Annotated in this window: 40 protein-coding genes; 35 read left to right on the top strand and 5 right to left on the bottom strand. The window is 52.2% G+C overall.

All coding sequences use genetic code 11. The features are described from left to right. From wecB to ABQ298_10815, 24 genes are all read left to right on the top strand, one after another. On the top strand, window positions 1-965 hold a 965-nt coding region (gene wecB / locus ABQ298_10700; GenBank protein ID MEQ9824842.1), incomplete at its 5' end, for a UDP-N-acetylglucosamine 2-epimerase (non-hydrolyzing). After that, window positions 962-1,918 (top strand): NAD-dependent epimerase/dehydratase family protein, encoded by a 957-nt coding sequence (locus ABQ298_10705; GenBank protein MEQ9824843.1) that lies wholly within the window; start codon window positions 962-964, stop codon window positions 1,916-1,918. The genes wecB and ABQ298_10705, both read left to right, overlap by 4 nt. A 19-nt stretch (window positions 1,919-1,937) precedes the next feature. After that, the gene (locus tag ABQ298_10710; protein MEQ9824844.1) at window positions 1,938-2,807 is read left to right on the top strand and encodes a class I SAM-dependent methyltransferase; all 870 of its coding nucleotides are present in this window, start codon (window positions 1,938-1,940) and stop codon (window positions 2,805-2,807) included. Between the two features lie 48 nt (window positions 2,808-2,855). Further along, window positions 2,856-3,590 (top strand): acylneuraminate cytidylyltransferase family protein, encoded by a 735-nt coding sequence (locus ABQ298_10715; GenBank protein ID MEQ9824845.1) that lies wholly within the window; start codon window positions 2,856-2,858, stop codon window positions 3,588-3,590. A gap of 2 nt (window positions 3,591-3,592) precedes the next feature. After that, window positions 3,593-4,627, top strand: a complete 1,035-nt coding sequence (locus ABQ298_10720; protein ID MEQ9824846.1) for an N-acetylneuraminate synthase family protein — start codon at window positions 3,593-3,595, stop codon at window positions 4,625-4,627. A gap of 69 nt (window positions 4,628-4,696) precedes the next feature. Next, window positions 4,697-5,854 carry a UDP-N-acetylglucosamine 2-epimerase gene (gene neuC / locus ABQ298_10725; GenBank protein MEQ9824847.1) on the top strand — a complete coding sequence of 386 codons (1,158 nt, stop codon included), beginning with the start codon at window positions 4,697-4,699 and terminating at the stop codon, window positions 5,852-5,854. A gap of 27 nt (window positions 5,855-5,881) precedes the next feature. Further along, entirely contained in the window at window positions 5,882-6,838 is a 957-nt protein-coding gene (locus tag ABQ298_10730) for an NAD(P)-dependent oxidoreductase (GenBank protein MEQ9824848.1), read from the top strand. Next, window positions 6,828-7,631, top strand: a complete 804-nt coding sequence (locus ABQ298_10735) for a sulfotransferase (GenBank protein MEQ9824849.1) — start codon at window positions 6,828-6,830, stop codon at window positions 7,629-7,631. Before ABQ298_10730 ends, ABQ298_10735 begins: the two co-directional genes overlap by 11 nt. Continuing rightward, window positions 7,628-8,557 (top strand): polysaccharide deacetylase family protein, encoded by a 930-nt coding sequence (locus tag ABQ298_10740; protein ID MEQ9824850.1) that lies wholly within the window; start codon window positions 7,628-7,630, stop codon window positions 8,555-8,557. Before ABQ298_10735 ends, ABQ298_10740 begins: the two co-directional genes overlap by 4 nt. 6 nt (window positions 8,558-8,563) lie before the next feature. Further along, on the top strand, window positions 8,564-9,883 hold the full coding sequence (locus ABQ298_10745) for a hypothetical protein (protein ID MEQ9824851.1): 1,320 nt from the start codon (window positions 8,564-8,566) through the stop codon (window positions 9,881-9,883). Further along, complete coding sequence (locus ABQ298_10750; GenBank protein ID MEQ9824852.1) at window positions 9,884-11,335, top strand: MBOAT family O-acyltransferase; 1,452 nt, start codon at window positions 9,884-9,886, stop codon at window positions 11,333-11,335. Next, on the top strand, window positions 11,335-12,408 hold the full coding sequence (locus ABQ298_10755; GenBank protein MEQ9824853.1) for a hypothetical protein: 1,074 nt from the start codon (window positions 11,335-11,337) through the stop codon (window positions 12,406-12,408). The genes ABQ298_10750 and ABQ298_10755 overlap by 1 nt, the downstream gene beginning before the upstream one ends. 78 nt (window positions 12,409-12,486) lie before the next feature. After that, window positions 12,487-13,539 (top strand): glycosyltransferase family 4 protein, encoded by a 1,053-nt coding sequence (locus ABQ298_10760; GenBank protein ID MEQ9824854.1) that lies wholly within the window; start codon window positions 12,487-12,489, stop codon window positions 13,537-13,539. A 101-nt stretch (window positions 13,540-13,640) separates the two neighbouring features. After that, window positions 13,641-14,660, top strand: coding sequence for a glycosyltransferase family 4 protein (locus tag ABQ298_10765; protein ID MEQ9824855.1), 1,020 nt, complete (start codon window positions 13,641-13,643; stop codon window positions 14,658-14,660). Next, window positions 14,657-15,718, top strand: a complete 1,062-nt coding sequence (locus ABQ298_10770) for a Gfo/Idh/MocA family oxidoreductase (protein MEQ9824856.1) — start codon at window positions 14,657-14,659, stop codon at window positions 15,716-15,718. Before ABQ298_10765 ends, ABQ298_10770 begins: the two co-directional genes overlap by 4 nt. After that, the gene (locus ABQ298_10775; GenBank protein MEQ9824857.1) at window positions 15,715-16,923 is read left to right on the top strand and encodes an NAD(P)-dependent oxidoreductase; all 1,209 of its coding nucleotides are present in this window, start codon (window positions 15,715-15,717) and stop codon (window positions 16,921-16,923) included. The genes ABQ298_10770 and ABQ298_10775 overlap by 4 nt, the downstream gene beginning before the upstream one ends. A gap of 1 nt (window position 16,924) precedes the next feature. Further along, a complete protein-coding gene (locus tag ABQ298_10780) occupies window positions 16,925-17,956 on the top strand; it encodes a glycosyltransferase family 4 protein (GenBank protein MEQ9824858.1) in 1,032 nt (343 codons plus the stop codon). Further along, the gene (locus ABQ298_10785; protein ID MEQ9824859.1) at window positions 17,953-18,966 is read left to right on the top strand and encodes a glycosyltransferase family A protein; all 1,014 of its coding nucleotides are present in this window, start codon (window positions 17,953-17,955) and stop codon (window positions 18,964-18,966) included. Before ABQ298_10780 ends, ABQ298_10785 begins: the two co-directional genes overlap by 4 nt. After that, on the top strand, window positions 18,963-20,210 hold the full coding sequence (locus ABQ298_10790; protein ID MEQ9824860.1) for a glycosyltransferase: 1,248 nt from the start codon (window positions 18,963-18,965) through the stop codon (window positions 20,208-20,210). The genes ABQ298_10785 and ABQ298_10790 overlap by 4 nt, the downstream gene beginning before the upstream one ends. Next, window positions 20,207-21,130 carry a glycosyltransferase family 2 protein gene (locus ABQ298_10795; protein ID MEQ9824861.1) on the top strand — a complete coding sequence of 308 codons (924 nt, stop codon included), beginning with the start codon at window positions 20,207-20,209 and terminating at the stop codon, window positions 21,128-21,130. The genes ABQ298_10790 and ABQ298_10795 overlap by 4 nt, the downstream gene beginning before the upstream one ends. Then, window positions 21,123-22,244, top strand: coding sequence for a glycosyltransferase (locus ABQ298_10800; protein MEQ9824862.1), 1,122 nt, complete (start codon window positions 21,123-21,125; stop codon window positions 22,242-22,244). The genes ABQ298_10795 and ABQ298_10800 overlap by 8 nt, the downstream gene beginning before the upstream one ends. A 6-nt stretch (window positions 22,245-22,250) precedes the next feature. Continuing rightward, window positions 22,251-24,161, top strand: a complete 1,911-nt coding sequence (asnB, locus tag ABQ298_10805) for an asparagine synthase (glutamine-hydrolyzing) (protein MEQ9824863.1) — start codon at window positions 22,251-22,253, stop codon at window positions 24,159-24,161. Then, complete coding sequence (locus ABQ298_10810; protein ID MEQ9824864.1) at window positions 24,158-25,957, top strand: hypothetical protein; 1,800 nt, start codon at window positions 24,158-24,160, stop codon at window positions 25,955-25,957. The genes asnB and ABQ298_10810 overlap by 4 nt, the downstream gene beginning before the upstream one ends. 113 nt (window positions 25,958-26,070) lie before the next feature. Further along, a complete protein-coding gene (locus ABQ298_10815; protein MEQ9824865.1) occupies window positions 26,071-26,946 on the top strand; it encodes a glycosyltransferase family 2 protein in 876 nt (291 codons plus the stop codon). 13 nt (window positions 26,947-26,959) lie between these two features. Here ABQ298_10815 and ABQ298_10820 read toward each other — a convergent pair whose 3' ends face one another. Continuing rightward, entirely contained in the window at window positions 26,960-27,679 is a 720-nt protein-coding gene (locus tag ABQ298_10820) for a hypothetical protein (protein MEQ9824866.1), read from the bottom strand. Window positions 27,680-27,685: 6 nt separating this feature from the next. On the opposite strand from ABQ298_10820, the gene ABQ298_10825 reads away from it, so the two are divergent. Both ABQ298_10825 and ABQ298_10830 read left to right on the top strand, forming a co-directional pair. Continuing rightward, a complete protein-coding gene (locus tag ABQ298_10825) occupies window positions 27,686-29,587 on the top strand; it encodes a hypothetical protein (GenBank protein MEQ9824867.1) in 1,902 nt (633 codons plus the stop codon). A 194-nt stretch (window positions 29,588-29,781) separates the two neighbouring features. Continuing rightward, window positions 29,782-30,159: a hypothetical protein gene (locus ABQ298_10830; protein ID MEQ9824868.1), complete on the top strand. Its 378-nt coding sequence runs from the start codon at window positions 29,782-29,784 to the stop codon at window positions 30,157-30,159. Here the strand turns inward: ABQ298_10830 and ABQ298_10835 are convergent. After that, complete coding sequence (locus ABQ298_10835; protein MEQ9824869.1) at window positions 30,095-31,999, bottom strand: nucleoside-diphosphate sugar epimerase/dehydratase; 1,905 nt, start codon at window positions 31,997-31,999, stop codon at window positions 30,095-30,097. The two genes, ABQ298_10830 and ABQ298_10835, sit on opposite strands and share 65 nt — an antisense overlap. 184 nt (window positions 32,000-32,183) lie before the next feature. Here ABQ298_10835 and ABQ298_10840 point away from each other — a divergent pair, with 184 nt between their 5' ends. Genes ABQ298_10840 through ABQ298_10850 form a run of 3 tightly spaced genes read left to right on the top strand, consistent with a single transcriptional unit; the run spans window position 32,184 to window position 34,893 of the window. Continuing rightward, window positions 32,184-32,849 carry a sugar transferase gene (locus tag ABQ298_10840; GenBank protein ID MEQ9824870.1) on the top strand — a complete coding sequence of 222 codons (666 nt, stop codon included), beginning with the start codon at window positions 32,184-32,186 and terminating at the stop codon, window positions 32,847-32,849. Continuing rightward, window positions 32,849-33,760 (top strand): NAD-dependent epimerase/dehydratase family protein, encoded by a 912-nt coding sequence (locus ABQ298_10845; protein ID MEQ9824871.1) that lies wholly within the window; start codon window positions 32,849-32,851, stop codon window positions 33,758-33,760. Before ABQ298_10840 ends, ABQ298_10845 begins: the two co-directional genes overlap by 1 nt. 5 nt (window positions 33,761-33,765) lie before the next feature. Then, on the top strand, window positions 33,766-34,893 hold the full coding sequence (locus ABQ298_10850; protein MEQ9824872.1) for a glycosyltransferase family 4 protein: 1,128 nt from the start codon (window positions 33,766-33,768) through the stop codon (window positions 34,891-34,893). A gap of 22 nt (window positions 34,894-34,915) precedes the next feature. Here the strand turns inward: ABQ298_10850 and argA are convergent, their stop codons facing one another. Both argA and ABQ298_10860 read right to left on the bottom strand, forming a co-directional pair. After that, window positions 34,916-36,196 (bottom strand): amino-acid N-acetyltransferase, encoded by a 1,281-nt coding sequence (gene argA / locus ABQ298_10855; protein MEQ9824873.1) that lies wholly within the window; start codon window positions 36,194-36,196, stop codon window positions 34,916-34,918. Further along, complete coding sequence (locus tag ABQ298_10860) at window positions 36,193-37,209, bottom strand: hypothetical protein (GenBank protein ID MEQ9824874.1); 1,017 nt, start codon at window positions 37,207-37,209, stop codon at window positions 36,193-36,195. Before ABQ298_10860 ends, argA begins: the two co-directional genes overlap by 4 nt. A 78-nt stretch (window positions 37,210-37,287) precedes the next feature. On the opposite strand from ABQ298_10860, the gene ABQ298_10865 reads away from it, so the two are divergent. From ABQ298_10865 to ABQ298_10890, 6 genes are all read left to right on the top strand, one after another. Next, complete coding sequence (locus tag ABQ298_10865) at window positions 37,288-39,912, top strand: tetratricopeptide repeat protein (protein ID MEQ9824875.1); 2,625 nt, start codon at window positions 37,288-37,290, stop codon at window positions 39,910-39,912. Beyond that, the gene (locus ABQ298_10870) at window positions 39,909-40,565 is read left to right on the top strand and encodes a MotA/TolQ/ExbB proton channel family protein (GenBank protein MEQ9824876.1); all 657 of its coding nucleotides are present in this window, start codon (window positions 39,909-39,911) and stop codon (window positions 40,563-40,565) included. The genes ABQ298_10865 and ABQ298_10870 overlap by 4 nt, the downstream gene beginning before the upstream one ends. Before the next feature lie 31 nt (window positions 40,566-40,596). Continuing rightward, window positions 40,597-41,031 (top strand): biopolymer transporter ExbD, encoded by a 435-nt coding sequence (locus ABQ298_10875; protein ID MEQ9824877.1) that lies wholly within the window; start codon window positions 40,597-40,599, stop codon window positions 41,029-41,031. A 44-nt stretch (window positions 41,032-41,075) separates the two neighbouring features. Continuing rightward, window positions 41,076-43,412, top strand: coding sequence for a bifunctional glutamate--cysteine ligase GshA/glutathione synthetase GshB (gshAB, locus tag ABQ298_10880; protein MEQ9824878.1), 2,337 nt, complete (start codon window positions 41,076-41,078; stop codon window positions 43,410-43,412). A 94-nt stretch (window positions 43,413-43,506) separates the two neighbouring features. Continuing rightward, window positions 43,507-44,370 carry a 5'-3' exonuclease H3TH domain-containing protein gene (locus ABQ298_10885; protein ID MEQ9824879.1) on the top strand — a complete coding sequence of 288 codons (864 nt, stop codon included), beginning with the start codon at window positions 43,507-43,509 and terminating at the stop codon, window positions 44,368-44,370. A gap of 337 nt (window positions 44,371-44,707) precedes the next feature. Continuing rightward, window positions 44,708-44,920: a hypothetical protein gene (locus tag ABQ298_10890; GenBank protein ID MEQ9824880.1), complete on the top strand. Its 213-nt coding sequence runs from the start codon at window positions 44,708-44,710 to the stop codon at window positions 44,918-44,920. Window positions 44,921-45,433: 513 nt separating this feature from the next. On the opposite strand, the gene ABQ298_10895 is transcribed toward ABQ298_10890, so the two are convergent. After that, window positions 45,434-45,664, bottom strand: a 231-nt coding sequence (locus ABQ298_10895; protein ID MEQ9824881.1) for an IS256 family transposase, incomplete at its 5' end; no start/stop codon positions are given.

A 45,664-nucleotide genomic window follows, 5' to 3' on the forward strand; every position in this document is an offset into this window, starting at 1 on the left:
ATATACTCGACGAACTTGGGATCCCTGTAATCCAAACCAATCTCAATGTGGGGAGTGGATCCCACGCTGTTCAGACCGCCACGATCATGATGCGCTATGAGGCGCACTGCCTCGAACATCGTCCCGATCTCGTCATCGTTGTTGGGGATGTGAATTCGACGATCGCGTGTGCGCTCACAGCAAAAAAACTGGGACTGCAGGTGGCACACCTCGAGTCAGGATTGCGAAGTCGTGACCTGGGCATGCCCGAGGAAATCAACCGCCTGCTGACAGATCGCATCTCTGATGTGCTTTGGACGCCCTCCCGCGATGCCGATGAAAATCTTGCTGCTGAGGGCGTTGATCGGAAAAAAATATCCTTTGTGGGAAATTTGATGATCGATTCACTCGTACGGCTGAAACCCCGTATTGATTCCATCGACATCCAGGAGAATTTTGGCCTGAAGCCCCACCAGTATGCGCTGCTGACGCTGCACCGACCCTCGAATGTAGACGAACCAGAGCGATTTCTGCGCATCATGCGCGAAATGGAACGGGTCGTTACCGAGTTGGAACGGCCCATTGTGTTTCCGGTGCACCCGCGAACGCGCAGTATGGTGGAACGACCCGAAGTCCGTGAGATTCTGGAGCGCTCTCATTTTCTACTGTTTGAACCACTCTCTTATGTGAAGTTCATGGCACTGGTCCAGGCTTCGCAGCTGCTGATTACGGACTCAGGAGGTATCCAGGAGGAGACGACCTTTCTCGGCATTCCCTGTTTTACGCTGCGCGCCAATACGGAGCGCCCGATCACAATTCTGGAGGGTACAAATCACTTGGTGGAACCCGAGAATCTGATGTCCACGATTCGGAAGTCGCTCGCTGCAGGACCCCGAAAAGCGCATCCCCCGCAATATTGGGATGGTCAATCGGCAGCTCGCGTCGTAGAAGACCTTTTTTCAAGATATTGGAGAACAGACGCATGAGCAAGATATTGGTGACAGGAGGAGCAGGGGCGATCGGAAGTTTTCTCGTGCGTGAACTGTGTCGGGAGCACGAGGTGTTGGTGTTGGACGATCTTTCTTCCGGCTGGATGGAGAATCTGACGGATCTGAAGATTCGTTTTTGGCGTGGCTCGATTTGTGATGATGAGCTGCTGAACGAAGTGTTTGCCGAACGCCCGGAAGTGGTGTTTCACCTCGCCGCGAATTTTGCCAATCAGAACTCTGTGGACTATCCGCAAAAGGATTTGCTGGTGAATGGGATGGGCACGCTCAAGATTCTCGAATATTCGCGCAGGGCGGAGGTGCAGCGCTTCATTTATACCTCTTCCTCCTGTGTATATGGTGCGAGCAACGAACCACTGCATGAGGGCATGGTCAAACTGGGCGAACTTGATACGCCTTACGCTGTGACAAAACTCACGGGAGAGCAGTATGTCAGCTTTTTTCAGCGTTTTCATGGAATGCAGACGACGATTTTTCGCCTCTTCAATTCCTATGGTCCCGGTGAATATCCCGGCAAATATCGCAATGTGATTCCCAATTTTTTCTATCGGGCAATTCACAATCTTCCCATTGTCATCACGGGAACAGGGCAGGAGACCCGGGATTTCACCTATATTTCCGATACCGTGCACATCCTCAAACTTGGCATGGAGCAGAAGAAAGCCATTGGACAGACCTTTAATACCGGCACGGGACGAGAGACGGGAATTCTGGATCTCGCGCAGCGCATTATTTCCCTGACCGGTTCGAGAAGCGAACTGCAGTTCCAGCCCCGGCGGGACTGGGATCACATCACCCGTCGGGTGTCGGATGTGTCGCACCTGAAGCAGGCGCTGGGATTTCAGGCAAACACAGCGCTGGATACGGGACTCGAGCGCACGTATGCCTGGTTTTGTGAGAAAAATGCAGCGCACGTGGCGGCTGTGAACTGAGTCCCAGATAGGATTGCAAATGAGTTCTGCTTCACACGATACCCACGGCAGCATTGGGGCGTTTTCCAAGAATTGGGAAACACGCTCGGAATCCACCTACACGCACTGGACCCGGGGTGAGCCTCAAAATCAGATTCAGCTGGCATTTCGGAATCACTGGACCCTGTTTTCCGAGTTCATGCAGGATCCGCAGTTTAACGGTGGAAAACGCGCGTTGGAGGTAGGTTGTGGTCGGGGTAGTCTGTCCTGTTATTTCAGCGATGCAGGATTTGACTGCACGCTCGTGGATCTTTCTCCCAAGGTGATTGAGATCGCGAAGTCAATTTTTGCGGCGAACGACCTGTCGGCAACGTTTCAGGTTGCAGATGTGTGCGCCCTGCCATTTGAGGACGCCTCCTTTGATGTGCTGTACTCGATTGGGCTGATGGAGCACTTTGAGTCGATTGAAAAACCTTTGTCGGAGCAGGTTCGGGTTTTGGCTTCGGGTGGACTCTTCATTGCCTACATCGTTCCGCACTACGACGATAACGTGCAGAAGGACTATCACTGGATCAATGAAGTGCTCAAAGGATATCAACGACAGGGGCATGGTGCCTCTGTGCCAGAGAAAGATGCAGTTTTTCGTTCTGATTTCGGATCGCAGCGCTACCTTGAGGTCTTGGAGCAGCTTCCGTTGCACGGAATTCAGCACTCTGGAGTATATCCATTGCCGATGATCTCGCATTCCATCGATTTCCCATTCTCCCTCATGCCTGGTGAGAGCGAAGCTGCACTTGTCGCGCACTTTCAGAAACAACTTGAGGACCGTCGTGTTGCGACGGGAAAACATCCCTGGCTTTGCGAGGAAGGCATGGGGCAGGCCTTTGTGATTTGGGGTTTCAAGTCCTGACCTGTATCAAATCCATTTTTGAAATTCCACTTCATCCGTTCTTCTGACATGACTGTTTTGGAAAAACGCATTCTCGCGATTATCCCGGCACGCGGTGGTTCGAAAGGTATTCCAGGCAAGAATACGCTTAGCGTGGGTGGAAAGCCGATGATTGCCCATACAATCGGACCTGCTCTTCAAGCTTTGCAGGAAGGGGCAGTTCAGGAACTCATCGTATCGACAGATGATGAAGGCATTGCAGCCATCGCAAGGCAGTGGGGTGCACCAGTGCCGTTTCTGCGTCCACCAAGTCTGGCGGGTGATCGCTCACGCAGCATCGATTATGTCTTGCATGCATTGGATTATTTCGCGGCTGAACGCGGACAGGCCTTTGATGCGGTTTTGATTTTACAGCCGACTTCACCCTTGCGTCGTGCGGAGCACATTGTCGAAGCCGTGGCTCAATTTCGTTCGGCAACGGAGCCATCCTTGATCAGTTGCTTTCAGGAACCCTCGCTGCTTCCGACCATTCTATATTTCCATGAAGAAGGGCATGCTGTGCCGTTGGCTGCACAACATAATACCGGTTCGGCACGGCAGGACGTTTCACCGCTCTATGTGCGCAACGGAGCCATCTATCTGTGCGATGTCGATTACCTTCGACAGCATGGAAAACTCGTTTCAGACCGTCCGCTCCTGTTTGAAATGTCAAAAGCCCAGTCGGTCAACCTCGATTCCGCGGAAGATCTCGAAACCTTGAGGAGTTACTTTGACAGGCAACTCCATTCACCTGAGAACTTGTGAAGATGACCTTTCAAGACGTTTTCAACGGTAGCGTATCGCGACCCCTGATCATTGCCGAAATTGCTCAGGCACATGATGGTTCGTTGGGCATGGCTCACAGCTACATCGATCTGGCGGCCGAATGCGGAGTGCATGCGATCAAGTTCCAGACCCATTTTGCGGACGAGGAAAGCACGGAACGGGAAGCCTGGCGGGTGAAATTCAGCTATGAGGATGATCGACGTATCGATTACTGGCGACGCATGGAGTTTTCCGAACCGCAATGGCACGGACTCAAAGCCCACTGTGATGAGGCCGGACTGATCTTTCTCAGTTCCGCATTCAGTGAACGGGCATTTCAACTGTTGTTGGATCTCGGGGTTCCTGCATGGAAAGTGGCTTCGGGTGAGCTGAACCACACACCACTGTTGGATCGCATGCTGTCTACCGACCTTCCAATTCTGCTCTCCTCAGGCATGAGTGGATGGACGCAACTGGATGAGTTGCTCGCTAAGATTCAATCAGCGGGCAATCCTGTTGCCCTCTTTCAGTGCACCAGCAGTTATCCTACACCGATGGATCAGGTGGGACTCAATGTCATCAGCGAGCTGAGCGAGCGCTATCAAGTTCCGGTGGGTCTATCGGATCATTCCGGAGAAATCTACCCCTGCCTGGCGGCTCAGATTCTGGGTGCCCGGCTTCTGGAAGTGCACCTGACCTTCGACAAACGCATGTTTGGGCCGGATGCGAAAGCCAGTCTGGAACCGGGGCAGCTCAAGGAACTGGTTCGGGCGAGTGAGTTGCTCGCTCAGATGATGGAGCAGCCCATCAACAAAGATGCGCTTGCTCAAAGCTTTGTCCCGCAAATGCAGATGTTCTCCCGCAGCCTGGTTGCAACGCGCGACTTGCCTGCCGGACACCAGCTCACGGCCGAAGATCTATGTGCGAAAAAGCCGGGCGGAGGCATGGAGCCAGCCCTCTACCGTTCACTGATTGGCCGAACGCTCGTGCGTTCCCGAGCGAGGGATGAAGCCTTTGAACCCGCTGATTTTGAGTAGTACAGCACATGGCTTAAAAGCGGATTGACTCCTTCACTCGAAAGTGGGGATCGTAAAACCTTTGATTTGATGAATAAACGCAAAATATGTGTGGTGGTTACCGCGCGGCCAAGCTATTCGCGAATCCGTTCGGCACTGAGCGCGATCGTTGCGCACCCAGGCTTGGAGTTGCAGCTGGTGGTGACTTCTTCGGCTTTACTTGACCGTTATGGCAAGGCAATTGATGTCATTCGAAAGGATGGTTTTGTTCCTACAGCGACAGTGTTCAATGTGCTCGAGGGTGAAGATCCCAGGAGCATGGCGAAGACGACGGGTTTGGGCATCATCGAGCTTTCGAGTGTGCTCGACTCTCTATCGCCTGATGTGGTGGTCTCGATTGCGGATCGCTACGAAACGATGGCAACTGCGATCGCGGCTTCCTACATGAACATCCCGCTCTGCCATGTGCAGGGAGGGGAGGTGACTGGATCGATTGATGAAAAGGTGCGCCATGCCATCACGAAGTTGTCGGATCTTCACCTGGTGTCGAACGAACATGCACGGGAGCGGCTCATCAAGATGGGAGAGCGCAGCGAGTCAATCCATGTTACGGGATGCCCCTCCATCGACATTGCTGCGGATGCGGTAGCAGGTGATTTTGATACGCTTTCGATCATTGAACGCTACCCCAGTCTTGGAGGCACCGTTGATTTCGCAATGGGCTATCAGGTGGTGCTCCAGCATCCCGTTACAACGGAATACCAAAAAGCGAGAAAACAGATCACACAGACACTTGAAGCGGTGGAAGCTTCAAACATTCCCACCTTATGGTTTTGGCCCAATGTTGACGCAGGCGCAGATGGTACTTCGAAGGGTATCCGATCCTTTCGAGAGCATGGGCGTGGCAAGAATATCCGTTACTTCAAAAACATGGAGCCTGCCGATTTTCTGAGGGTGCTGAAAGGGTCTCAATGCATCATCGGGAATTCCAGTGTAGCGATTCGTGAGTGTTCGTTCCTCGGTGTTCCAGCCATCAATATTGGTAGCCGCCAGCAAGGGAGAGATCGAGGATCGAATGTGATTGATGTTGAACATGACAGCGCCAAAATCCTTGAAGCCATTCGATCCCATGGAAAAATGCGGATGGGGAGCTGCGATACGTTGTATGGCAATGGCAGATCTGGAGTGAAGATCGCCGAGTGTTTGAGTGAAGCAAAGCTTAGCTTTGCAAAACGGTTGACCTACTGAAGTTTGGAACGATCTGCTTCCGGGACGATGAACACATTGATTCTTGAGTCGAACGAGTATTCCAACGAGGCACTCTCCAGCTATCGTTCGTTGGGCAACGTCTTCTGTCTGGAGGGTCCATTGCATGATTTTTCTGAAAGTGATGCCGAGGCCATATCGATTTTAGTAATTCGCCTGAAATACCGTATGGATCGCGCGTTGCTCAATCGTTTCCCGAATCTGAAGTTCATCGTATCTCCCACAACAGGACTGGATCATATTGATTTACCACTTGTGCAGCAGAGAGGGATAAAGGTCATCTCGCTCAAGGGAGAGACTGCCTATTTGGATCGCATTGTTGCGACGGCAGAATTGACGTGGGGTCTTATACTGGCGTTGAATCGTAAAATACCCCAAGCACATGCGGATGTGCTGAAAGCTCGATGGAATCGCGACCCATTTGTCGGTTTTGATCTGAGAGGAAAAGTGCTGGGGATCCTCGGGTTCGGGCGATTGGGGCGCCAGATTGCAGGCTACGGTAAGGCTTTTGGAATGCAAGTTATGGTTCACGACATTGCTCCCATTTTGAGTACAGATCCGATCATCTCCGTGGTCAGTAGGGATGAGGTGTTGCGTGATGCGGATGTACTGACTCTTCATCTGCCTTTGGACTCCACAACGGAACGGTCTCTCACCCGAGAGTGTTTGAGAAAGATGAAACCTTCGGCGATTCTCATCAACACGTCCAGAGGGGCTATTGTTGATGAGCAGGCCTTGCTTGCAGCATTGCAAGAAAATACCATTAGAGGCGCAGCATTGGATGTGTTAGCCGATGAGTTGCGGTTTGATGAATCATCTCTGAAGACTCATCCATTGTTACAGTATGCCAGGTCGCACTCGAATCTGATTTTGACTCCGCATATCGGAGGTGCAAGTGCAGATGCGATGCGTCAAACCGAAGTCTTTGTGGCACAGAAACTATTGCATTGTTTGAATGAGTGTTGAATTGAATACGAATCCTCTCGCTGCTCCCATTTTCATCGGTGGTCTGATGAAGTCCGGGACGACCTTGTTGCGCAAGATCCTGGAGAATCATCCTTCCATTTTTTCCGGATTGGAAACGCATTGGTTTTCAGATGCCTTTCAGGATATTGCGCATTACCGGGAGCATCAGCGGCATCAATGGGTAAGGGATTTCTATGAGCTCTCAGATGAAACGGTTGCAACCTTGATCGCCCAATCTCGGAGTGGAGCAGACTACCTCAACCAATTGATGCAGTTTGCAACACGTCGGGCTGGCAAGCAACGGTGGCTTGAGAAATCGCCCGACAATGTCTTCCACATCAAATCCATTCTCGAGAGTTGGCCCGAGGCAAAAATACTGATCACCCGTCGAAATCTGCTCGATGTATTTGCGAGTTGGAAGAAAAACAAAAAGTCGGGTATCGAACATTTCATCGTTGTGGCAGCGGAGTTTCAGGCGCAATTGCAGCATTATGCGGAAGAACGATCTGTTCAGGTTGTGGGTTATGAAGAGTTGGTTCGTGAGACCCGAGCGGTATTGGATCGTGTTTTGACGTTTATCGGTGAATCTTTTGTCGAAGGGTTGCATGAGTTTCGTGGAGATGAACGCGATTACCATCAGATCCTGAAAGTCACTGGCAAACGAAGTTCAACAGCGGCGTCGATTCGTCGCCCGATCTTTGACGACAGCATCGGCCAATGGAAGAAACTGCTTGATAGCAACGAGGTTGACGCCATATGCAGTCACTTCGGCGAATCCTTGAAATCGGAATGAAGACATCTCAAATGCTGACGTCGGTCATGTACCACTATGTTCGGGATGTTGAGAATTCGAGATTCCCGGGGATCAAAGGGATTTCACGGCAATCATTCCGAAGGCAGATTCAGGAACTTAGCTCCACTTATGAAATCGCAGATGCCGAAAAGATCCGGGAATTTTTCAGCGGCCACCGCGAGCCTGGTTCCAGACCGCTGTGTGCTCTGACATTTGACGATGGATTCAAGGAGCATGCGGATTTTGTGACGGAGGTCTGTGTGGATTTTGGAGTCACGGGTCAATTTTATATTACGACAGCTTGTATCGAAGAAAAACGGGTACTGGACGTTCACAAGAATCACTTTCTGCTCGCAGCAATGGGAGTCGAAGCCTACGCAGCCTCTGTTTTTCACATATTGAAATCCGAGTTTGGGATCGATGAACTGCCTGTGGAACCGAGTCTGGTAACACGACACTATCGTTGGGACCGGCCAGAGGTCGCCCGTTTGAAATACCTGATCAATTACCAGTTGGAACCCCAGCTTCGCAGCCGTCTGCTCGCATTGATGTTTACCTCCGAGTTTGGCGATGAGAGCGCATTTGCTTCGGAGTTGTATGTTTCCTGGGAGGATCTTAAGTCCATGAAACGAGCAGGCATGATGATTGGCGGCCATTCGCACCGACATCAAGTCATGGCAGAACTTTCTGAAAATGCATGTATTGAAGATATTCAATCGTGTCTGGGGCTATTGCGAACCCACATCGGACGTGATGCCGTCAACAGTTTTGCGTATCCCTATGGAAAACCACATACGATTCCTGATGGAATTGAAACTGTTCTGGAACAACACGGTATTGATTTCGCTTTTTCCACGATCATTGGAACATCCGCACCGGAGGATGATCGTTACTGCATTCGGCGCATCGATCCGAAGGATTTATAACCGGACATGAAGATTCTTTTCCCTATTGTTCGCTTCAATTGGTATCGAACGGTAGCTCCAGTGATGGATGCACTGATGGCAAGAGGGCACCACGTTGTGTGCTTGCACAATCAATCGTATGAGAATTTCACCTCGAACCGACCGGATGCATCCCGCTTTCCCTGCTTCCGAAGTGGTCAACCGGAAATTCGCAGTTATCAATCGGAGGAAGAGTTGATGGCAAAGCTCATGAGTTGGGATGGTGATGCCATTGCCAGCATTGATTTGCCTTTGAAACCATGGATCGAATCCGCAGATTGGGGGAATCGCAGGTTTCGCTATATTGCGATTTCGACAACTGACACATTGAAACGCCTTTATGGTGCGAGAGATGTGACGGCAGTGGATCTTTTCTGTCTTCGCTCCGATTGGGAACTTGAGAGCTGTATCCTGGATCATCGAACCCGCTATAGCGAAACGTGTGCGGAACTGGAGAAACTCGGGCCGGATGGTAGAAAAATGCTCCGGATCGTGGAAAAACGATTGGGCAATGAGTGGGACAATGCAACCGAATCGGAGTTTCGCTCGCGTTCAGTCATTACCGGATATCCAATGCTTGCAACACTACCCTTGGTTCATCGGGAGGAAGTATTGGCTCGATGGGGAATCGATCCGAAGCGCCCCGTCATTGGCATTTGGTCGACACCCACTTCCGGTCGAGGGTATCACGGGAGTTACGATTGGCTTTTTGCGGAGTCCAACCCGCTCAAATTTTATTTGAAAGCACTGTCTGCATACGGTGTGAAGGGGTTTGGAGTGTCCCTGGCAAATGAAAAACGTTGCCTGCAGGCGATTCATCACTTTGCCCGCAAGCACGATGCACAAGTTGTTGTCAAAGCCCGCCACTATCAGGAGTTGGATGGAACTGTCTATGCGCAGATCGCTGATCGCGTGGTGGGAGAAGAAAGCTATTACCCTCATACCGCTGTGGAGCTGGCATGCATCTCCAGACTGATGATCGGATTTCGCACTTCAGGCTATGTGGAGGCAGTGGGGGCTGGTTGCAGTTTTCTCAACATTGAGATTCCGAGAGACCCTTTGGAACATACTTATCGTGTATTGCATTTTTGGAGAGGGCTGTGTGATTTTCAAAGGGTCGGTTATTCCTGGACGGCAGACCGGGTCATTTCTGATCTGCCAGGGATGCACCTGGACGAATTTGGAATCGATCCGGTTCAGCGAAATGAATTCCTGCTGCGCTACGGTTCTCCAGATTTGCAGAACATTTGCAATCGAGTAGTGGATGCCATCGAGCAAAGCTGTAAAAATGAGGAGGGATCGAGATAGATGCTGTTCAATTCGTTTGATTTTGCGCTCTTTCTCCCGACCGTCTTCCTCCTGCATTGGTTTGTGTTCAAGCAAAGCCGTTCCTCGCAGAATGGATTCATCGCTGCTGCAAGCTATGTTTTTTATGCATGGTGGGACTGGCGTTTTCTCTCGCTGATTCTGTTTTCGACTGTGCTCGATTATTCGATCGGGATTGCGTTGCAGCGGAGCCAGCGGGTTCTGTTGCGCAAGGCGTTGCTGATGGCGAGCCTGACTGGGAACCTTGGGCTGCTCTTCACCTTCAAATATCACGGTTTTTTTGTTGAAAGCCTTGGACTGGCGTTGAGTTCGATAGGGTTTGAAACATCGCTCTGGTCGTTGAACGTCATTCTGCCCGTTGGAATCAGTTTCTATACTTTTCAGACCTTGAGCTACAGCATTGATGTGTACCGGCGCAAGATTCCTGCGTGCAGCGATCCTCTAGCCTACATCGCTTATGTGAGTTTCTTTCCTCAGCTTGTCGCCGGACCCATCGAGCGGGCCGCCCATCTGCTACCACAGTTCGAAAGGAAAAGAGAGTTTTCTTATACTGATGCTGTGGATGGCATGCGCCAGATCCTTTGGGGCTTGTTTAAGAAAATGGTGATTGCTGACAATTGTGCCATTGTTGTGGATCAGGTATTTGAGGACTACAATGAACTCAACGCCAGTGCGCTTTTGCTGGGAATTTTTCTGTTTTCCTTCCAGATCTATGGGGATTTTTCCGGTTACTCGGATATCGCGATCGGGACGGCACGCTTGTTGGGGGTACGATTGCAGCGGAATTTTGCCTACCCCTACTTTTCACGGGATATTGCAGAGTTCTGGCGTCGCTGGCACATTTCGCTGAGCAGTTGGTTTCGGGATTACGTCTACATCCCTTTGGGGGGAAGCCGTTGTGCCAGATGGAAGTGCATTCGGAATGTTATGCTCACGTTCCTGATCAGCGGTTTTTGGCACGGTGCGAACTGGACCTTTATCGCATGGGGAGCTTTTCATGGATTGTTGTTTCTCCCACTGCTCCTGAGAGAGGAAAACCGAAAGCATATGGATACTCCTGCAGCGAATCGTTTCCTCCCCACATTCCGGGAAACAGCTGCGATCATGTTGACCTTTTCGCTGGTGATGTTGGGCTGGGTGTTCTTCCGCTCGCCAACACTCGGCGATGCATTCGCATTCCTGGGTGGCATGCTGGAACCGTCCCTTCTGGAACTTCCCAATCTTTACTACAAGCTGTATGCCTTGAAATCGCTGCTGCTTATTATTGTTTTTGTTGCGATAGAATGGTTTGGAAGGCACCATGCGTATGCAATTGAAGGTTTGAGCAGAGTTCAGAACCCCTTTCTTCGGTATTTTGCTTACTTTTGCCTAACCGTTTCGGTTTTGTGGTTTGCAGCATTGGAACGCAATGCGTTTATCTATTTCCAGTTTTGATGATGAAACGTTTTTTGGTAAAGGTAATGTTGTTCGCGACTGCAGTGCTCGGGTTTGTGGTGTGTGTGAACCTGATTGGCGATCCAGCCAACCTCTTCGTTTTCAAGTATGAGGAGAATCTTGCGAACGAATTGCTCTCAGGCAATAATGTCAGCAACATTGCCAATTTTGATGAGCGACAACTCCAGCGCCACTACATCGAAGGATTGGAGACTGCCCCGGACTATGCTGTTTTGGGTTCTAGCCGCACTTTGATGATACGTGATGATTTTCTGACAAACTCATCGCTTCGCAACCATTCGGTGAGTGGAGCCTCGCTTGAGGATTTGATTGGCATTTTTCAACTTTATCGGGAAACGGGAAAATTGCCTGACCATTTGTTGATCGGAATTGACCCTTGGGTCTTCAACGAACGCAACGGACAAATCCGATGGAAGTCGATTGCTGATGCCTATTGGCGCTTTCACGGGAAAAGTGAAGCTGAAGAGGTTGTGGAAAGGACCCTTTTTGACCTGCAGCAATTAATTTCGGTCAGCTATTTTCAGTCCTCGCTTTGGACCCTCCTGACAAATCGCAATAAAGGAATTCAAGTTACCGATACGGAAACGAATGACGGAAAAACACGTCTATGGGATGGCTCAATGGTGTATGGTTCCCATGTTCGCGAAAGGCAACCGCTCGAAGTGAATCGTCTAGCGCACAACTACATACAAGGAGGCGTTTACAGTTTGGACCACTTTGATTCCATTTCCGAAACACTCTGGAAGGAGTTCAGCGAATGGATAGAAGTGGTTCTTGCCCATCAAATTGAAGTCGCGTTTGTAATGGTTCCCTATCACCCCAAGGTGAGTCAGCATCTGGCACAGGACTATCCTGTCGTTGCTGAGGTTGAGAAACGTGTCCGTTCTTTTGCCCAACAACATCAAATTCCAATCAGCGGGTCTTTCGATGCCCGAAATCTCGGGTTCGACAATACTGCCTTTTACGATGCTATGCACTGTAGGCCCTTTGCCGTGAGGCAACTTGCTGAACCCCTTTTGAACCCTTATCTTCTGTTGAACACGTCAGGGTAAACGTTTGGGACCACGGTTAAAAGATACACGAAGATGCAGTATCCTTTTCTTTCGCGAATCAAAACGTTCACAAAGCCAGTGATTCGAGCATTCAACCGGCGCTACGCTGATCACAGCCGATTGATCCCGGTAGGAGAATCGATGGGGTGGGCGATCGACCGCGATATTGCCGAGCTGACTCAGGTTTGGAACGCAATGGGGTTGCGCTGCCTGCCCGCACACTATTTCTCATTGTGTGAGCGTCAGAGTGTATTCCTTGGCTCCCAGTTCAGTATTCTTGATCCGCAATTCATGGAATCTTCGCATCGCCTCGCTATTGCCTATTTTCACGGCCTTCCAGAGCAGGGACACGAGGAGCTTGACGGCAATTTTCGGGATTTTGTGACGCACCGTGAGCGTTTCACTCGCATCCAGGTGAGCCATGCCCACATGCGAAAGGTGTTGCTTGATCATGGTTTTGACGAGGAGCAGGTTCACCGCATTCCAATCGGGATCAATCCGGCTTACTTCCGGCGCCGATCCAAGGCTTCCAGCGAAACAAGTCGCGTGGCATACGGTGTGCCTCAGGATGCGTTTGTGGTCGGATCTTTTCAGAAGGATGGGGTCGGTTGGGAAGAGGGTAATGAGCCCAAACTCATCAAGGGACCCGATCTCTTTCTCAAGGTGATGGAGGAACTGCGACCAAGGATTCCCAAACTCTTCGTATTGCTCTCCGGCCCGGCACGCGGTTATGTGCGCAACGGTCTGCTGGAGCTGGGCATTCCGCATCAACATCATTTTCTGAAACAGCCGGAGGAGATTTCCCGACTCTACGAATGTCTCGACGCCTATTTGGTGGCCTCTCGGGATGAGGGAGGACCCAAAGCGATTCTGGAGTCAATGATTTCTGAAGTACCCCTGGTGAGCAGCAGGGTCGGGCAGGCAGTGGATTTGATTGAAGACGGGCGCAATGCGTTCCTTGTGGATGTGGAGGATGTTGATGCGATGCGAGACCGGTTGCTGCAGATCCATGAAAACGGTCCAGAGATTGAGGCTATGGCGGTGGCGGGATACCAGAACGCACTTCAACATGCCTATGGTGCCCAGAAGGAACTCTGGCGAAATTTCATGAAGGGGTTTGTGGAATCATGAATTTGGGTGCCAAATTGTGTCGAAAAGCTGAGATTGAATGGCATGCTTGGAAGACCCGAAGGCAGCTGCAAATGGAGTGGTCTGGCCACGCAGGTGATCCTATGCTGGCCTACCTGCACATGGGGTTTCCCGACGCCGTTCCGTCTAGGGAAGGCATGCTCAGCGGTGGAGGAGTCAAATATCAATATCTGAATGATGTGTTTCCGGCTCAACCTTCACACTGCAATCTGCTCTATGTCGTCAGCAGCTCCCGCTACCATCATACGTATGATTTATTGCGCTGGTACAAGCGTCGGGGGGTCAAGATCGTCTGGAACCAAAACGGCTCCTATTTTCCTCACTTTTACGGTGAACACTATGCCCGCAAGATGAACCGCCGCATGTTTCGCGAGATGCAGCTCGCTGACGTTGTGCTGTTCCAGAGTCAATTTGCCAAATCTGCGACTGAATCGCTGATGGGTACTTTCGAAGGCGTCTCGCGCATCCTTTACAACAGCATCGATACTCAGCGCTTTGTGCCAGTAGCACCCTCAGAGACTGAAATACAAAAACACCATCAGGTCATACTGATGGCGGGCAGCCATAACGATCCCTACCGACTGCGCCTGGGTGTAGAAACACTGCATGTACTACATCGTGCGGGTGATCGCCACCTGCGGCTGAAGATCGCCGGCAATGTATTGCCGCACATTCAGCGAGAGGTTGAGCATCGGATTGAGCAACTCAAGCTTGGGGATTTCGTGCATTTTCTCGGTCCGTATGCGCAGGCAATGGCACAGAATGTTTATCTACAGGGAGATCTTCTGTTACACACCAAATACATGGATGTCTGTCCTTCCATGGTGCTGGAAGCCATGGCCTGTGGTTTGCCAGTGGTGTATTCCAAAACCGGGGGAACTCCCGAACTGGTCGGTGAGGAAGCTGGAGTGGGGGTGTGTACGCGCGAAAGCCTGCACGAGCAGTTCCTTCCAGAACCCGATGCACTGGCGGATGCCGTGCGTGAAGTGCTGGCGAATCGGGAGCGCTTCTCCAAAGGCGCCCGCGAGCGTGTCGTCCGGCAATTCGATCTCGCTACATGGATGGATGCTCACCTGCAGTGTTTTCAGGAGCTAAGATCATGAATAAAGTTGTCCAGACTTGGGTTATCGGAGCAGGCGCAATTGCGGAGCAGTATCACTTGCCAGCGATCAAGCGTGTGTCGGGACTGAACGTGTGTGGCTTGGTGGACCGCAATCCAGAACGCCTGCAAAAGGTTGGTGATGCCTTCGCGATAGAACAGCGCATGGACGATTTTCGAAAGGTACCACTGAATGAATGTGAACTCGTACTGATTTGTGTGCCACCCGTTTTTCAGGCGCCAATTGCGGAACACTTTCTGAAGCATGGGAAATCCGTGTTCATCGAAAAGCCTGGGGCCGTGAACGCAGTAGAATTCCAGCATCTGCTGAAACTGAGTAAATCGCATCAGGCTCCGTTGATGATCGGGGTTTTCAGACGGTTGTATGGGGTCACGCATTACCTCGGGGAGATCGTGCGTTCAAAGCGCTTTGGTGATCTGCGCAACATCCGATTCGAGGAGGGCTATCCATATGCGTGGGCGAATGAAAGTGCCTACGTATTTGACGCACAGGTTGCTGGCGGTGGCGTATTGCTCGATACCGGAGCACATACGTTGGATCGGGTGCTGCACGTCAGCGGCTGTGAGCGCTTTTCTCATCTTCATTATGCCGATAATTGGAAGGGTGGGGTAGAGTCCGAGTGTTCGCTGCGCTTCATCGCTCACTTGAGGGAGCAGGATACCCCAGTCCAGGTTGAGGGGAAACTGAGCCGACTGCGCGAGCTGAAGAATGCGTTTGAGTTCGAGTTCGATAGGGCAACGCTCGGTTGTGGTGCAAACGTGCCGCATGAGCTTTGGATCGATTGGCATGTTCCGGAAGCGGATTCAACGGGTCCGGAGCGACGTGATCAAATCCTGCTGAATCAGAATTTTACAGATCAAATTGAAGAATATTTTTATCAACAAATCATCAAATTGCATCAAATTACAGTCGATAATGCGTGGAATGAAACAAACGCTCACTCCATGCTGTTGAACTTCCAACTTTTTGATCACTGCTACGCGAACCGCACTCCACTCAATTTTGCCTGGCAGAACATCCCGGAGGGCCTGTTGAGATGAAACCGAGAGTATTGGTAACGGGTGCATCCGGATTCGTGGGTTCGCGTCTGATCGAAGTACTTGAGCAGCGATCAGACTGGCAAATTCGTGCACTCGTACACCGCCCAAGTTCCGGGGTCCGGTTGAGTCATCTGAAAGTGGAGACCTTATGTGGCGATATTTGCGATCCGGAATTTGTGGCAAGAGCAATGCAGGATGTGGATGCGGTGGTCCATCTTGCTTATCAGAACCAACCGACGCGTGCCGGACAATCCAATGCAACCGTGCAGGGCACACGTGTTTTGGCCACGAACGCCCGACAGATGGGAGTCTCGCACTTCGTGCACATCAGCACATTGGGTGTGTTTTCTTACCGACCTCGTGGCCCGATAGAGGAATCCGCGAAGCTGCACTTGTGCGGAGATGCCTACTGCGATGACAAGATTCGGGCCGAGCGATGGGTGAGCAAGGTATGGAAGGATGAGTCCGGCTATACCATTCTTCGCTTTGCCAATGTTTATGGTCCCTATTCACCACCATGGGTGATCCGCATTCTCAACTATCTGAAAACCGGGCGCCCCGTGCGGGTCGGTGATGGGCAGCAGGCTTTCAGTCTGTTGTACGTGGATAACGCCGTTCAGGGCATTCTTGCCGCGTTGCAAAAGCCACCGCGCAACGCGGTTTACCACCTGTGCGATGCTATTCCCTCAGTTTCCACCTATATGGAGACTTTGGCTTCGTGGCTCCCGGATACGCGTCCGCTGGTGCTTCCGCTTGAATCGTATCGAAAGCTGAACTCCTGGCGTTCGAAAACGAAGGTGGAGCTGACGGAACTGCGAACCTTCCTGATCGCACCGGAAACGAAGGTATGGCTTTTTCGACTGCTTGAATTTCCACTACTCCTGCAACGTATGCTCTGGGTATTAAACCACCTGCCAGCTGGTCTTCGCCAGACCCTGCGATCCAAAATCCTTGGCATGAGCAAGAAACGGAAGTTGCCCGACTCAGGAACTGGTCCGCAACCCACAGACGTGTCTGGAGCATGGGACGGACGCCTGTTCATCGATGCCGGATTGTATCACCTGCTGGCGTCAAATGTGCGCTTTGAGAGCACGAAAGCACAGCAGGAGCTTGGGTTTTGTCCGGTCGTCTCATTGCAGGAAGGTTTAGAGCTTACCCGCCAATGGTGTGAATGGGCTGGATTGCTGGAGACTCCAAGGCAATAGAATGAAGCCAAATAACTCTCCATTTCCAGCCCTGCTGCAACGGCTGTTGCACCGCTCGATCAAGGGGTTGCGCCTGCTGGCAGAGCTACTGCGCAGTCGATTCGAACAAGCGGACATTGCGATTTTTCATGAGTTGTTGCCACCTCCCGATGGCGGTGGAAACCAATTTATCCGGGCGATGGCACGTTGTTTTGAGCGACAGGGCTTTCGTGTGGTTTTCAACCGGATTCCGCGAGGGGTCAAAGCGGTCTACTTCAATTCGTTCAACTTCAATGCTCGTGAATTCTCGGTTTGGCATCGCTGTTTCGGTGGAGAACGTCCATTCATCCACCGCATTGACGGACCCATTCAGACTTATCGCGGATTTGACGATGGAGCGGATGCACAGGTTTGGTCCTGCAACCGGCGCTTCGCCACTCATTCGATCCTGCAGAGCCACTATAGCCTCGAACAGCACCGGGAACTTGGGGTAGAGCTGGTGCAGCCAGTCCTGATCACAAACGCTTCTGACCCCGATCTTTTTTTTCCACCGATTCAGCGATGCCCACTCGAGGGACGAAAGGTGGTGCTCATTGCAACGAGCTGGTCTGACAATCCGAACAAGGGACTTGAAATCTACCAGTGGCTGGATGCACACCTTGATTTTGATCGTTTCGAATTTCGCTTCGCAGGGCGAATTCGTGGGAATTTCCGTCATATTCAGGTTCTCGGTGCGCTCGAGTCGATGGCACTGGCTGAAGAATTGCGCGCTGCGGATCTTTATGTGACCGCCAGTCGGATGGATCCCTGCTCGAACTCGTTGATCGAAGCACTGACCTGTGGATTGCCAGCGGTGTTCCTCAACAGCGGTGGGCATCCTGAGATCGTGGGAAAAGCCGGTCTCGGGTTTGAACGGGCCGAGCAGATTCCGCTGCTCATTGACCGGATTCTTGCGGATTACACCAGCTATCAATCTGCCATAGTCCGGCCAACGATTGATGAGGTCGCCGCCCAATATCTGGCGGTTGCTCAGCTAAACCAGAAGACGACATGAGCCAGGTCCCCACCATCAGTGTCATCGTGCCCGTTTACAATGGCGAGCGCTACCTTGAGACGGCCCTGCGCAGTGTGTTGAATGCAGACTGGCCACAGGACGCCCTGGAACTGCTGGTGATCGATGACGGATCGAGTGACGGATCACGCGATATCCTTCAGCACTTGAAAGACAAGCGCCTTCGTGTGGAGTTCAATAAACGCAACATGGGAGTTGCCGCCTCACTCAATCGCCTGCTCGATCTGGCCACAGGTGACTTCATCGCACGAATGGATGCAGACGATGTCTGCCTGCCCCATCGCTTTCGCGCGCAGATCAGGTATTTTCGTGCCCATTCGGATGTCGGGATACTGGGTGGACAGGTGATCTGCTTTCCCGGTGAACCTCGCTTCCCGAAGATGCCGACAGAGCGCCGGTTGTTGCGGGCTTTCAGTTTGTTTGCATCCCCCTTGATTCATCCCACAGTCATGTGGCGAAGGGAACTCAATCTTCGTTACACCGTGGATCCGCCCACAGCGGAGGATTATGATCTGTGGGTGCGTGCCATGACCACGACTCGAGTGGCCAATCTTTCGCAGCCCCTCTTGCAATACCGACAGGATTTTTCGGTGAAAAAACAGTCCTACCTTGAGGAGCAGAAGCGGGGAGGGAGCGACATCAGGAGGCGATTGCTGCAGGAGTTGGGACTTGATCCTGAACCCTTGCAATTGCAGATCCACGAAAAGCTGAGTAATTTGTGGGGGCACTCTGGCGATCCCTCACCGGCGGATGTTGCTGCTTGGCTGCACATGATCGAAGAGGGAAACCGCAAAACCGGCATGATGGACGCAGCAGCTCTGCGCCACCTACTCGCACACAAGTGGTATGATTATCATCTCTATTACCTCTTGCAGGGAAATTCCCGAATGGCGCATTTTTCGACCGCGAGTGAACTTTCCAATGCACTTGGGTTGAGTCGGCGCTGCAAACTGGAGTTTTTAGCATGGAAGCAACGGAGAGGGGGGCGATGAGAATTGTGCAGATCAACATCACCGACACCCAGGGTGGGGGTGCTGCACGTTGTGCTCATCAGCTCTTTGTGGGGTTGCGAGAACGCGGAGTGGAGTCGTTCCTGTTTGTCATGCGAAAGAATAGCTCAGATCCCGACGTGATCGGCCCGAGGGGTTCACTGCAACGGCTTTGGTACCGGTTGCTGGTGGGGTTGAACCTGCTCGGAATCCAGTTCTTCTACCGTGGACACCGAGGCGGTCATACGCTTGGTGTCTTCCCGAACCCCTTTCTTCTGCGCCAACTGAAAGCGATGAAGCCCGATCTGGTGCACCTGCATGCTCCGGCATGTTCATTCATTCCGATTCGTGCGATCCCCAAACTGGGCTGTCCTGTGGTCTGGACTTTTCATGATCTCTGGCCCATGGTCGGTGCTGCCCATCATCCAGATCCCGTTCCGGCATGTTGGTTTCACGATGGGGTGAGGGAGCGTTGCACGGATCTGAAGCCCGGACGATTGGAGTGTCAGCTCTGGTCTCAGAAGCAGCGGGCCTGGAGGAAAGCAACCTTTCAGATTGTGGCGCCCAGTGAATGGATGGCGCATTGGTGCCGCAACAGCCGAGCGCTCGACCAACATGCTCTCAGCGTCATCGCCAACGCCATTGACCCGGACGTGTTTACTCCCGAGGTCAGCGAGAAGGCCTGGCTTTCATCCCTTGGAATCCCAGACGATGCCTATGTGATCTTGTTTGGAGCCAATTTTCTGGTCAGCGATACCAACAAGGGGCTGACGTTGGTATTGGAAGCGATACGCCTGCTCGGGACCCCTCCGCACAAGCTTCATGTGGTTTTGTTTGGGGCGGAACGGGAGTTCGCGCCCGGGCTGCAATTGAACACAACCGTGCTGGGTCCGTTGTCTGACTATCGACAGCTTCAGTCTCTCTATGCCAGAGCAGATGTTTTTCTAATGGCATCGGTGTTTGAGAATTTGCCCTTTGCCGTCATGGAGGCCATGGCCTGCGAAACTCCGGTAGTTGCTGTGAACACCGGTGGCATACCCGAGATGATCACACATGGGAAGGATGGTTTTCTCTTGGACGAACGAAGTGCCGATGAAATGGCGAAGGGCTTGCAATGGGCAATTTCCCATAAACATTGGAGTTATGTCAAACAGGCGGCTCGTGTGACGGTGCTGAGTCGCTACGCACAGAAGGAATTTGTGGACAAGCACCTGGCACTTTATCAGGAATGCATCGGAACGAAATGAACCTGCCCACGCTCGACATCATCATTGTGCACTGGAACAGTCCAGACTTCCTGAAGCGATGCCTGCAGTCTCTGGAACAGTCTCATCGGAGCCGTTTTTCGGTGGTGAATGTGTGGGTGGGGGACAATCGATCCGAGCATCAGGATTTCTCCGAACTCCAGTCTTTCACATTGCCACTTCGCTGGCAATTGAATCCGGTTAATGTTGGTTTTGCCCGTGCGAATAATCAGGTTGGACTGACATCGCGGAGCGACTACCTGCTACTGCTTAATCCGGACGTCGAGGTGGAAGCGGACTGCCTGGATCGGTTGATGGCACAAATGGAGTCCCCTCGGCACACAGGTGTGGGCATTGCGGGTCCCCACATGCAATTGGGCAATGGTGAACCGGTTCGTGAATGTGCTGTATTTCCCACAACGCGAAGTTGGATTTGCGACTTTCTGGGACTTGGAAAACTTCGGATTCCTGCTCTGGGTGGATTTCGTCTGTTGGACTGGGATGTTTCGCAGACCCGTGAAGTGGACCACTTGATGGGGGGGGCGTGTCTGGTTCGCACAAGGGTCTATCAGGATCTGGGTGGCCTGGATGAGTGCTATTTTCTATATTTTGTGGACCTGGATTTTTCCAAACGCATGGCGGATTCCGGCTGGCGCTCACTCTTCGTACATGACGCCCGGGTCATCCATCGCACCGACGAGATCAAATCCACCGGAAGTATGATTCGCCTGTTGCATTCGATTCGCGGACGCTTGCGCTACACGTACACGCACCTGGGGCTGGTTGCGCGCATACTGACCGTGATCTTGACGTTCACAATCGAACCGTTGTTACGCATCGGACGCGGTTTACTGCAACGGGATGCAACGCAAATTCGGGACTTGTTCAAGGTTTACGCGATGCTACTGAAAGGAGGTGCCTGAGGTGAACATCATCGCCTTTCCGAAATACGAGCCGAGGGGACCCTCGTCGCGCTTGAGATTTTATCAGTTCGAACCAGAGTTTCAAAAACAAGGCGTTTGCATCACCTATCATCCGCTCTTTGGGGATGCATACGTGCAGGCACTGGTGTCCGGTCAGCCCCGCAGCCGTCGTTTGGTCCTGCAGGCTTATTGGCAGCGATTCTGGCACTTGCTCACACTTCACGCAGCACCAGATGCGCTGCTCTGGATTGAAAAAGAACTGTTTCCCTACGTGCCGGCGTGGATCGAGCGCTGCCTGTTGGCGCGCTTCCGCTGTGTGGTGCTCGACTATGACGATGCGGTTTTTCAGTTGTATCTGTATCACCGGAACCCCGGAGTGCGATGGGTGTTGGGACCCAAAATTGCGTCCCTGCTGCGAGGGGCCGATGGCGTGCAATGTGGCAGCCGTTTTCTTGATGCCTATGCCCAGGAGTCGGGTGCCCGCAATCGTGGTTTTTTGCCGACCTGTATTCGCCTGTCCGCCTACCGGGTTAAATCATACGTGGGTGTTCAGCCTAAAACACCGGTGGTTGGCTGGATTGGAACTCCTTCGTCCGCTGGAAATCTTGCAGCGATCCGCACGGAGCTGAATGCGGTCGCGCAGCGCTTTCCCTTTCGCCTCATTTTGATCGGATCGGGGAAGCTCGACTGGTCGGGGGACGCTTTTGAACTTGAGACTCGCGACTGGGATGAAGCCAGAGAAGTGGATCAGATTCTGGAGTTTGACGTGGGTATTATGCCGCTGGAGGATTCTCCCTTCAACCGAGGCAAGTGTGGTTTCAAGTTGATCCAGTACATGGCCTGTGCGATTCCGGTGGTGGCGTCGCCCGTCGGAGAGAACAGCGTGATCGTGTCCGATGGCATTGAAGGCTTTCTTGCGTCGGAAAGCGAACAGTGGCAACAGTCCCTGCAAGCTCTGCTATCGGACTTCAATTTACGACAGAAAATGGGGCGTGCGGGCCGCCTGCGGGTGGAGCAGTATTACTGTGTTGAACAACAATTTGCAAACCTGATGGGATTCCTGCAAAGCACCCTCTGGGAACGTGAGGGTAGAGCTTCGGAGCGATCTTTTTGAATCACCATGTGCGGCATTTTTGGATTTACCCGATTGCAAGCTTCCCCAGATGAGGCGCAACAGCTTCTCGAACGATCGATCAGCACCTTGCGCCATCGTGGTCCAGACGATGAAGGCGTGGAATGCTTTCCCGAACTGCATACCGGCTTGGCCCATCGCAGGTTGTCCATTCTCGATGTGTCAGCTCGCGGTCATCAGCCCATGCGATCTGCTTCCGGGCGCTACTGGATCTGCTACAATGGGGAAGTCTATAACTTCGCTGCCTTGAGGGCTGAGTTGGAGGGAGCCTATGCGTTCAGAACCGAATGCGATACTGAGGTCATGCTCGCCGCTTTTGAGCGTTGGGGAGTTCAGGGTTCCATCCCGAGATTTCGTGGAATGTTTGCCTTTGCCGTATTGGATTTGCAGGAGCAGGAACTGTATCTGGTTCGGGATCGCATGGGCATCAAACCACTCTATATCGGACGAACTGGAGATGCGGTATGGTTTGCTTCCGAGCTGAAGGCCCTCATGGTAACCGGACGGTTTCCTCGAAGCCTGCACAGCGAAGCACTGGAGAGTTACCTTGCCTTCAATTTTGTGCATGGACGCGCATCGCTGATCCAAGGCATAGAGAGGCTTGAACCCGGACACTTTCTCAAGGTCTGCATTCGGGAACCCTCCCGGGATGAAACCGTTTGTTATTGGAACGCCTTCAAGCCTGCGAACCTGTCACCTGCTGAGGGATTGCAGGGGGTGGAACTGAAGGCTTGGATGCGGGACAAGCTGCTGGAGTCGGTGAAACTTCGCATGGTTGCAGATGTGCCGCTGGGTGCATTCCTGTCTGGAGGGGTTGATTCAAGCCTGATCGCTGCTATGATGCAGGAGCTCAGTGATCGTCCAGTACAGACATTCACCATTCGAACGGAGGACAGCGGTTATGATGAATCTGAACATGCCGCAGCCGTTGCCCAGCAATTGGGCACGCAGCATCATTGTTTTACGATCACCCACCGGAAGGTTATCGAAGGAATCGAGCAGGCTGGTTCGTGTTTTGACGAACCCATGGCCGATGTTTCCATGATTCCCTCATTGCTTGTGTCCCAGGAGGCGCGACGCCTTGTAACCGTTGCGCTGACCGGAGACGGCGGTGACGAAGTGTTTGGGGGCTATAATCGCTATTTTCAGACCCCTCGCATCCTCAGGAGCATGCGCATGCTTCCGGGTTCGGTGCGTCGAAGTATCGGGAAATGCCTTGGCTCCAGTACCATTTCAGACGTGTTTCACCAGACGGGCATCCTCCAACGCATGGTTGCGGGGGCTGAGAAACTTCAGAAAGTCAGTCGCTTGCTGCAGGCGGAAAGCGTGCAGGGAATCTACGCCCGGCTCATTGTTCGCAATCCCAGTTTTGCCTCGCAGACGCTCTTGAAGCGCACTGAGGCAGTGCTTGCTCAGGCGATGGTTGCCGAGGATTCCTCGCTTGCCCGCAAGTTGATGCGCTATGACATTGAAACCTACCTACGAGGGGATATACTTCCCAAGCTCGACATCGCCAGCATGCAACCAAGCTTGGAGGCCCGCGTACCTTTTCTCGACCATGAGCTGTATGAAGCCAGCCTGATGCTCCCGGACACCATGCTCATGAATTCAGGGAAGGGAAAGTTACTGTTGCGTGAATGGTTGGCGGAACGAATCGACCCCAGAACATTTGAACGTCCCAAAATGGGCTTTGGCATTCCCATGGCCCAATGGCTGCGACACGAACTGAAGGATTGGGCGTGGGATGTGTTGATGGATTCCCGCAACCCAGCAATTTTCAGTCGGGACGAGTTGCAGGAGATATGGTCCCGGCACTTGAAGAGTCATCAGCGTGAGGACAGTGAAATCTGGCCACTCCTATTACTCTTTTCCTGGCATCATTCATTGCCTGTATCATGAGATCCAAGCTTGCAGGAGCCCTTCCATTTGCAAAGTGGATTGTTCTTTCGGCGAGACAGTCGCTCGGATTTGCATTCCTATGCACGCTGTGTTGCGGTATTGCCTGGATCGCGGGCATGACCACCTTGCAACCCATTGCCGTAGCTGCCTTTGCCCTGCTTATTGCTGTCAATCTGGTTTTGTATCGGATGCATCGCCTGAGCCTCTTAGACAGTATGCTCTCTTTGGGACTGTTGTTGATCGGGCTTGCACTCAGTGCCACATTTTTGTCGCGCATTTACGATACCACATACGATGGAATGCGTGCTCACCAAGCTTCTGTTGTGGCCTTGAAGCACGGATGGAATCCCATCAAGGATCCTCGTTTTGAAGCACCGTTGTTGCGGCAGAATGTGGAGACGGAGCGCAGCTTGCAGATGCAAGCACTGCAAGAGAATATTATGCTGGGGCAGGGCGGAAAGGTGAACAGTTTTTACATGCTGACTGCAGTGCTCTATGCAATGTTTGATAATTTGGAAGCAAGTAAATCGGTCCATTTTCTGATGGGATTGGCTGCCTTTGGGCTTACTTTTCAGCTACTGGCAAAACTCTCTTTGCGATGGGCACCACTTTGGGCGATCCTGTTTTCTGCCAACCCGGTGGTACTTTACCAATTTGGGAGCTTCATGCTGGACGGTTATACCTATTCGCTTTTTCAAATCTGTCTTGTTGCGATGCTGAGCATCCTGTATTGGCCTCAGCAGCTCACAGGATGGACTGATGGAGTGCTTTCAGCTCTGCTACTGTTCACTGCAAAAATCAGCGGGGCATCTTACCTTTTTGCGTTAATCGCAGCGTTTCTCTTGGTTGCAGGTGTGAGATATCTGTTGAAGCGACCACTGCAGGTGAAAATCCGATGGGCAATGGTGCTGATGATTCTGGGTTTTCTGGGTGCGTCCATCTACCACCTTTATGGGCTGCGGCAGGTCACGATTCATGGGGTCAGTGTTGCAAGCATCTCGAGTTTCATGATGCATCGTGATCAATCCCGTCCGGGATTGGCGGGGATACCTGAACTCGCATCGCAGTGGAAAGGGGAGCGATTTTGGCACTCACATGCGTCAGAAACACACATCAATCCGGGCACCTATCGCTCTAAGCCACCTGGTATGGTGAGGGTAGGTGAGCTAAAGCAACTTCACCGCGGACATGGCGAATATCGTACTGGCGGCTTTGGTCCGCTTTACAGTGCAATGTTATGCGTTGCTTTGATCATCCTAGTCCGAAAGCCCTCGGTTTTGAGCCAGTTTCCCTTTCAGGTCTTCGCCGTGTTTGTTTGCCTTACGGGCTGGATGCTTCCGATTTGGTGGGCGAGATGGACTCCATTCCAATGGCTGATCCCACTTTTGCCCATGCTGTGGGTGGCGGTGCGTTCACCGTCAGATTCTTCCATATTTCAACTGCCTCGGTTCATCACCAGAGGAGGATTGCTGGCATGCCTGGGCCTGATCAATGTGTGCTTGGTCAGTTTGAGCTACATGCTCGGACGATGGGAGTTGAGCAGGGCGATTGACCAGCGCATTTTGAGCATGACCGAGGAAGGAAGCACCGTTGAACTGCATACTGAGGTGTTCCCTTGCAATCAATTCTGGTTCACGACTTTGGGACGTTCAGTTGAAGTAATGCTCCGCGAAGCAAAAGAAATGACAGACGATTCCACCCTTATGACCATTCCAGGCACAGACTCCCGTTTTCGGGTTCGGGCTGAGGTGCTGCCCACGCAGCGCATTGAAGGTGATGTGAAGGAGGGTAAGTGAAGTTTCAGCTTGGGAAAAACTGCAAACACTGGAAAATGGTCAGAATCAGCGAAAGCATCGCTTCGGATTGATTTTTGAATCCCTTAAGGTGAAAATGATGTTTTACGTGGTGTATGAAGGCTTCGTTGGTGTCGGTCATTGTACCCTGTTTCAACTATGGTGAACAGCTCGAGTGCTCAGTTACGAGCGCACTCTCGCAAAGTTATCCTTTGCTTGAAGTTATCATCATTGATGATGGATCGACGGATTCTACACCTGAGGTTGCATCTCAACTCGCGCTAAAAGACTCAAGGGTTCGAGTTCATCATCAAAGCAATCAAGGGGTAGCTGCCGCACGCAACTGTGGGATGAAACTGGCGAAAGGAGAATGGATTCTCTTTTTGGATGCAGACGATGAATTGTTCCCTGAGTATTTGAGCAAAACAGTTTCAGTTATCGTGGAGCAGGGCTGCGATTTTGTTTATTGCGATTTTGAAGTGACTGGCGAGACCACACGCATGGGTCGCATGATCGAATTTGATCCACAAAAAATCAAGATCCGGAATTTTGTCAGTATCTGCACACTCTTCCGTCGAAATTCCATCGCTCAACACCACTTCGACTCTTCTTTGGAGATGAATGAAGACTATGATTTTGTTCTGGGACTCGTTGCCAGTGGATGTGTCGGTTTTCACCTGCCGGAAGTATTGTTTCGCTATCGCAAACACCCTGACAGCCGAAGCACCCGGGCATGCCAGGACCTAAAGGAATATCGTACCAAAAAATGCATCATCCGCAAACACGCCGCTTTTTTTGATCCCACAGAAACTCGCCTATCCTTGCGCTATTCACGGGAGCGCACCCTGCATACCCTGTATCAGCAGATTCGAATCAAACGACGCAATTGGGATCTATGGACGCGCGTGTTGCTGGCAGTGTGGTTCTCGCGAAGTGCTTCAGATATCTGGCACCTGGCCAAGGTACTCATGGGAAAGCCGATCAATCTCTGATGTTTCACTGCTTTTATTCGAACAAGCCAAGATTCATCCAGAGTTCGCTATAGGCGACATCAGGGATCGGATTGTAGGGTGGGTAGAATCGACCGTGTCGGGAATAGAGACCGAAGATGTAAACAAAGTCTTCCTTCAGGATATCGGGTGCTTCGGATGGATCTGCAACCCAAGTCTGCAATCCCTGCTTTGCAATCTGTCGCACGGACACAGGCATGCCATCCTTGCACAGTGCGATCCATTGTTGATTGGAGTCGACGTAAAGCCATCCTTCTGAGGTTCGAACCTCAGAGGCTGCATGGGAAGCGATTTTTGGACGCAGCAGCGATTTGAGCGCACTTCCAGCGATTTTTTCGTAGAGCGCGACGTGTCGAACTTCAAAACCGTGATAACGCAGCGCCTTTTCAATGAAACGGCTGCGATCATAGCAGATGCCACGTCCCTGCTGGACAAGGTCAGCGGGTTCACGTCTGGAGTTTAAGGCAATGCCCTCCCAAATCGGTGACGAGTGGAGGGCTGTTTGTTGTACAGACCGGATAATGGCGAGTTCATGAGCGAAAGTCATCAGTTCTGAGCGGGTTTCTGCAGAGGCTGCCGGGAACAGTTCAGAAAAAATGGTCTTGTCTTCGGGAGACAATGAGAGATCTACCTGATGCCAAAGTAGTACCACGCAAAGCAGCAATAGGGGCAAAAGGCTCATTGCCAGAATGCGGATCGTTCGCCTTACTTTCATGACGTAATGAGCATTGTTAATGAGAGAATACCTTCCGCGCAACCTGCGATTGCTTGTGGTGGCAGCCTGCTGTTGTCGGTGTTGCTCACTCAGTTGCTCTTCCGTGTTGGGATTTCGGTAACACCATGGCATTTCCTGCTGCTCCCCGGAACCTTCGTGCTCCTGCTTTGTACTGGTTTTTTACTCGAAGGCAGAGCCTCTGCTCGTGGTATTCTGCACGAGTGTGGTATTGGGCTGGCAGTGCTCGCTGCTTTTCTGTTGCTCACCGGATGGACCATTGCCACCGATTTTGATGGGCTGTTCATGCACGTTGAGTTTGTGCGTGCGCTGTCGCTTGGCTGGAATCCGGTTCGGGACCCATTTTTGCTGCAACCAGAACTGCTGGGATCGGGTCCCTCAATCGAATTATTGCAGAGCAAAATCGAAGCAGGAGGCTACTACCTGAAATACGGGCAAATCCTCCAGGCACTTCCGGCAGCGGCGTTTGGGTTGGAATATGGAAAAGCTGCCAATGCATGGTTTGCATATTTTCTTTTTCGCTCTGCTGCGTATGTCCTGCAACGCTGGGGACGAGGTCGCCTCGAATCCGTTTTGCTCGCGGCACTTGTTACGTTGAATCCGGTCATTGTTTATCAAATTCCGAGCTTCAAACATGACGGTTTAGTTGCCTGCTTGTTGGCGATTGTAATTTTGAGTGGAATTGTGTTTTTGAAACACCCGCGGCGGGATATCCTGATACTCGCACTGATTGCGATGACCCTGCTCGTTGGAGTCAAAAAGTCTGGATTGGCCTATGCCAGCTTTTTTCTCGCAGCTTATGCAGGGTTGTTTGCGGTGTTTCAGTTGCCTTTCATCCTCAAACATGCATGGCAGTTTTTGCTCGGAGTGGCTGTACTTGTTGTCATCGCAGTAGTTGTGCTGAAATCGGGTGCGTGGGACATTCGTCCGGACATTCAGCTGCCCATCGCCGAGGCTCTACAGAGCCGGGGAAATCTTGTCGACCGCATCAAACCAGAATCGGTCTTTGATCACTATCCGGAATACCGGGAGATGCAGGGATTTGAGCAGTTTCTCACGACGATATTTTCGGAAACTCACATCAGCCCAAGCACACCCGTTTGGAAAGTTCCGGGGACCTTTTCAAGCCGGGAGATTGCAAATTACCTTCAGGCATTTACGGGATACTGGATAGGTGGCTTGGGTCCCTTTTTCAGCTTGGCCGTCACACTTTCCATGTGCGGTACGCTACTGGCAGTGTTGTTGAACGCATCAAATGCGAAATGGTTGCTTGCAATGCTCGTCCCTCTGCTGCTGACGGTGAGTCTGCTGCCATCACTCTGTGTGCGCTGGGTTCCACACATCTGGCTGTTGGGAATCCTCTGGATCGTTGCTATGCCACCGCGTGCAGTCGACCCGGGCGTGAAGGGCGCTCTTTTTTCCCTCCTGTCGCTGCATGACTGGATGAGGGTTATGGTTTTGCTCGCGAACTGGACCCTCTGGGTTAACGCTTTGCTAGTGCTTGGATTGACGGTCATTGGCCAGGTGCGGATTCGGCAGATCCTCGAAACCCAGTTTGCCCTTCTCGAGCAGGTGGAACAACCATTGTCAGTGTCTTTCGACTGGTTTCCTTCCAACCGCTTCTGGTTTGAGGATCGTGGCATTGCGATCAATATTCGTTTGCAGGATGAGTTCAGGGGTGAGGTTCCATACAGTAATCTCTATCGAACGAACACTCGGGTGCACCTGACATCAGAGTCCCTTGCTCAATGGGTGCGATATCCCAAAAGTGACGAACTCATGGAGTTGCAAAAAGGCCTTGAATATTTAGAAAGGAAGCTACCGTCTGATGCTTACCAATGGCATTGGATTCGCCCACTTTTGGTGCTTCCGGGCGATGCATTGTTGTAATCACTGTCGATCATTGAAGGATGATGCAGAATTGACCCTATGGCAAATTCACAAAAAAATCTCGCACACGACCCTTATACCGGCCAATCCGAAGCTCAGTTATGAAATGGGGACGATATGACATCTTTGAGTTGTGCGCTCTCGCATTAATCCTGGTGTTTGCGATTGCACTGTGGTTGAAAAGAAGCAGCCCCATGGCTATTGAACGTGGGAATCTCGCAGTTGCGGGTGTTTTTGTGGATGCAGTGCAACCATCACTCGCAGGGGAGGATCGCTTTAATCGAGTGAAACTGGATGTGATTCGAATCCACAAAGGCTGCATTCTTGTGCATGGTGAAGTCGACACTCATGCCGACAAAGAAGCCTTGTTTGCATTTCTCGATGAGCGCTATCCACCTCGTTTATTGACCTTCAATCTTCGTATTCTGAACAAAGGCAATGCAGTTCATATCGCACCGGATGTCTTTCGTGAGGATTATCGGGTTGATCGACACCGGGAGGAGCGAATCATACTGGAGGCTGATGCGGTACTTCCTCCTGATACGGCTGATACTCTGGAATCAGGCGTTTGAAGAACAATCTTTGCTCAGAAGCTGACATGGACTCGAGTGAAGTTGCAATCGCATCGAGGGACACGAGAATCTCCTGCCCGAGCGGTGGTGGACTCTCAAAGCGAAGAATGCGCGGGTGACTCGTAGGCTTGAGTTGTTCAGCCTTGTGTTGCAGTTCCTCAAAGAGTTTTTCGCCCGGTCGAAGGCCGACAAATTCGATCAGGATTTCTTTTTCCGGTTCAAATCCGCTGAGCTGAATCATGTGGCGTGCTAAATCAACAATCCGGAAGGGTTGTCCCATATCGAGCACAAAAATGGCTCCTGGTGCTGCGAGCGTTGCGGTCTGGAGAACCAAGCCTACTGCCTCGGGGATCGTCATGAAGTAGCGGGTGACTTCCGGGTGCGTGACGGTGACAGGACCACCGGCCTCGATTTGCTGCTTGAAGAGTGGAATCACGCTTCCGGAGGATCCCATCACATTGCCAAAGCGGACGGCATTGAACCGCGTTTGGTTGTCAGGCAGGTTCTGCACCGATTGTATCGCCAATTCGGCAAGGCGCTTGGATGCTCCCATTGCACTGGTGGGATTGATGGCCTTGTCCGTGGAAATCAGAATAAAATCTGAGACTCCCAGACGACTGGCAATACGCGCAAGATTGGCGGTGCCGATGGAGTTATTTTTAAGGGCTTCACCGGGCTGCGCTTCCATGATGGGCACGTGTTTGTGCGCTGCGGCGTGGAAGATCAGATCCGGTTTTGCCTCGCGGATCAGATGTTCAATTCGAACAAGATCTGTGATATCGCAGATACGGGATTGAAAGCGCTCCCTTGGGATTGGCAAGCGCGACAATTCTTGATCAATTCGATAGAGTGAGGGTTCCGATTGATCGATCAAGGTCAGGTGTTGCACGTCTTTGTGAATGATCTGACGGCACAGCTCAGATCCAATGCTGCCTCCCGCTCCGGTCACAATGACGCGCTTCCCCCGGAAGCATTCCTGAATGGCATCAGAATCGAGGTGTACCGGCTCTCGGGGCAGCAGATCTTCAATGCTTACGGGTCGCATCTGTGAGGCCACCATTCGTCCGCTGATGAATTCTTCAAAGGCGGGAATGATTTCGACATCGAGTCCTGATGATTTCGCTCGTTGAGTGATTGACTGAATTTCAGCAGGACCGAGGGATCGATCTGCGATCAGAATCTGCTGGATTCCGTATGACTGACGCAACTCACCGAAGTCGCGTTGGATGGAAATCATCTTCAATCCATGAATTGTCCGTCCGACGCGGCGTGATTCTTCGACCAGGAATATCATGGGACGTTTTCCCATGCCAGGTTTGCTGATGAGGTCCGAAGCAACTCTTGCTGCCGAATCCCCGCAGCCGACGATGGCGACCTTTTGAGTTTTTTTGCTGCGAAGGTCCACTTCCAGGTAACGTTCTCTCAACATGCGCAGCAGGAAGCGGAATCCTCCAAGGAACACAATCGAGAGGATGAGATCCATGAGGATAACTCTTCTCGGGTAAATCCACTCAGCACCGCCAAGGGAGAACACGAACAGCAACACCATCGATACACTGAGCATGGCCCAGAAAATACTGAGCAGGTCAGGCAGGCGAAAAAACATCATGAGACCGCGAAACTGCCCAAACACAATCATGGCGAGCAGCTTCAGCGGAATCACCCAACAGGTTGCACGAATCGCCGCGTGTTTCAGCTCGTTGGGAATATCAAAATCGAATCCAATGATGAAGGACCAAAAGACCGAAAAGAAAAATATGATAGCATACGCGATCCCCAGTGATACCACACGAATCGGAGTGAGTGTGGCGATGGTTTTTTTGACTAGGGACTGGACCATGAATCGCTGAGATAGATAAACCGACTATCCCATTTTTCACTGATGCTCCTGTCAACTGCGTTCTTGGTTGGAAAAATGGGTAAATCAGCGAGAGAGTAGGTGATATGATTTTCTCGTTGTGGTCTCGAATCTGATACTTGATGATTTTCCAAATACGATGAAACAAACTCTTCCCAGGCAGATTATGAATCCTGAGCCAAATCTCTCGAGCCAGTATTTGCTGCTCAAGCGAGGGTTGGATTTGTTTGCTGCTCTGGCTCTGTTGCTGATTTTTTTTCCACTTTGGTTGCTGCTCATTGTGGCAATCAAAATCGACAGTCCTGGTCCGGTATTGTTTCGACAGAAGCGGATTGGACGTCACAAGACTCACTTCAATATTCTGAAGTTTCGCACAATGCGCATCGACACTCCTCGTGATACACCCACCCACCTGTTGGAAAATCCTGAATTCTGGGTGACTCGAGTGGGCACGTTTCTTCGCAGAACTTCGCTGGATGAGCTTCCCCAGCTGATTAACATCCTGAGGGGAGAGATGTCGTTTGTCGGACCGCGTCCCGCATTGTGGAATCAGCAGGATCTAATCGAAGAACGGGATCGGTATGGTGTAAATGCCGCTCCAGTTGGTTTGACGGGCTGGGCACAGATCAATGGCAGGGATGAACTTTTGATTCCGGAAAAAGCCAGGTTGGATGGTGAATATGTGCAGAAATTTGGCCTGTACATGGACCTGCGATGTTTAGTGGGTAGTGTCATTGCAGTGTTGCGCACTGACGGGGTTCTGGAAGGTGGCACCGGAAGGCTGGGCAAATCCGAAACCGGAGGTGTTCCCCATAAATCTGGGAGTGATTGATGTTGCTGGTTATTGGAATCACAGGCCACAGTGGTCGTTTCTTTCATGATGCGCTGATTGCCAGTGGGTATGCGGGTAGAGTACGTTGCCTTGTGCGAAGAAATTCTGAAATTGGATTTCTGGAGACATCTCCACTGCACTTGGAATGCGTGGTCGGGGATTTGAATGAGGATGTTTCGTTGGACCGTGCAATGAAGGGAGTGCAGGAAGTGCTTCACATCACCAATATTCGTTTCACACCTGCAGTTGTGAATGCTGCTTTGCGCAATGGAGTAAGCAGTGTTGTGGCCGTGCATACAACCGGGCTGTATTCGAGGTTTCGGGCGGCGTCGGCAGAATACGAATCAATCGAATCCGATTTGGCAGAAAAATTGAAGAAACATCCCGATTTTCGGCTGTGCATTTTGCGACCGACAATGATCTTCGGGGATTTAGACGATCACAACGTGAGCAAATTTGTTCGCATGATGGACCGCTGGCGTATCTTTCCATTGATTGATTGCGGGTCCGGGCGCCTCCAGCCAGTGAATGCGAGGGATCTTGGACGGGCTTATGCGGCTGTTCTGGCGCTGCCGAGTGAAGATCGGCGTCCCGAGTACATCCTTTCGGGAGAGCGGGCGGTTTCGATGCGGGAGTTACTGCAACTCATTCTTGACGCACTTGGGAAGCGGACTCGCTTCATCAACTGTCCGGGCTGGCTCGGGGTCACCCTCGCGCTCATCTGCAAGTTCCTGACTCTGGGGCACTTGGATGTCGTGGAGAAGGTACAGCGCATGACGGAGGATCGCACCTTTGCTCATGCCGAAGCAACCGAGGACTTTGGCTATCAACCCGAACCCTTGGAGCAGGGCATACAGCGCGAGGTTCAAGCTTACCTCCGTGCGCGATCAAAGTCCATAGAACCCACCTGAAGCCTGTGAATAGCCACGGACAATCCCGCATCCTCATTCTATCCAATCATTTCATCACGCTGTACCAGTTTCGGCGGGAGTTGATTGAGGAGCTGCTCGGGCAGGGATATGAGGTCTTGCTCTCCCTGCCACCATCGGCTGACAACGTGTTCTTCCGTGAGCGGGGTTGCAGGGTGATTGAATCCCCGATTGACCGAAGGGGAATCAATCCGCTCAAGGATGTCCGCCTGCTGTGGCACTATGTCCGCTTGATCGCGCGATGCCGTCCGGTCGCCGTGCTCTCTTTTACCATCAAGCCCAACATCTACGGTGCGATCGCATGCAATCGCCTCGGGGTTCCCCAAATCTGCAACGTGACCGGAACGGGAGCGACCTTCCTCAAGAGGGGACTGCTTCGCTCCCTGGCCATGCACCTCTACCGCCTGTCGGTTCGAGGGGCTACATGCGTCTTTTTTCAGAATGAGGGGGATCGTCAGTTCTTTCGGACGCACGGGATGGTGAACGGGAACGATCACCGTATCCCGGGTTCTGGAGTGAATCTGGAGCAGTATGCGCTCGCTGAGTTTCCAGCTTCAGAGGCAGTTCGATTCTTGTTCGCAGGTAGGATCATGCGACTCAAGGGCGTGGATGAATTGTTGGCAGCGGCTGCAGCACTGGCGAAAACCCATGCTAAGGTAGAAGTGGTTTTGGCCGGTTTTATTGAAGAGCCGGAGTATGAAATAAGACTGCGCGATCTGGTGCAGGAGGGAGTGGTGCACTACCTGGGTTTTGAAAAAGACATGGTTACCGCCATTCGCAATGCTCACTGTATCATCCTTCCCTCGCACGGTGGCGAAGGCATTCCCAATGTGTTGCTCGAAGCTGCCGCGATGGGTCGGCCTGCCATTGTTTCAGCGATTCCGGGTTCAGTGGAGGCAGTGCAAGATGGTGTGAACGGGTTTCATTTTGAAGCGGGAAATGCTGGAGATCTTCTCGATAAGATGCAGCGCTTTCTCTCCCTGACTGCCGCCCAGAGGGAACTGATGGGTCAGGAAGGGCGTAGGCTTGTGGAGACCCAATTCGACCGCAAGTACATCATTTATATTTACATGAAAACCATAAATGCGATCTTGCAATCAAATCCATTGAGTTGATCACATTCCTGTAATAACGCTCTTACAGCACGCGTTCGAGGATGATGGAGTTGCGCTGGCTGTACTCGTAGGCGCTCCGGCGTTCGGGTGGAAGTTGGTCGATCGTGGTGCGGGTGAAGCCGAGGTGTTCGGTGAAGAACTCGGATGCTTGGGTGGAGAGCGCGATGACCTTTTGAAATCCGCGCTTTTTGGCCTGTTCAAGGGAGTAGCGTGCGAGTTTTTGTCCGATGCCCTTGCCCTGATGATAGGGTTGGATGCAGACGCTGGCGAGTTCAACCAGGGTTTCATCGTAGGGGATCAGGCAGGTGCATCCGATGATGCTGTCATCCACTTCGTAGAGATAGAAGTTTTCGAGTCGATCCTCGACTTCCTTCATGGATCGGGTGATCAGCTGGTTGGTCTTGGATGCGTGTTTGACCAGCGCATAGATGTCGGCGATGTCGTCGGGTTTGGCCCGGCGGATGCGATCGTATTCATTCGCGTGGATCATGGTGCCGAGACCGACCTTGTCGAAGATTTCGATCAGCAGACAGCCGTCGATGCGACCATCAAGGATGTGCACACGGTCGGTGTTCCAGGTGAGCACCTGGATCGCGTGACGAGCCTTGCTGAGCAACAGTGGGTCCATTCCTGCCGGGTTTTCCTGGATCATCAGCTTCAGTTGCTCGGCAGAACAGTTGAGGATGCTCTCTTCCCCAATCGTCAGGCGGGGGCGACTGGTCAGGTAAATCAGCTTGGAGGCTCCGAGTTCTGTTGCGAGCGTTGCCGCGATATGATCGGAGTTGATGCGAAGGCTGCGACCCTTGTCGTCGTAAATGATCGGGGAGAAAACGGGAATGTCGCCGTGCTCGAGCAGGCGTAGGATGCGCGCCTTGTCGATGCTGTCACAGAGGCCCGTGTGCATTTGATCGATCCCCTGTTCGATGCCCACTGGCCTTGCATCAATGGCATTGCAAAAGGTGTAGGGCAGGGATTGTTCGGAAAGGCCCCGCATGATCTGGGCTGCGGCGACGCCAGTGGCATCAATTGCGAGCTTCAGGGTGGCATCGTCCGTGCGACCTTCGCCGCGTTCGTCACTGATGGTCACATTGCGCTCTGCTGCAAGGGTGCGGATTTGCTGGGCAATTCCGTGACAGAGCACCACCTTGATATTCAGGCTGTGCAGTACCGCAATATCGGTGAGAAGGCTTTGAAAATTGGAATCTGCGATCACAGAACCATCAATTCCGAGCACAAAAATGTGATTCCGGAAACGTGGCACATACTCCAGAATGTCCCGCAGGTCGATCGGTCGAATGCTCATAGGTCGGGATGGTTGGAAAGGTCGGATGTCTCGATGATACTGCGGGTCAATTCACCCCACTGCATGCGATTCAACAGTTCTGCGGATGTGGGTTTTTGGTAGAGTTCGCGCAAGTCGGGATGTCGCATCACATCGTGAAAGCGTCCTTGCTGCAATTGAGCGGGAAGCGTGGATTCCTCAAGCACAGATGCGATTTCGGGTTCCTGGAGTAGCGTCTGCACCTGTTCGAGCTGGAGAAACGCATCGCGAAGATCCTCACGAACCGATAGGATGCGCAGGTGCATCAGGAGTTCATAGCGTGCTTCTGGCACGGGATCCCCTTGTTTGACCCAGTGCTCAATGGGAGGGTGATACAGGGCACGGTACAGGTTGACAACGAACTTGTCACTGCGCGCGACATGCTCCGGTAGATACACATCCTGCTTTTGCCGATGTTCGAGACTGCCTGGTGCTGGAGGGATGGCCAGATTCAGGATTCCGATCACCCGGATCAGAATCGCAACAACGATAAAAACCACAATGCCATTGCAGAGTCCGAAGAGCACACCGCCGATACCGGAGATGAGTTTCTTTTTCAGAGTGGGTTGCTTGCGAGTGCTCTTGAACAGAAAGATCGCTCCGGCCACGAAGAGAAAATAGACCAACACTCCGAAGATCAGATTGGTCAGTTCTATCAGAATGGGTTCAGGGTAGGGGATGAGGTTGCGGTAGAGGTCCAGAATGATAAACCCGAGGACTTTTCCGATGAAGTAACCGATCGGGACTCCCGCCAGCATGAGCGCGGAGCGTCCCAGCCCATGCAGCCAACCCTGCCAGGCTGAAAACAGCATAAACAGAGAGAACAAAACATAGACAAAAAGCTGCCAGTCCGTGATGTCAAATGTGGGCGCCATGGATGCAATGATAACGTAAGTTGCCTTTGATTCTTCCTTGATTTCCTCAGAGGGATAACGGATTGTCGACCGGATCGAAGCCAGTGAGGAAATCCGTCCATCCTGGTGATGTTTCAACATGAACACGAATTCCACAGAGTCGATTCTTTTGTCATTGGTTCTTGATGACGGTTCAGCTGAGGTTATCGTGAAAGGTTCATGATGAGAGGATGGCAACAGGCGCACGGGCGCCGCTGGCGAGGCAGGCTCGCAATGATCATTGGGCTTGGTGTCCATGCGGTGATGCCGTGCTTTCTGCTGGCTCAGAGTGAGGAGATTCCAGTCAGTCTGCAACCGATCAATGATGCTCACCGTATCGCGGATCAGGATGCAGTGCTCAAGCTCATGAGTGCAAAATCAGCTGTCGAATTTGGCTTTGCATCAATCGCGACGCCCCTGTTCGAACAACTGCTTGAGGAGAGTGAAGCATTGGATGCTGAAGTCGTGGAAGAGGCCAGGTATCACCTCGTTCTAAGTCTGTTGAACCAGGGAAATGTTTCACGCGCACGCTTACATCTCGACCCGGAACTCATCGGTGACTCACCTCGCCTGGCGTTGGCGGATTTGCTGCTGGCCTATGCGGAGCAGGTGCCGACCGATGAACTGGAGCAACGCTTGTCGACCCTCGCAGGTGTCGATTTTGGAGCGGATCAGGTCTGGTTGCCGGTGATGCGGGCCGTGATTGCGATTCGTCGTGGCAATCTGGAGCAAGGGCGTCGTATTGTCGATGGTGCGCTGGCAGAAGCTGCGACGACGTTTCAACGCTCATGGATCGAACTGCTCATCTGGCGGGAAGAGATTCAAAGCGGCGAAGCCAACGAGTCGCTGCTGATATCACTCCGCTCCCAGATTGAAAACGCGGTTAATCCTCTCATTGCTTCCCAATTGACACAGCAGTATGCCATTGTGCTGCATGCGCTCGGGAGAGACAGCGATGCCATACGGATGATCGAGCAACAGCTTCCGTTGCTGGGGGATGCCAACCGGGACCAGCGGGATCGAATGTTGATGCTGTTGGCCATTATTTCGGGCAGACAGTCAGGGCGCACACAGGTAGCGATTGATGAAATCCTGCTCAACGGAAGATCGGAACGCATCCGCTCCATGGCGTTCTACCACTGGTTGGCTACTTTGGAATTCTCAGATCCCTCGACTCGGCAGACACTGCAGCAGCTGCGGGACTCTCGTCCGAATGATCCATTGCGGCACGAAATCGCCTATGCCCTTGCGCTGAGTCATTTTTACTCTGGGAACCTGAATCAGTCGCAGGTCTGGACGGACAGCATCCTGGAGTCGGATGCCAGTGCTTCTCTAAAAATGAGTGCGCTTCGGGTACTGATTGCGGTTTGCTGGAGCCAGAATCCGCCCCAGTACCGCCTGGCAGCAGAGCACCTGTTGCGCTTGCGTCGCCTCACTCAGGTGGATGCAGACCGCTTTCGTCAAACGCTGCTGATTGCAGACAGCTATTACCTCAATGGAGATTTTGAGAACGCAATTCCCTATTACCGCGGATTGCTGGACGAAAACCTGAGTCCCCGCATGCGCAACGAGCTGCTCTACAAAATTACGGACTCGATGCTGAAACTCGGGAACGTCGATGGTGCGCGACCGATCCTCGACCGATTTCACGATGAACAACCCGCACTGAGTGAGCTGATCTGGGGCAGCGAGTGGAACTTCAACCTGCACCTGGTCAAGGTGGATCGTCTCGATGAGGCGATTGTGCGCATGGAGCAGTTGCGGGATCGCATTCAGTCCGTTGCAGGAGAGGGCTGGAGCCAAATGGCAAGATTACGCGTGGGTTGGTTGCTCGGCTTTCTCAACTTTCAAAAACAAGACTATGCCGAGGCAAATCGTGCAATTGAGCTGGCTTTGAACTCCTACGAATCGCTCCCTGTACAAACGCGGGAACCCCTTTCTGTACTCGGTGACGAACTGATGTTGCTCTCCGCACGATGCCATTTTGCAGATGAACAATCCGAAGCGGCAGAAGCCCTGATTGAGCAGATTCGTGAGCGCGGTAATTCGACTACCTCAGCGGCAAGTTACATTGTCGAAGCTCGTTTTCACCTCTCTCAGGGGGAAAATTTGGAGGCTCAGCGTGCGTTGACAGAACTCGCAGACCGATATCCAGACAGCGAATATGCACCAGTTGCACTTTATGAAGCTGCCATCAGCATGGAGATGAGGTTGAGCGAAAATTCGGATCAGGAGGCTATTACGCTGTATGACCGCATTTCCACGCAGTTTCCTGATCACCCGCTCAATTTCATTGCCAAACTTCGACAGGGTGACCTGCTGCGCAAGTCGAATCAGTTCGCGCTGGCAATCTCCTTCTATGAGAATGTCTTACAGGACTACCGTGACGATCCCAGACTGTATTTGGTAGAAATGGCGATGGGGGAGAGCTACCTTGCAATGGGTTCCACCCGCGCCGACTACACCGACCAGGCCTCCCGCATCTTTGAACGCATCTTTGATCGCACCCATCTGCCCATCGAACTGCGAATCGAAGCAGGGGCCAAGGCTGCGACTGCGCTCGAAAAAGTGGGAAGGGGATTTCGTGCACAGGACATTCTTTGGCGCGTGGTATCGCTGGTGACACTGGATGCAGGATCAAGCCAGAACATGGGTGCGTCTGGCAAATACTGGCTGTCACGCGCACTGCTGCAGCTTGCGGATTACCTCATTGCAAACGATGCCGCGCATGAACTGGATCGTCTGACAGAACTGGCAGACTTGCTGCGCATTCCCGGCGCGAATTTGATACGGAACAAACTATGAGCATTGATATTTCCATCATCCAGCAGGGCGGACCAATGATGTGGTTATTGCTGGCGACGAGTGTTGTCGGATTTGTCCTCTTTGTAGAACGCCTGTTTTTTCTGCACAAAGGACACATCAATACCAATTCCTTCGTGGAGGGGATCAGCAATATCGTCAAAAAGCGCCGACTTGTTGAGGCACTGACAATTTGTGAGGAAAATCCCGGACCCATTTCCAATATCATCAAATCGGCTCTACTCCACTATGATGAACCCAAGGAGAAGCTGTTTGATGCCGTGCAGACCGCAGCACTGGTCGAAATCCCATACCTGCAGCGCCGCATCGGAACCCTCGCTGTCATTGCCCGCGTGGCACCGCTTTTTGGACTGATGGGAACTCTGCTTTCGATCATGAATACCTTTTCTCAACTGCAGCAGGATGGGGCCTATGCGAATGCAGCCGACTACGCTGGTTTCCTCGCCCAGGCCCTGATCACAACCATCTTCGGAGTTGGTATTGCGATCATGGCACAGCTCGCTCATCACTTTCTGCATGGTCGCTTCCGTGCATTGGTACACGACATTGAATGGGTGGGACACGACATGATCCAGCTCATCACCAATCTTGACGATCTCGATCCGCATGGCGAAGAAGCAAAAAGAGACGCTTAGGTTCGAACTGGAGAGTCCGGATCAAGGACTCATGAGTCCCTTGAACCTGAAAATTGCTTACCAGATTCCAAAGAGCGAAATGGACCTTCTCCCATTTCTCGACTTGGTCATGATCGGCTTTCTGTTCTTCATGCTGAGTTCGCGACTGGTATATGCGCCTGGCATTGTGGTTGATTTACCGCGTACTCAGGCTTCGATCACAGACTCTTCGCTGGTCACGGATGTGCTCACCGTAAGCAAGCGTGGCGACAACCTTCTCTATTTTTACCGGGGAGCGATCTACGATCATGAGGCGCTGCAAACCTATGCTAGAAATCAGCAAGGCTCCGCAGGTGCGGAAAATTCGATTCTACTCGTAAAAATGGATCGTCACCTCCCGATTCAGTTGCAGACTGATCTGCTCGAAATCACCCGTGAAATGGGCTATGCCAGAGTTCAGATCGCGGTGGAACCGGTGGATCGCTGAATGCCTCACCCAACCCAAATTTCAAACACCCGTATCGGATGAACATGAGTCAGTCCCGTCGATGTGATGGAAATTTCATCAATCTCGAATTCTTGAAGGCCCATGAAGGGTTGCCTGCATTGAGCGTGCGCGGTCGGTTTGGGTTGGAAAAGGAGCACGTGCGCTGCATGACGGATGGTCGTCTGGCCATGACCCCTCATCCGGAGCGACTTGGAAGCAAGGCGGATCACCCCTTTATTACAACCGATTTTTCGGAGAGCCAGATTGAAATGATCACGCCCCCGTTGCCGAGCCTTCACGAGGCACACGGATTTCTGACCACACTTCACCAAATCGTCCTGCAGGCACTTCCTGAAGATGAATTATTGTGGCTGCAATCCATGCCTCCTGTTCTGCCGGACGAAGCAGAGATTCCTGTGGCGCAATTTGAGGGCAGCTCGCGCTTCAAGACCGAATACAGGGAAAGGCTTTCTTCGATTTATGGTCGAGGTCGGCAAATGATCTCCGGTGCGCATTTCAACTTCTCCCTCAGTGAAACGTTTCTGACAGACCTCGCACGGGTGCGGGGTGAGCCAGTCGATATGATTCGGGATCTGTGCTACATGAAAATGGTGCGCAATCTCATGCGTCATCGCTGGTGGCTGGTGGGTGCTTTGGGGCGGAGTCCGAGCAGTGATCCTTCGCTCAAGTTGAAGTCCTTCGATTCGGAGCAACTGTTTCCGGTGTGTTGCGATTTTGGGGTTTCGATTCGGTCCAGCCGTATTGGTTACCGCAATCCACATCCTCTCGAAACCGACTATTGCACACTGGAGAGTTATCTGGAAGCGCTCGACACCCACATTCGTGAGGGAAAACTGCTCAACCGCAATGAACTCTACATGCCAGTGCGCTTGAAGCTGGACGCACAGGGAGAGCGCATTTCCCATCTGGAAGTGCGATTGCTTGATCTGGATCCGGAGGATGCGATTGGCATGCCGCTCGCATCACTGCAATTACTGCACCTTTTCTGTCTGTTTGCCTTGCTCGAACCTGAGCCGGGTCCATTCGATTCGACCCAGCAGCAAATCGCCGATGAGCGGCAGAATCTGGTTGCAGTGGCCGGATTCTCCGGAGAAACGACCTGTTGTGGAATTCATCTCAAGGGAGAAGAGTTGCAGGGAGAAGCACTTGAAATTGGTCGCAAGATGCGTGCGTTGCTCGAGGCTCTGCCCTGGTCAGCCGAGCAGCGATCTTGCATCCTGGAAGGCATTCAGCGATTGGAACAGGTTGCCGCCGGGCATGAGGCACATCCCTCCTCAAAGCTCATTGCGGCAGTACGTGAGCAGGGTTTCATCCCTTACCATCTTGAGCGTGCAGTGCGATCCAGGCAGGAGATGAACAAGGCGCATTTTCGCTTTCACGGGTTTGAGGATATGGAACTCTCCACGCAGTTGCTGCTGCGTGAGGCCACCACCAGAGGGGTTCATTTTGACATCCTTGACCGAAGTGAAAACTTTGTACGCCTGCACAAGCTTGGCAAGGAGGAGTATGTCATGCAAGCGACGCGAACCTCACTCGACCGCTACAGCCATGTACTGCTGATGGCCAATAAGGTGACCACCAAGCATGTACTCGCGCATGCGGGGTTGCGTGTTCCTGACGGAATTCACGCCAGCCATGCGGATGAAGCACTGCAACACTGGCATCGTGTGCAGGGGAAGGCCGTTGTGGTGAAGCCGAAGAGCACGAATTTTGGGATCGGCATCACGATCTTGAAGGAAAACAATCGTCGAGATGCCTATGAGCGCGCAGTGCACGCCGCATTTCAAGAGGATCGTGAAATTCTCGTTGAAAGCTTCGTGCCGGGCAAGGAATTCCGATTCTTCCTCATTGACAGTCAGGTTGTGGCGATCCTGCACCGGGTTCCGGCAAATGTCTGTGGAGATGGTCAACACTGCATTCGGGAGCTGGTTGAAAACAAAAACCGCGATCCCCTGCGAGGGAAAGGGTATCGCACTCCGCTGGAAAAAATCGGTCTTGGCGATGCAGAGGCCTGGTTTCTTGAATCCCAGGGCTACGATTTTGACACGATCCCTGCCAAGGGAACCACGGTTTACCTTCGCGAAAACTCAAACATCAGTACCGGTGGTGACAGCATTGATTTCACCGAGCGGGTGCATGTGAGTTACCATGAACTCGCATCCCGTGCAGCAAATGCCATTGGGGTAAGAATCACAGGCCTGGATATGATGATTGAGGATTATGGTACACCAGCCAGTGAAGGCAACTACGCCATCATTGAGATGAATTTTAACCCGGCCATCCACATCCATTGCTTTCCCTATGAAGGGAAGAACCGACATCTCGACAAGGCATTGTTGAATCAGCTTGGTTTCCTTTGAGTGCTTGCGAGTTGACCTGGTTCGTTTTGTGCAAGCCTGGAAGTCCAGGCATTTCCAGCTTTCCTTTCCCGCATTGCATTGGCATGCTCGGTGCATGATTTATCTGATCGACGGTTACAATCTGGTGTTTCGCAGCTTTTATGCCATCCGCGAACTCCGGCGTTCGGATGGGTTTCCCACAAATGCCATTCACGGTTGGGTCAAGACGCTATGGTATTTACAGGATCGTGCGGATTGTGATCGCCTGATCGTGTTTTTTGACCGAGGCGCGGATGAACGGGAGGAATTGTTGCCTGAATACAAAAAAAACCGAAAGGAAACACCACCTGAATTGGAAGCACAGGTGCCCTGGATCAAGGAGCTTACACATCTGATGGGGCTGTCCATCGTGGAAAAGGAGGGTGTCGAGGCGGATGATTTGATCGGTGCCTATGCCAGTCAGTATGCAAGTGAATCGAATCCGGTTGTGATTGTCAGCGCTGACAAGGATCTTGCGCAGTGCCTCAATGCTCACGTTCACCAGCTCCTGCCACCTCCGACGGCCAATCCTCGGTTGGGCTGGCGCATGATGACGGTGGACAGGGTTCCAGAGCGATTGGGTGTCCCTGCGGAACGTGTGGCTGACTACCTGGCATTGGTGGGCGACACTGCAGACAATATTCCGGGGCTTCCCGGGGTTGGCCCAAAGACTGCAGCAAAGTGGCTGCTCGAACACGGTGATCTGGAAACCATCATCGCGAAGGCAAACTATTTGACACCTCCGCGCTTTCAGGGACTGGTTGCCCAGAGCGCTGAGCGCCTGCGCATGAATCTCAAGCTCACGACGTTGGACTGCAGTCACGAGGTGAACTGTGATCAGGTCCCTCCGGTGCAGCTGGAGCAGCTGGAGCAAAAGCTGCTGGAACTGGAGATGAAGCGTTCCGCTGTAGATGTTCGAAAACGATATGCCTTAAAGTGATCAATTTGTCTGATTGGCACGGATGAAGCTTAATGATTTGTGTTCACAGGTTCTGATCTTCGTTAGTCAGAAAATCATCACGTTTAGGGGTATATATAGCGAGGGTCCGTTGCTTTTTGGGGTTGCAACGGACCCGCTTTATTTCTGGAAATCAGCGCATCGCTGAGCCGGTCGGGAAAAGTTGGACAGAGATGAGAAGCTGCTAGTGGAAAAAGCAGCTAATGAAAAAGAGACAAAAGTTCACCGCAGAGTTCAAAAGCGAGTTGCCCTTGAGGCGAATCGGGAACGCGAACCGATCCATGAGATCGTGATACGTTAGCAGATCCATCCGACCCAAGTGACGGAATGGAACAAGGCGTTGTCATCGGGAGCCGGGAGCGTGCTTGAATCACAGCGAAGCAAGGACGATGAGGCCCTGAGACAGAAAATCAAAGAGGATCGCCTCTACAAGCAGATCGGCCATTTGCAGGTGCAAGTGGATTTTTTTAAAGAAGCATACGACAAGAGCGGTATCCCTTTGCCAGCGGACGATTTGGATCAGATGCGATAGTGAGATGAGCATCAAAGAATAGTGCGAACTGCTGCGGGTTCCGCTCTCGAGCTATTACCACCGCTCACAAAAGAAGCCAAATCTTGAAGATGTGTTACTGATACGAATGATTGTTTCAGATACTGAACCGAGGATTTGACAAAATACCGTTCGGCAGATGCCGAACTCAAAACGCTCCGATCCATCGGAGCTGCAAAAACTCCGACGAGTCGGGGACACAAAAGCATTTTGGGGCTGTGAACAGCGTTATGTGGCCAATAGGCCTTTAAAGGTTGGCATCCGCCAGCCGATGCTAAAGATTCAGTAGTTTAAACCATAAATGGCATAAATTTAATGGAAGCATTCGGCGGGGTGTCCCATTTATTGTTGAAACTCGAGGTGGCTTGATGAGTTTGATGTTCGATTTATGGGTTTGGTGCAAGTTTCTTTCGGGGACGAGGGCTGCGAAGGCTCTGCTATCGAGAATGGGCTTAAAACTCGTCGGAGATAGCAGATACGAAGCAGCCCGGCCGTTCATGCCGCAAGTTCTCCTTTTTCGGCTCGCTTGAGGGCTTTCTGGAGTTGGTCTAAATCGCGATGCCCACGGACTCTGCGGAATCCTCTATGGGCCAGTTGCAGTCCGCTGGCAATCCAGTGCTCGGGTTGATCGGCTTTATCGCGCCATCGGCACACACGCCCGATATGACGGCGAAGATTTTTGATCGCATTTTCAATGATGTTTGTGCTCAGAAATGTGGTGTTGAG

This window comes from Puniceicoccaceae bacterium (assembly GCA_040224245.1).
GTDB lineage: Bacteria > Verrucomicrobiota > Verrucomicrobiia > Opitutales > JAFGAQ01 > JAKSBQ01.

Coding starts and splice junctions, on each gene's coding strand:
- asnB (MEQ9824863.1), top strand. CDS start 22,251: ATGTGCGGCATTTTTGGATTTACCCGATTGCAAGCTTCCCCAGATGAG.
- ABQ298_10845 (MEQ9824871.1), top strand. CDS start 32,849: ATGTTGCTGGTTATTGGAATCACAGGCCACAGTGGTCGTTTCTTTCAT.
- ABQ298_10870 (MEQ9824876.1), top strand. CDS start 39,909: ATGAGCATTGATATTTCCATCATCCAGCAGGGCGGACCAATGATGTGG.
- ABQ298_10765 (MEQ9824855.1), top strand. CDS start 13,641: ATGCTGGCCTACCTGCACATGGGGTTTCCCGACGCCGTTCCGTCTAGG.
- ABQ298_10745 (MEQ9824851.1), top strand. CDS start 8,564: ATGAAGATTCTTTTCCCTATTGTTCGCTTCAATTGGTATCGAACGGTA.
- ABQ298_10705 (MEQ9824843.1), top strand. CDS start 962: ATGAGCAAGATATTGGTGACAGGAGGAGCAGGGGCGATCGGAAGTTTT.
- ABQ298_10770 (MEQ9824856.1), top strand. CDS start 14,657: ATGAATAAAGTTGTCCAGACTTGGGTTATCGGAGCAGGCGCAATTGCG.
- ABQ298_10710 (MEQ9824844.1), top strand. CDS start 1,938: ATGAGTTCTGCTTCACACGATACCCACGGCAGCATTGGGGCGTTTTCC.
- ABQ298_10865 (MEQ9824875.1), top strand. CDS start 37,288: ATGATGAGAGGATGGCAACAGGCGCACGGGCGCCGCTGGCGAGGCAGG.
- ABQ298_10750 (MEQ9824852.1), top strand. CDS start 9,884: ATGCTGTTCAATTCGTTTGATTTTGCGCTCTTTCTCCCGACCGTCTTC.
- ABQ298_10830 (MEQ9824868.1), top strand. CDS start 29,782: ATGGCTATTGAACGTGGGAATCTCGCAGTTGCGGGTGTTTTTGTGGAT.
- ABQ298_10825 (MEQ9824867.1), top strand. CDS start 27,686: ATGAGCATTGTTAATGAGAGAATACCTTCCGCGCAACCTGCGATTGCT.
- ABQ298_10815 (MEQ9824865.1), top strand. CDS start 26,071: ATGAAGGCTTCGTTGGTGTCGGTCATTGTACCCTGTTTCAACTATGGT.
- neuC (MEQ9824847.1), top strand. CDS start 4,697: ATGAATAAACGCAAAATATGTGTGGTGGTTACCGCGCGGCCAAGCTAT.
- ABQ298_10810 (MEQ9824864.1), top strand. CDS start 24,158: ATGAGATCCAAGCTTGCAGGAGCCCTTCCATTTGCAAAGTGGATTGTT.
- ABQ298_10730 (MEQ9824848.1), top strand. CDS start 5,882: ATGAACACATTGATTCTTGAGTCGAACGAGTATTCCAACGAGGCACTC.
- ABQ298_10875 (MEQ9824877.1), top strand. CDS start 40,597: ATGAGTCCCTTGAACCTGAAAATTGCTTACCAGATTCCAAAGAGCGAA.
- ABQ298_10790 (MEQ9824860.1), top strand. CDS start 18,963: ATGAGAATTGTGCAGATCAACATCACCGACACCCAGGGTGGGGGTGCT.
- ABQ298_10720 (MEQ9824846.1), top strand. CDS start 3,593: ATGACCTTTCAAGACGTTTTCAACGGTAGCGTATCGCGACCCCTGATC.
- gshAB (MEQ9824878.1), top strand. CDS start 41,076: ATGAGTCAGTCCCGTCGATGTGATGGAAATTTCATCAATCTCGAATTC.
- ABQ298_10775 (MEQ9824857.1), top strand. CDS start 15,715: ATGAAACCGAGAGTATTGGTAACGGGTGCATCCGGATTCGTGGGTTCG.
- ABQ298_10885 (MEQ9824879.1), top strand. CDS start 43,507: ATGATTTATCTGATCGACGGTTACAATCTGGTGTTTCGCAGCTTTTAT.
- ABQ298_10860 (MEQ9824874.1), bottom strand. CDS start 37,209: ATGTTGAAACATCACCAGGATGGACGGATTTCCTCACTGGCTTCGATC.
- ABQ298_10795 (MEQ9824861.1), top strand. CDS start 20,207: ATGAACCTGCCCACGCTCGACATCATCATTGTGCACTGGAACAGTCCA.
- ABQ298_10835 (MEQ9824869.1), bottom strand. CDS start 31,999: ATGGTCCAGTCCCTAGTCAAAAAAACCATCGCCACACTCACTCCGATT.
- argA (MEQ9824873.1), bottom strand. CDS start 36,196: ATGAGCATTCGACCGATCGACCTGCGGGACATTCTGGAGTATGTGCCA.
- ABQ298_10780 (MEQ9824858.1), top strand. CDS start 16,925: ATGAAGCCAAATAACTCTCCATTTCCAGCCCTGCTGCAACGGCTGTTG.
- ABQ298_10735 (MEQ9824849.1), top strand. CDS start 6,828: ATGAGTGTTGAATTGAATACGAATCCTCTCGCTGCTCCCATTTTCATC.
- ABQ298_10785 (MEQ9824859.1), top strand. CDS start 17,953: ATGAGCCAGGTCCCCACCATCAGTGTCATCGTGCCCGTTTACAATGGC.
- ABQ298_10715 (MEQ9824845.1), top strand. CDS start 2,856: ATGACTGTTTTGGAAAAACGCATTCTCGCGATTATCCCGGCACGCGGT.
- ABQ298_10820 (MEQ9824866.1), bottom strand. CDS start 27,679: ATGAAAGTAAGGCGAACGATCCGCATTCTGGCAATGAGCCTTTTGCCC.
- ABQ298_10840 (MEQ9824870.1), top strand. CDS start 32,184: ATGAATCCTGAGCCAAATCTCTCGAGCCAGTATTTGCTGCTCAAGCGA.
- ABQ298_10740 (MEQ9824850.1), top strand. CDS start 7,628: ATGAAGACATCTCAAATGCTGACGTCGGTCATGTACCACTATGTTCGG.
- ABQ298_10755 (MEQ9824853.1), top strand. CDS start 11,335: ATGATGAAACGTTTTTTGGTAAAGGTAATGTTGTTCGCGACTGCAGTG.